Source organism: Pseudomonas sp. 1912-s (assembly GCF_029269205.1).
GTDB lineage: Bacteria > Pseudomonadota > Gammaproteobacteria > Pseudomonadales > Pseudomonadaceae > Aquipseudomonas.
Map to the genome: position 1 here is coordinate 282952 of NZ_JARIXR010000004.1, position 56908 is coordinate 339859.

The following is a 56908-nucleotide window of genomic DNA, read 5'->3' on the forward strand; positions in this document are numbered from 1 at the left end:
AGTCATGCAATGGATACTGCGAACCAATGCTGATATCGACGGTGGCAATGGTAACTTTTTGACCGTCGAAGGCCGGGAGCAACTTACTCATTTGCACCCAGTGCCCACCTCCAGAACAAATCAACAAAACATCACTTGATTGACTCATGACGGTTCCCTTCCTGTCAGAACTAATAAACATAATTAAATAGCTGCGGCAGTCTTCAACAATTGAGCCTGCCCTTCCCAACGGCTTATCCGCTTGGCTTTCAGCAAGGCTGACTTTTCTTTATAGGTTTCTTGATGGGCGATGAGTTGTGAAACACCGGCCTTTATGGACAGTGGGTCCATCGTGTCCACGAACACCGCCGCCTCGGAAAACAACGAGCGCAGGACCGTGGTGTTTGAAAGCGCCATTGGCCTGCCGGCACTGACCGCTTCGTTGGCCACGCTCAACTGCACGTTGTCGCGGGTGGTCAGTCCGAGCACCACATTCGCGTGGCACAGCAACTGCTCGAAGGTCGCCTTGCTGAGGAAGCCGGTCAGCTTGATGTTCCCGGGCAGTGACGCCACGAGTTCCTCGGAGAGCTTGCCCTGGTGCTTGCCGGTGATCAGGAAGTCGACACCGGGCATTTCCCTGGCGGCGTTGATCACAACCTCGATCGGCTCATCGATATCAAACGAACAGGGAAACAGCACATAGGGTGTTTCGCGTTCACTGGCGGGCGGCACCGGAAAGTCGCACGGCAAGTCTTCCAGAATAAAAAGCCTGGCTTCCTTGACGCCCAGGCTTGCCAATTCTTCTTTGACTTTGAAGTTGTGCACGACCACCGCATCAATGCGATTCAGCAGGGCCACGGTTCCCGGGAAGCCGATCCATTGTTTGCGCAACAGGCTGTTGTGGGCGTCGGCAATAATCTTCAGGCGCCGGTTAAATACACACTTGTAGGCCAGCGCTATATGCAGGACCGGGCTCGGCGGCAGTTGCACCCAAAGCACTTCGGGCGAACCGACCAACAGCGTCTTGAGGGTTTTGAACGACTTGATCAAATAGTCCAGGGGCCGTGCAGACTTTTTCTTGAACCGGTTGGGCAGATGCAGAATGTCATACGCCCAATATTGCTTCATGGTATCGGCGCGTCGTTGATAGCCAATCCATGCAATCATTAATGATTTCACTTAAGAATCCTGCATAAATAAGGGTGGGCACGCGGGGTGCTTTACAAGGCAAACCAGACAGGAAAGTCGGCGCGGTACAGAATGTTTTTATTTCGAAAGCGAATCGGTTTGGCCGGGTTGCCGCCCACGATCGAATAGGCTTCAACGCTGCGCGTCACCACACTGCCGGGATACACCACCGCGCCTTTCCCGATGGTGACGCCGGGCATCACCATCACATTGGGAAAGATCCAGGCGTCGTCTTCGATCACCACGGGTTTTCCCACCAGGCAACTCATCGGGTCATCGATGTCGTGGCCCAGGGTATAAATCCGGGTGTTGTGGGAAATATTGACGTTGTCGCCAATGCGGATACCCGCGCGGTTATCCAGGTAGCAGCCGTAATTGATCGTGCAGTTCTTGCCGATCGCGCAGTTGCCGAACGAGAAGAAAACCACCTTGCGGTGAACCGTGGTGTTTGCGCCCACCTGGCACCCTGTGGCCCGCAGGAGTGAACGTCGCACGTTGAAAAACAGGGCGAGGCTGAGCAGCGTGTTGAAGAAGGCAAGGGCGGCCTTCTTGATATTCAGTTTGAGGTTCTTCATCTACTCACCCTGCCCTGCTGTATCCGTCACGCGCTGCGAGCTCATCACAAAATTCCGGAAGCGGATATTGGTACTGACCGGCGTGGCGAACGACGGATTATTCCCACCGAAGAACGTCGAAAACAGCAAACCATCGATGGTGATATCCCGGGTGTCTCTAAACGTCAGCCCGGTTTCGGTGTGCACCAGTTTTTTGTCGTACCAAATGGAGATCACGCCGTCGGCCTCCCCCGGCGTATTCAACTTCACCAGTTGCTCCAACGTATGCCATTGCCCGACCGTAAAGATCCAGGAACCCAGGCCTACAGCCGTTCCCCAGGTTTTACTGGTGGGCAGATAGGCATAAATGGCGCCGGCGCCCTTTTCTTTCCATATGTAGCGCGTGGAAAAACCATCATGGCCGTTAGGTATTTTCCCGCCGGTATTGGCTGTACCGCCGTAGAGGCCCGGAAGTTTCCCGCCTTTTACAAAGTTGAAATTCTTGTCGAACTTCAACTCATAGGTCAGCACCAGGCATTCCCGGCCGGGTTGCGGGAGCGGCGACTTGAACTCAATGCCGCCATAGGGCAAACCCAGGCGCACCATCGAACCCGGGTCGTACGAGCCGGCCGGAAAGTGCACGGCGATGTCCTTGATCTTCTGGCTATAGGCCTTGTTCGTCAGATTGGCGCTGCCCTTAATGCTGTTCTGCGCCTGCGGACCTTTGAGCATCTGTGACACATCCGGCAGTGACGGATAGATGTTTTTGATGGGTTGCTCACAACGGTCGTTAGTCTCTGATGCGCCGCTCGCAGCCATCTGCAAAGCGAACGCCAAAGTGAGTAGCGTCGAGGCTGTCTTTTTCACGTCGGTTGCCCCTCAACTCTATTTTTCATCGACCCACTTCAAAAAGTCGTCGACCGCTTTTTGTGCCAGGGACGACCGCTGCGCGATCTCCTGCTTGAGGTGCTCGGCCATCTGCGTTTTGGATTGCCTGAACTCGCTGATGGTCGACATGATCACCTCAGCGTCCGGGGTGCTGACCAACCGGGTGCCTTGAGGCAACATTTCATGGACTTTCTTCAGCTTGTTCTCGATGGCAACGGCGATGGTGGGAAACCCGAGGGAAGCCGGTAGCAGCACGCCGTGTGCACGGGCGCTGATGATCACGTCGGACTCGACAATCAATTTCGCCATGAACGTTTCCGGGGTGTCGCCAGCCGCGTCCCAGCACAACCATTCGAACCGGTGGTACTTGTCGATCAGGTGCTGGTCCCGCTCTTTGTAGAGCGAGACCAGGCGCACCTGCTCGCCGCGCTTGGCCAGCTCTTCAGCGGCTTGCACCATCGCCTTGATGAACTGCTGCCCGTTCGCGTCGTGGGGCCAGTCGCGCAGGATAAAGGACAGGTACTTGCCCTTCTTCAGGCTGCCGATCTCCAGGTCTTTGCTGGAGATCCACAGCTCGGAAAGCAGGCTCGGGTCGGTGTACACCTCGACGTCGGTTTTGCCGAAGGTGTTGCAATGCTGCTGGCTGGTGCCGTCCCGCACGGAGATGTAGTCGCAGCGATTGATCACGCTGACAGCGCGGTCGAGCAACTTGCCACCGCCATCAAACGGGCCCAGGCCGATACAGAACGCCGCCAGGCGACGGTGGAAATAGATCCTGTCGACACCGCCGCGCATGCCTACATACAAGCGCAGAAGCGTGGACTTCAGGTCGGTTTGCGCCTTGAGGCTCTTGTGCAGCTTCGCCACGATGCCCTGACGGGCGGTGACAGCTTTGGCCGGCGGGATGAACGAGAAGAACTGGCCCCCGCCCCCCAGCACCACCAGGTCGGCCTTGACCGGCTCCTTGATGTGCAGCCACTTGATACGCGGGTTGAAGTTCCGGGCGATCTCCGGATGATCGACACCCACGGCAATATCCGATTCTTTAAAGCGTTTTTTCAGAATATTGATAACGCAGAGCATTAATACGTCATCACCCAAATTACCAGGACCGTATGCCCCCCGGATATATACTTTGCTGACATTCATGCTGGGCTTCCATTTTCCACGGGGTCGTTAAACACGGTATTCAAAGCGAACGTTGTTGCGAGAATGTAGATAAATATCAACGCCAGTATCATCAATCGATAGACCATACTTTCAACGTAGGCACTTGAGATAAAACTGACAAAAGGCAATGTCCACAAGATCAATATCCTGGGAGAAACCAGCAACTCCAAAGGGAGTATTTTCTTGTAGACGAAATAAGGCAGGCCGAGCAGGAAGTGGATGAACTGGGAACCAATGAATGCCTTGGCAATCCCGACGGCGCCCTCTTCCCGCAGCCAGAAGGCCCCGGCGATGAATAACAGGCCCCACAGCACGTTGCTCATGACGCTGAACCAGGCGAGGTTCATCACGATCATCTTTCTAGAAATGCCGGACTTGAAGGCACTGAGCAGCGAGCCAAGAATCACCAGCACCAACGTCACTTCAAAATCACGGCCCAGGAAACTGCTCCCGTAAAGCTTCGCCAATAACTCGGGAAACATGATCACCGGCTGGATAATCACCAACACCACTAACCAGCCCGACAGGAAGTTCAAGGCGTCCAACTTGCGATTCTTGCCGCCCAGCGCGGCGGCCAGCATCGGCACCAGTACCGAGCCCAGTACCACGGAAACATGGGAAAAGATCGCGTTCCACTGCATGGCGGCGGCGTACATGCCGAGGGCGGCAAGTCCGTTAGTGGTTTGCGCCAATAACTTGTTCGCGAACCAGTTCATCGGCGCGACCATCAACCCGGTCAACAACACCGGCAGGCCAACCGAAAGCACCGCGTGCTTTTCTGCAATCGCGCCCTTGAAACTCAGCGTGGTGTTCTGCGCCTTCAGTATTTTCCAGCACGCCAGCGCGCTGAAAAACACGATCATCAATTGAGACCCGGCCAACCCCAGCAGCGCGCCGTTAAGCCTGAACTGGATGGTCAGGCCGTACGTGGCCGGGATCGCAACGATGGCGATGATTCCGTTGATCGTCGCAATCGAGCGGTATTGCCCCCAGCCGGTCAGGCAGCCCTGGGTCCAGCCCGACAAAATAATCAGCGTGATGGTGCACAACACGATCAGCGACGCCGCGTTCAGGCTGTCTGTGCCCAGGATGACGCTGGAGAAGAAATCCGGGAAAAACAGCGCTGTCCCGATGATCATCGCGCTGAAAAAAATCGAGAAAATCAGCGTCAGCGCGATGCCCCTGCCGGTCTTCTCGGGGCTGGTGTCCTTGAACTGCCCAATGTGCTTGGCCGTCGCCGTGGTGGTGGCCTGGGCGGTGACGTTGGCCAACATCACGATCGCGCTCTGGATCAGGCCGTACTCGCCAAACGATTGCGCGCCCAATACACGCGCAACCAGGATGCCGGTGATCACCACCGACACTTTGGTGGCGACGGCGGAAATGAAGCTCCATGCCGTACTGGACACGAATTTTTTCAACAGTGTGCTGTTCATCCGGCATTCACCTGCAGGGGCGTGGGTATCAGCGGCTGGCGAGGGTTGAGGATTTTTTTGCGTTGCCTGGCGGTGTGTTCGGCACACACCCGCAGGACAATGGCGCCATACGCGATGCCGATGGCGTACGGCTGATAAGGCGTGGCCGACACGATGAACATCACCCCCAGGAAGATGCCGATCGAGACCGCCACCCGGCTGTTCATGTGCTGGGTAATCGAGGTGATGAAGACATACAACAGGTACAACCCGATCAGCCCGTACTTAACAAAGTAGGTCAGGTAGGCACTGTCGATATTCGAGTTCTTGTCATCCAGGCCACGGTATTCAAACCAGGGAATCTCGAACGGCGTCCCTGCTCCCAACCCCACAAAGTAATGCATGGGGTTCATGCCCCGGATCAACTCCAGCGCGGGGCTGAAGCGCGTGGCCAGTTGCGCGGCCATGCCTTCAGACGACAAGCCGTCATTGATTCGATCGGCACCGATCATAGTGCTGATGCCGATAAACGCCATCAGCACCACCGCCCCTGCCAGGGCGACACCGATCATGCGCGCAGGCTTTTGGTATTGGTGAATGATGATCGCCGCAAACACCGACACAAAAATGAACCGCGAGTTGGCGATAAACAGACAGATAAGCGAGGTCGCCAGGCAGAGGCGTGCGAGCTTTTTTTGCTGGTCAAACAGCCGTGGATCGATGAAGTAATAGATCAGGTAGGCAACGGCTGCGTAGGTGCCCCCATCCAGGTATCGATAGGCGTTTTCTTCGTAATAGACGTCCTGAAACTTGTACAGCCCCAACCGTAGCCACGCGATGTCCAGCACATTGAATGCGCTCATCGCGATCAACAGCATCAGAACCGTTTTCAGCTTCAGGGTTTTCGCGGTGAGGGTCGCGATATTCGCCAGCACGATAAACGACAGGATCATGATGAAAGGCCGAACATCCTTGAGCAGGTACTTGTTCGAGGACTCCAGCAGGCCAAAGGCGAGTAACACCACATACAGTCCGCAGCCAAAAAGCAGCGCGCCCGGCGCCGTCAGTTGGCTCTTCTGCGTCAGCACCTGCCTGATCAGCAACGCACCCAGCCCGCCCACGATGTAGAAGTCAAAGAAGAAGATGCCCTTGAGCGAGATTATTTCGCTGTAGGAGTTGCCGGTAGGAATCACCGACAGCATCACCCCAAACAGCACGATTGAGTGCTTTGGGCTTTTGACGGCAAGCAAACCCGCTGACAGCGCGATAAGAGATAACAGGTAAAACATGGCTGGGTATTCTTTATGCTGATTTGAATTTGGCACGCTACCGCCCCAGGATTTTTCGTTCATTTCCTGAAAACGTGACGTCTATCCTGCTGATACGTCCTGGGACGATGGTGCGTAACGACTTGAATCAGCTTCGATCAGCCTGGTACTCGTACTGGTAATACCCGTAGTTGCCGTAGCCATATTTGGCGGAGGCTTTCTTCTCGACCCCGTTGAAAATGGCGCCCCTCAGCACGATGCCGTTCTGGGCAAACCGGCGCATGGTGTGTTCGATTTCCTTGGCCGGGTTCAAGCCGTAGCGCGTGACGATCAGGTTGGTCCCCGATTGCCGTCCCACGATCGCCGCGTCGGTCACCGCCAGGAGAGGTGGCGTATCGAGGATGACCAGGTCGTACCTTTCGCTGACCTGGGACAACAGCTCAGTCAGGTTGCGATGCATCAGCAACTCAGAAGGATTGGGCGGTATCTGCCCGCGGCTGATGAGGTCGAGGTTTTCAATCCCGGTGTTGTGAATGGCGGTTTCCAGCGTGCATTGATTGGAGAGGATGTCGGACAGCCCATCCTTGGCGGACACACCCAACACCTTGTGCAGGTAGCCCCGGCGCATATCCACGTCAATCAACAGTACGCGCTGCCCGGTTTGAGCGATGACCGCCGCCAGGTTGACCGAGACGAAGGTTTTACCCACCTCGGGGCTCGGGCCCGAGATCATGATCCGGTTATTCGGCGCCTCAAGCATTGCGAAGTGCAGGCTGGTGCGCAAACTGCGCAAGGCCTCCACCGCCAGGTCCGTGGGGTGACTGATGGCCAGCAATGAAGACCCCGCATCGGTACGCCCACGCCCCCGGGTGATTTTGTCTTCCTCGACCTTTTGCAACGTGCTGTAGGGAATCGACGCATACACCGGCAAGCCCAGTTGCTCGATGGCTTCCGGGCTTTCCAGACCCCGGTTCAGCGCCTTGCGCAGCAGCACCAGCGCCACCGCGAGGAAGCCGCCCAGCAGGGTCGCGATCAGCACGATCAGGATCTTTTTCGGCTTGATCGGCTTGAGGTAATTGACGTCGGCGGTGTCGATCAGCCGCACGTTGCCCACGGTGCCCGCACGCATCACGTCGAGCTCCTGGGACTTGTTGAGCAGCTGGGTATAAATCGCCGTACCCACCTCGACGTCCCGGGTCAGGCTCAGCAGTTCCTGCTGGGTGGAAGGCAGGCTCTCTACCCGGCTCGCCAGGCTTTGCTGCTTGCTGGTCAACTCGCCGATCTGGGTCAACAACGCCCGATACGCGGGATGCTGGCGGGTGAACTTGCGGTCCATCTCGGCCTGCTGCAGCTTCAGCTCGGAGATGCTGGTATCGAGCCCCACGATCTGGTCGAGGATGGCCTTGGTTTCCAGGGTGATGTCCACCGACTTGCTGCGGGTCTGGTATTCATTCAAGGCCTTGCCGGCTTTCTCCAGGTCCTTCTTGACCTCCGGCAGTTGCTCCTTGAGAAACGCCAGGCTCTGCGCCGCCTCAGCCGAGGTGCGCTCGACGTTTTGCCGCACATAAATGGCCGCGATCTGATTGAGGATCTTGATCGCCTGGTCCGGGTCGGTGCTTTCCAGCGCCAGCCCGATCATGCCCGACTCTTTGCCCCGCTCGACCACATCCAGGTTCTCCTGGTAGTCGAGGATGCTGGTCAGGCGCGCATTACGGATCACCCGGAAACGGGTGCCGGGTTTGGCCCGCAGCTCTTCAATCTGAAACGCGACGCCATTTTGCTCGAACGGCTGCCCGACCTCACCGGCTGCCAGCACCTGGTCATCTTCATCCACCAGGGTGTAATGCGCGTTGTCACCCACGGTCAGGGTCAACTTCTTGCCCAGTTGCCCGTCCGGCAAATCCAGCTTGAAGATCTTCAGCGACTCGCCGCCCCAGGCAAAACTGTCCAGGCCCGGCAACGGCTCGGCGAGTGCACCGGGATTGCTCTTCTGGAAGCGGCGCGCGAGGAATTCACCGACCACCGGGAAGTACATCGGCTGCACGACGATATCGAGTTTCAGGTTATCGACGGTCTTGCCAATCACGTAGCGGGACTGGATCAGCTCGATCTCGGTGGCCGAGGGAGACTCCTTGCCCAGCATGCCGCCGATATCCGAAAAGCCCAGCAAGTCGTTCTTTTTCGCCTCGACCTGCAACAGGGCACTCGCCTGGTAGACCGGGGTCGCCAACACCGCATACGCGGCGCCCGTCACCATAAAGGCGCCGGTAACCGCGGCGATCAACCACTTGTGGTCGATCAGTGTTCCAAACAGACCGAGGAGATCGATCTCCTCGTTTTCGTCTTCCCGTGCGGTGACTGCTGGCGCTTGCTGCATAAGTCGGATTCTTAGCCTTATTTCGATTCAAAAAGTAGTGGCGATCAGCGTGCGAGACGCTGCGCCCATGCGTTTACGGCTTCTTCGATCAACGCATACGCGTGCACAAAAGCAGCTTTCCCTTGACGGTAGGGGTCGCTGATCTCTCGCTCGTTTTGCCATTTCCCCAGCAGCAAGACCTTGCCTCGTGCCTCGGGAGCCATGCTGAGTACGGCACTGATGTGCTGTCGTTCCATCACCAGGATCAGGTCGGCGTCGCTGATCGCCTGTGGCGCCAGTTGGGTGGCCTGGTGCTCGTCGGCTGGATGGCCATGGGCTTCGAGTACCGCACGCGCGGTGGTTTCAATCGGCTTGCCGACCAACGCGGCAATACCTGCAGAACTGACCTTGATATCGGAGCGCGCGAGTGCGCCACGCAAAAGACTTTCCGCGGTGGGACTACGGCAAATATTGCCAATACAGACAATCAACACTCTTTTAAACAAGGCGATATTCCCCGGGGCATCCATTACCCATGAAACAACTAGTAACTTCACGGCAGTATTTAGTACCACGGAACTTTGACCTCACCCAAAATTATCTTTGGACGAAAAATAACAGCACCCGGCTTTATGTACGACTAACCAGACAATTTATAACATTCGTGACTTTGCAGCGTTCATCGGCTTTAAATTAAACAACCATGCCATATCGTTTTATATAGACAGAGGGACGCCCCATGAGCGCAAATGCCAATAAGGCCTGGTATCTGGTCCAGTGCAAATCCCGGCAGGATGAGCGCGCCGAGGAGCATCTGCAGCGCCAGGGCTATACCTGCTTCCGGTCTACCTATAAACGCGAACGGCTGTTGAAGGGCCAGCGAAGGACCACCCGCGAATCACTGTTTCCCGGGTACCTGTTTATTCAAATGAGCCTGCAGGACAGCTGGAGCTCACTGCGTTCGACCCGCGGGGTGTCGCGGGTCGTCGGGTTCGGCGCGCACCCGCTGCCCATCAGCGATGCGCTGGTGGACGAACTCCAGGAGCGCGACCATCAGGCCGTGGTGGCCACCCTGCTGAAGCCGGGCGAAAGCGTGCGTATCCATGAAGGCCCGTTTGCCGAACTGGAGGCGGTCTTCCTGGCCATGGACGGTGAACAACGGGTGGTGTTGCTGATGAACTTCCTGCAACGGGAACAGCGCATCAGTTTGCCTTTAACCGACGTCAGCCGAGTTCAGGAAACTTGCTGATATCCCGCTAAACAGACCAAAAATAACCATCAACTTACTAACAGACTAAAAATAACATCGCCTTACTTTTTCGCCTCTTCAGAATAGAGTAATACCTGAATAAACAGCGAGGAACAGCCATGAAAAGTTCAAAGCTATTGGTAGAGCGTATCGGCCTGTTTCCTTCTTCGGGAAACATCCACGTCAACGTTAATAGTTCAACCACCGTTGTAGAACGCATGCAGGTGTTATACGCCAGCCATTCGCTGGACAGCGATGAATCCGGTGCCGGGCTTTCAATGGTATTCGCCGACTGGCGCTTCAAGTTACAGGTGAGTAATCCCCTGTCCGTTTGCCTGTGTGTGGAAAGCCGCGGCGACAGCCATTTCATGCAGGTCAAGACCGCCGAATTACTGGCCAATATCTCCTGCACCGAGGAGCGACCATGAGCATTTATGGGGATTTGAAACGTGCCTATGCGCTGAAGGGGCTAACCACCGCCTTTGAAGGTTTTGTGGGCCTGGCGCCCAACGAACACCTGCCGACCGAGCACTATGCGCGCAACACCCAGGTCATGTCCCGCTGGCTGGATCATTTGCGCGGCAACTCGCCGCTGGACATTACCGATACGCTGTTCAAGCAGATGAAGCGTGCTCAGCGCCGTGGCGATGCCCGGCGCTTCAACTCCCAGACAATGCTGCTGGGGCTGCTGGTGGAAAGCAACATGGCCATGGACCTGGCCACTTACTCGGCGTTCAGCGGCATGGGAGCGGCCCGCCAGGAAGGCTCCTGATGGGCCTGGTCGGCCCCGGAAACGGCGACGGCCACATGGTTGAGCAGCTTCTCGGCGTTGTACTTGGGCACCATCGCACTTAACAACAGAATCACCATTCCCCCACCGATCAACGACGGGGAAACCCGCACCTCAACCACCTCAAGGCGCCATAGAAACGCCAGCGCCGCCATCCCGCCCAAAAAGCCACCGGCCAGCGCCTCGTTGAGCGGATGAATATAGGGTGCGACGCAATACGCACTGAACCAGCCGGTGACCAACATCCCGGCGATAGCCGCGGGCCAGCGCCAATCGGGATTGATGCGGCGCGCCACCAGGCTCATTGCCACAGGCACCATCAGCGAGGTATTCATGGCGTGACCACTGAGCACGGCAATATCAAGGTGTTGGAGCGACACGCCCCAGCCCTTGAACAGCAATTTGCTGAACGCCACGATGGAATAGGTGCACGCGATCGTCATCAGCCACCACTTGACCGCCTGGGGCCGGGAATACCAGAGCCAGACGGCGATCACCACGGCGGCCGGAATCATGACGGTGATACCGCCGTATTGCGCAAGTTCTTCCCGTATCACGTGCTGTTCCCTACCCGCAAGTTTTCCCGGGCCCATGAGACCTCAGACCCGGGCAAAACACAACGACTTCAGGGCGCGGCAGCCAACGATTGCGGCGAAAATACCTCGGTATCGGTCAATGCCTGCACCTCTACCCGGTGCGGGAAAATCTTCTTTTCCACAAACAAATCATCCACCTGCTGCAACGCCTGCACGTCCCGTTCCTCGACCGGCAACAGCGACTCATCACCCCATTTGCGCAGCAACTGTGAAACCTCCAGCGGAATATCGTTGACCTTGGCAAACACCCGCGTGTATTCCTCGGGGTTCTGCTGCGCCCACTCGAAGGCCTTGGCGAAACGCTGCAGGACGTCACTCAACGCCTTGCGCTTGAGCGGGTCGGCCAGCACCTCATCGGAGGCGGTGATAAAGGTCAGGCCGGTGTTGATGCCCTCCCCGCTGATCAGCACCCGCGCGCCCTTTTGCTCGGCGAACGCCTGATACACCCCGAAGGTAGCCCAGGCTTCGATCTTGCCGGCATTGAACGCGGGCAACGCATCGGTGGGCAGGACGAAGCCGACGTTGACGTCCTTTTCATCCACGCCGGCATTCTCCAGGGCGCGGATCAACAGGTACTGGGAAATGCTGCCACGGGCGGACGAGACCACCACATTGCGGCCTTTGAGGTCTGCCACGCTGTGGATCGGTGAATCGGGCGGCACCAGGATCGCAATACTCCGTGCCTGGCTGCGACGCACGGCGACGATACGCAATGGCGTGCCCCCGGTCGCGGCCGCCAGCACCGGCGTATCACCCGCCGGGCCGAGGTCTACGGCGCCGGCGCGCAACGCTTCGAACAGCGGCGCGGCGCCCTGGAAGTTGGCCCACTGAACCTTGTAGTCGATGCCGTCCAGGGCGTGAGAGGCCTCCACCACGGTGCGCAAGCCCTTGGCCTGGTCACCGAGGATCAAGGTCACGCCCGAAGCGGACTCAGGGGCTTCGGCGACTTTGTCGCAGCCGCCCATCACTAGCGCCGCTGCCAGCAGCAAAACCGTTCTGAACTCAGCCATGGGCAAACCGCCGCACGGTGGCACTGGCGGGCTGTGCGGCCGGGGCGTCCACCTCCACGCCCAGCAGGCTCAGCAAGCGTGCACGAATCGCCTGGAAACCGTCCTGCCCGGTGTCCCGTGCGCGGGGCAGATCAATGCTCAGTTGCTCGGCAATCTTGCCATCCGCCAGCACGATCACACGGTCGGCCAGCAGGATCGCTTCGTCGACGTCGTGGGTCACCAGCAACACGGCCGGCGTGTGTTTGCGCCAGAGTTCGATGATCAGGCGATGCATCTTGATGCGGGTCAGCGCATCCAGGGCGGCGAAGGGTTCGTCCAGCAACAGCAGCTTGGGCTCGCGCACCAGGCCACGGGCCAATGCCACGCGCTGGGCCTCACCGCCGGACAGCGTTGCGGGGTACGCCTCCAGCCGATGGGCCAGCCCGACTTCCGTCAAGGCCTGCACCGCACGGGCCTTGGCGTCGGGCACCCGCAGGCCGAGGATCACGTTTTTCCAGGCGCGCTTCCACGGCATCAGCCGGGGCTCCTGGAACACCGCCGCCCGAGCCTTGGGCACGCGCAGTTGGCCGCTGTCGATACTGTCCAGGCCCGCGAGGCTGCGCAGCAAGGTGGTCTTGCCGGAACCGCTGGCGCCCAGCAGCGCGACAAACTCCCCGGGGGCGATGTCCAGGTCCAGGCCATCAATGACCCGCTGCTGGCCGAACTGGCGCACCACATTACGCAACTGCACCGGTGCTGCTGAAGCTTCGAGAGTCGACATGTCAGTTCCTCACAAACGATGGGCGCCAGGCCAGCGCAAAACGTTCCAGGGTGCGGATCAAGCCATCGATCAGCAGGCCCAGCACGCTGTAGATCAGCAGGCAGATCACGATCACGTCGGTGCGCATGAAGTCGCGCGCATCACTGGCCAGGTAGCCAATGCCGGCGGTGGTGTTGATTTGCTCGACGAACACCAGGGCCAGCCACGAGATGCCCAGGGAATAGCGCAGGCCGACAAAAAACGACGGCAGCGAGCCCGGCAGGATCACATGCCAGATCAGCTCGCGACGATTGAGGCCAAGGGTGTTGGCGGCCTCGATCAATTTGGGGTCGATGTTGCGGATGCCGGCGAACAGATTGAGGTAAACGGGAAAGGTGGTGCCGGTGACAATCAGCGCGATCTTGGTGAACTCGCCGATGCCGAACCAGAGGATGAACAACGGCACCAGCGCCAGGGACGGGATGGTACGCAGCATCTGCATCGGTGAGTCGAGGATCACCTCGCCACGCCTGGACAGCCCGGTGATCAGCGCCGCCACCACCCCGATACTCACACCGATGCTCAAGCCCAGCAGCGCCCGTTGCAGGGACACCAGCAAGTGCTTGCCCAACTCGCCGGAGACGATCATTGCCCACAAGGTGCCGCCAATCTGCGACGGCGCGGCGATGACCCGCGCCGGGATAAAGCCCAGCTCGGAGGCCAGCTCCCACAGCAGCAGCAACACAATCGGGCTGACCAGGCGCAGCAGCACGTCGGGGGTGCGCCAGTTGCGCAGCCCGCGCGGAATCAACCGGGATGCAACCCCGGCGTGACCCTCGGCCTTGTCGACGGAAAACGAACTGGCGTTAAAGGACTTTTCAGTCATCGGGCTTCCTTCCTCATCAAGAACACGGCCAGGAGCGCCGCTGCGGTTTCATGCTATTCGCATAAAAAACCTCAGTGAAATTCTATTTGGGAATAACCTAATGCGATTAAAATGCGCATTACTGATAACTATATAAAAATATGATTCTGTATTTTTATAATTAGGATAGAACCAATCGGCATTTTACAGGCCCGGGCACTGCCCCTATTTTCGATACCAGCTTTATTCCTGCCCTCAACAAGGACTGACCATGAGCATCGAATTTATCGGCTATATCGGCGGCCACCACGCCTCGGAGATCCACCCTCGCAGCGGCCCGACCTTGCAACCCGACTACGTGGAAACCGTGGCCCGCGCCCACGAAGAGGCCGGCTTCGACCGCGCCCTGGTGGCCTTCCACTCCAACAGCCCGGACAGCACCTTGATCGCCGCCCATGCGGCCAGCGTGACCCGCAAATTGAAGTTCCTGATTGCCCATCGACCCGGGTTTGCCCAACCCACCCTCGCCGCCCGGCAATTCGCCACGCTGGATGTGTTCAACGGTGGGCGCACCGCCGTGCACATCATCACCGGCGGCGATGACCGTGAACTGCGGGCCGACGGCAGCCATATCGACAAGGACGAGCGCTATGCGCGCACCGACGAATACTTGAGCGTGGTGCGCCAGGAATGGACCAGTGAAAAACCCTTTGACCATCACGGCACTTACTACCAGTACGAGGGCGCGTTTTCCACGGTGAAGTCACCGCAGCAGCCGCATATTCCGCTGTATTTTGGCGGGTCTTCAGCAGCCGCCATTGCGGTGGCGGGCAAGCATGCGGATGTGTATGCGCTGTGGGGTGAGACCTACGAGCAGGTGAAGGAAGTGGTCTTTCAGGTGCGCGCTGAGGCAGCCAAACATGGGCGTACGGTTCGCTTCAGTTTGTCGTTGCGGCCGATCCTGGCGGAGACGGAAGCGCTGGCGTGGGAGCGTGCGGATCGCATCCTGGAGCAGGCGACGGCGTTGGCTGAGAAGAATGGGTTTGTGAGGCGGGAGCCGCCGAATGAGGGGTCGCGTCGGTTGTTGGCGGCGGCGGCCCAGGGGTCGCGTCTGGATAAGCGGTTGTGGACCGGGATTGCCGGGTTGCTGGGGGCCCAGGGGAATTCGACGTCGCTGGTGGGCACGGCTGATCAGGTGGCTGAAGCCCTGCTCGACTACTACGACCTGGGTATCACGACCTTTTTGATTCGTGGGTTTGATCCGCTGAATGATGCGATCGACTATGGGAAGCGGCTGATTCCGCTGACTCGCCAGTTGGTGGCTGAACGGGAGCGGCAGGCGGCTGAAAAAGTCGCCTGACACCACCTGCTGGAGCTGCCCACGCAGCTCCAGCAGAGAAAATCGCTGATTGCATCCAACCCTCTCGCCACGCTAAAGTTGAGAATAATTATCAATCACTAGCTGGCACCTGCACTCCATGAACAACCGCAGCAGTTTCGAACAGGACGTCGAACACCTCTACCTTGAACACAGTGGGTGGTTGAAAAACTGGTTGCGCAAACGTCTGCACGAAACCGCCGATGCCGATGATCTTGCCCAGGACACGTTCGTGCGAATCATCGGTGCGCGGCGTCCGGTCAATGAGTTGCGCCAGCCCCTGGCCTACCTCGCCACCATCGCCAACAGCCTGCTGATCAACCGCTGGCGCCGCCAGGCCGTGGAACGCGCTTACCAACACGTGTTGGCCGAGCAACCACAAGCGCTGGAGATATCGCCGGAAGACAAATACCTGCTGATCGAAACCCTGGTGGAAGTCGATGAACTGCTGCACGGAATGCCCGCCGGCATGCGCGAAATCTTCCTGCTGTCGCAGCTCGACGGGCTGACCTACAAGCAGATCGGCAGCCAGTTGGGCCTGAGTGTCGACAAGGTGCAAAAGTCCATGAGCAAGGCATTCACGCTGTGCTACGCCAGCCAGTTCGAGTAAGCGCCGTGTCGGTTCAGGATATTCAGGAACACCCCATCCCCGAATCCGTGCGTGACCAGGCTGTCGCCTGGTTCACCCTGGCGCAATCGGGTGAAATCAGCCCGCAGCAGCAGGAACAGTTGCAACAGTGGCGCCAGGCCGATCCCCAACACGAACGCGCCTGGCAACGCTTCACTACCCTCACCCAACAGTTGCAACGGCGCAGCCAGCAACTGAGCACTCCGCTGGCACGCCAGACCTTGCAACAGACCCGAACCCTGGAGCGTGATCGTCGCCAGGTGCTGAAAATCCTGTTGGGTGCCGGCTTGTTGGGCGGTACCGCCTGGCAGGCCAGCGACAGCTTTTGGATTCAAAGCGCCTTGGCCGACTACCACACCGCCACCGGCGAACGCCGCCACCACACCCTGAGCGACGGCACACAAATCTGGCTTAACACCCGAACGCTGCTGGATGCGCAATACGATGCCCAGGAACGCCGCCTGACCCTGCGTCAAGGCGAAGTCGACATCCTCACCGCCAGCGACCCCGCCCGGCGCCCCTTGTTGGTGTACACGGCCGAAGCGCGCCTGCAACCGTTGGGCACGCGCTTCACTGTGCGACGCGAAGACGATGGCCGCGGAACCCGGGTCGCCGTCAGCAGCGGCCGGGTCGCGGCGAGCCTCAAGGCAGGGGGCGAGGCGCTGGTGGTAGACGCCCACTCACAGGCCTGGATCAGCAGCACTCGCGTCTACCCGGCACAACCGGCCAGCCTGAACGAAACGGCATGGATCGACGGATTCATCGTGGCCGAACGCATGCGACTTGCGGATTTCGCGCAGGAGCTGACCCGCTATCTGCCCGGTATTTTGCGCTGTGAACCGGCAGTCGCGGACTTGCGACTGAGCGGCTCTTACCCGCTGAACAACCCTGGGCAGATCTTCGCAATGCTCGAACAAAGCCTGCCGGTGAAGGTACAACAGCGCACCCGTTATTGGGTCACCCTCACCACGCGATGAGCCTGTCGTGAAAATAAACTGAAAAAAGCGGCAGGTTTTTCATTCTCGTTTGGCTTATGGGCGAATCCCGCTCATTGCAGTGGCGGGAAAGCCCTCCTCCTGACTCCGGAAACCTGCCATGAACGACCGCTCCGCCCCTCGCCCACGCAGCAGCAATCATCGCTGTGCATCAACCCTCAGCCTGGTCCTGTTCAGCGGTGCGGTACTTGCGCAAAGCGTGCTAGCACCGGTCGCCCTGGCGCAAACGGCGGACAGGCAGATCCACTTCGCGGTCGGCGCAGGGCCGCTGGACCAGGTGCTGGGCCAGTTCGGATTGCAAGCATCCATTGCGGTTTCCGCCAACGCGAGCCTGACCGCCGGCAAAAACAGCCCGGGCCTCGAGGGTGCCTACACAGTAGCCCAAGGCTTTGCGCGGATTCTGGCGGGCAGCGGTTACACCGCCGCGCTGCAAACCAACGGCAGCTATGTACTGGTGCCCCAGGCCGAAAGCAAGGGTGCCCTGGAGCTCGGTGCCACCAATATCAATGCCACGGGGCTGGGTGCTACCACGGAAAATACCGGTTCCTACGCCACCGGCTCGATGCAGACCGCCACCAAGCTGCCGCTGTCGCTGCGTGAAACGCCGCAGTCGGTGACCGTCATCACCCGTCAACGCATGGACGACCAGGGCATGCGCAGCCTCGACGATGTGGTGCAAGCCACCCCAGGGCTGCGCATGTCCGCAGCACGGCCGGCTAATAGTGAGTATTTCTCCCGCGGTTTCCCCATCAACAACCTGATGTTCGACGGATTGCCCACCACTTACAACGCCGACTGGGTAGCCGCTGCCGACATGGCGCCCTACGACCACGTGGAAATCGTGCGCGGCGCCACCGGGCTGATGCAAGGTGCAGGCAACCCGTCCGCGGCCATCAACATGGTGCGCAAGCGACCGACGCGGGAGTTCCAGGCCAGCGTCACGGGCAGCGCCGGCAGTTGGGACAATTACCGCTCCGAGCTGGACGTGTCCGGCCCTCTCAACGACAGCGCCAGCGTGCGTGGACGGTTTGTCGGGGCGTATCAGGACAAGGACAGCTTCCAGGATTACGCCGGCCGCGAACGGGGGGTGTTCTACGGCATCAGCGAGTTCGACCTGAGCGACAGCACCACCCTGACCCTGGGAGCGTCGGACCAGAACGATAACAACAACATCAACTGGGGTGGGTTACCGGTCAACAGCGACGGCAGCCATGCCAATTTTTCCCGCGCCAAGACCTTTGGATACAGCTGGAGCCACCAGGACATCGACAACAAAACCGTATTTGCCGAGCTGGATCATCGTTTCGACAATGACTGGCGCCTGCACCTGGCCGCGTCAAAGAACTGGTCTGACTTCGCGCTGACCGGTGCCGTACTGGAACACTACGGCGCTTATCAGCAACGGGTGTTCAACCAGACCCGCAACTACGATCAGTCCACTTATGACGCCTACGCCAGCGGGCCGTTCAGCCTGCTGGGGCGCCAGCATGAACTGGTGGTGGGTGCCAGCAAGCGCCAACTCAAGACCAGCGGCAAGGGCGGCAACATGTTCATTCCAGTGGCCGACATCATCAACTTCAGCCCCCGCAGCGTACCCAAGCCCACTGTGCCGGACAGCTACGACCTGAATGAAAAAGTCGACCAGGAAGGTCTCTACATCACCACCCGCTGGAGCATCACCGACCCGCTGAAAGTCATCCTCGGCGCACGCCTGGACTGGTATGACACCACCTCGATCTACAACCAGATCAATGACGGTTACTACACCAACAGCCAGTACAAGGTCACCCGCAACCTGACGCGCTACGCGGGTGTGATCTATGAACTGGACGAGCACCACTCGGTCTACGCCAGCTACACCGACATCTTCATGCCGCAAAGCGAGATCGCCAACGACAACTCGGTAATCAAGCCGATCGAAGGCAAGAACTACGAAATAGGTATCAAGGGTGAATACTTCGGCGGCGCGCTCAATGCCAGTGCCGCGCTCTTCCAGATCGACCAGGAAAACCGCGCGGCCTTGCTCGACAACCAGTCCCAGTGCGCGCGCAGCAACGACGGTGTGTACTGCTACGAAGCCGCCGGCAAGGTCCGCAGTCAGGGTATCGACCTGGAACTGATCGGCGCCCTGACCCCTGATTGGCAAGTAGGCGCCGGCTACACCTTCGCCCAGGCCAAGTACCGCAAGGACGCCGACCGCACCAAGGAAGGCCGTCTGTTCGACACCGACCTGCCACGCCACATGTTCAAGTTGAACACCGTGTACACCCTGCCAGGGGAGCTGAATCAGTGGCGTGTCGGCGCCAACCTGTATAGCCAGAGCAGCATGTTCAACAAGGGCAGCAACTCCAGTTTCGGCCCTTACCATATCGAACAGGAGGCCTATGCACTGGTGGGATTGATGGTGGGCTACAAGGTCAATCAACACCTCGATACCCGGCTGAACGTCAACAACCTGTTCGACAAAAAGTACTATCAGGGCATCGCCGGCAATAGCACCTGGAGTCCGTATGATGTGTATGGCGATCCGCGCAATTTCTCGGTGACCGCCAAGTACAGCTTCTGACCCGACCTGCGGTGAGAGAGCAGTCTCTCTCACCGCACCGATCAGTTCTTGTAGTCGGTATCGCTGCGCTCCAACTGCCGAATCAGCGCATTCCAGTGCCGCGCCACACCGGGCCCATCCCCGCTCTTGAACACCTCAGCCTGCTTCTCCACCTTGGCCACCACCTCGGCCGGCGGAAAGATCAACTCGGCATTCCCCCCCGCCTGCGCCGCGATCTGGATATTGCACGCCCGCTCCAACCCCTGCAGTTGCTGAAACGCATGCTCCACACTCACCCCCGCCGTCAGCAACCCATGGTTACGCAGGATCATCACACTCTTGTCCCCCAGGTCCGCCACCAGCCGCTCACGCTCGTCCAGGTCAAGGGCCACGCCTTCATACCCATGATACGCCACGCGCCCGGAAAAACCGATGGAGTGCTGGGAGATCGGCAACAACCCGTCCTTCTGTGCCGACACCGCAATGCCGTCGCGGGTATGGGTATGCAGCACCGCTTGCAGGTCGTGGCGGGCGGCGTGGATGGCGCTGTGGATCACGTAGCCCGCGTAGTTGATACCCAGGCCCGTAGGGTCATCGACGATCGTACCGTCGATGTCCACCTTGACCAGGTTGGAAGCGCTGATCTCATCGAACAACAGCCCATAGGCGTTGATCAGAAAATGCTCCTCAGGCCCAGGCACGCGGGCGGAGAAGTGGGTGTAGATGTGGTCGGTCCACTTGTACAAGGCCGCCAGCCGATAGGCCGCCGCCAGCTTGACGCGCACCTCCCACTCTTCCGGAGTAACCCGCTGGCGAACGTTGTTCGAGACACTGGAGATCGAGGTGACGCTGCTCATGGCAAAACTTCCTGGATGGCCTTAAGGACTTCCAGGCAAGCCTAGGGGATGCCAAAAAATAATAAAAAGCACATTTTAATCTAAGCTAATTATTATTTTTTTTCATATCACGCCGCGTTCCGGATCTTGTGCAACGACGTCGCCACCAGCTTGCCAAAGGCATCCACCGGCCCTTGCAGGTTGCCGAGGAAGTGCGGGTAGATCAGCCACAGGTCCATCACTGGCTTGAAATCCTTCAGCGGCATGGCCGCCAATTGATCGCGATGGGCACTGCGTTCCAGCAGCGGGCGTGGCACCAGGCCAAGGCCCAGGCCGTCAGCCACCAGGCCCAGTTGCAGCTCGGTGCCAAAGGTCTCCAGGTTGACCCGCAAGGCCAGGCCCTGGTCCGACAGGGTGCGCTGCAACCCGGCGCGGAAGCCACAGCCATCCGGGTTGAGGATCCAGCCGCTCTGGTACACATCGGCCAGCTTGCACGGCTTCTTCGGCAGCTGGGCCTTGGCGCAGACCACCACCAGTTCCATCTTGCCGATGGACTCGCCAACGATGTTGTCCGGGAAGATCTTGCCCGCCGGGAACAGCGCCGCCGCTGCGTCCAGTTCGCCGCGCTCGATCTTGCCTACCAGTTGGCTGCCCCAACCGGTGGCCACCTGGGCCCGCAGCTCGGGGTATTCGCTGCGCAGGTGCTTGAGGGCATCCAGCAGTACCACGTCGCCGATGGTTTGCGGCACGCCAAGGCGCAGCAGGCCGGTGGGCGGTGCGTCGGTGGCGACCAGTTCGCGCAGGGCGTCCATTTCCCGCAGGATCGAACGGCACTGTTCATACACCCGCGTACCGATCAAAGTAGGCTTGAGCGGCTTGGTGTTGCGGTCGAACAACTCCACCCCCAGCGCCTGCTCGAAGTTCTGCACGCGACGGGTGATGGCCGGCTGGGTCAGTTGCAACGACTCGGCGGCATGGCTGATGGACTGGCAACGAATCACTTCGACAAAGGCATCGATATCGTCAATTTTCATTTGGGCCGCACATAGAGAACAGTCATTAAGATGTGTGAAAAGCATAGTTCCATAAACGGTGGCTGGATAGTCCGCCACCCGATCGATAACGTCTAACGCTATTCAAACCGGTTCTAAATTACTTTCAGCTATAACCTAATCATTAAAAAATAGCATATTAACTATAAACATTATGCTTAGATAAACCCATCACCACGAACCACCCACGATGGAATTGTCATGACCCAGGCCCGACACCCGGAGAGACTCAGAGCATTCATTGGCGCCCTGGCGGAATTGATCGACGGCAACCCTCGCGAAGGTGACCTGCTGCACCGCGGCGGCAAGCTGCTGGCGCAACTGGTGAGCCACGATGACTGGCTGCCGGACGAATTTGCCCAACCCAACCCTGAGCGTTATCAACAATTTCTGCTGCACGCCGATTCGCGCCAGCGCTTCAGCATTGTCAGTTTTGTGTGGGGACCGGGGCAAACCACGCCGATCCATGACCATCGGGTGTGGGGGCTGATCGGCATGCTGCGCGGCGCCGAGTATTCCCAGGGGTTTGAGCGCAACGCCGAGGGCGCCTTGATCCCGGATGGAAAACCCATCCAGCTGGAACCCGGCCAGGTGGAAGCCGTGTCGCCGAAGATCGGCGACATCCATCAAGTCAGCAATGCCTTCGACGACCAGGTGTCCATCAGCATTCACGTGTACGGCGCCAATATCGGTGCCGTGCGCCGCGCCGTGTATCAGCCGGACGGCAGCGAGAAACTGTTTATCTCCGGTTATTCCAACGCCTTTCTCCCGAACATCTGGGATTTGTCCAAAGAGAGCCCTGCCCTATGAGTACTGCATCGAACTGCACCTTCGCCCAGATTCGCCAGGCCCTGTTGGACCATGAAGAAGTCGCCCTCGTGGATGTGCGCGAGGAAGCGCCCTTCGCTGAATCCCACCCGCTGTTCGCCGCGAATATCCCGCTGTCGAAACTGGAGCTTGAGGTGTATTCGCGCATTCCGCGCCTGGACACCCACGTGACCGTGTACGACAACGGTGAAGGCCTGGCGCAGATCGCCGCCCAGCGTTTGGATGCCCTCGGCTACACCCGGGTCAGCCTGCTGGAAGGCGGCCTGGACGGTTGGCGCAACGCCGGCGGCGAATTGTTTATCGACGTCAACGTACCCAGCAAATCCTTCGGCGAACTGGTGGAAAGCCAGCGCCACACGCCGTCCCTGGCGGCTGAAGAAGTCCAGGCATTGCTCGACAGCAACGCCGACGTGGTAGTGCTCGACGCCCGCCGCTTTGATGAATACCAGACCATGAGCATTCCCACCGGCATCAGCGTGCCGGGGGCTGAACTGGTGCTGCGCGCCCGTGAACTGGCACCCGACCCGGCCACCCGCATCATCGTCAATTGCGCCGGGCGCACCCGCAGCATCATCGGCACCCAGTCACTGATCAACGCCGGCATCGCCAACCCGGTGTCCGCCCTGCGCAACGGCACCATCGGCTGGACCCTGGCCGGGCAGACGCTGCAACACGGCCAGGCCCGACGCTTTGCGCCGACCTCAGAAGAACATCGCCAGATTGCCGCCAGGGACGCCCGCCAAGTCGCCGACAAGGCCCGCGTAGGCCGCGCCACCCTCGCCGATCTGCACCGCTGGCAGCAGGAAGCGACACGCACCACTTACCTGTTCGACGTACGCACCCCGGAAGAATTCGAAGCCGGCCACCTGCCCGGCGCGCGCTCTACACCCGGCGGCCAACTGGTACAGGAAACCGATCACGTCGCCAGCGTGCGTGGCGCCCGGCTGGTGCTGGCGGATGACGACGGTGTGCGGGCCAATATGTCTGCGTCCTGGCTCGCGCAACTGGGTTGGGAAGTGCATGTGCTGGATGACCTGCAACCCGCGCACTTCAGCGAGCAGGGAGCCTGGGTCGCCCCGGTTCCGGCACCGCAACAAGCCGAACTGATCAGCCCCTGGACCCTGGCCGAGTGGCAGGCACACGGCGACACCGCGGTACTGGACTTCACCAGCAGCGCCAATTACGTCAAGCGCCACATTCCCGGTGCGTGGTGGGCGTTGCGCGCGCAACTGCCCGACGCCTTGCGCAAGGTGCCCGCCGCCGAACGCTACGTGTTGACCTGCGGCAGCAGCCAACTGGCGCGCCTCGCGGTAGCCGAAGTGGAAGCACTGACCGGCAAGCAAGTGTTCCTGCTGCAGGACGGCACCGCCAGCTGGATCGCCGCACAACTGCCCCTGGAGGAAGGTGAAACCCGCCTTGCCTCGCCCCGCATCGACCGCTACCGCCGCCCGTATGAAGGCACCGACAACCCGCGGGAAGCCATGCAGGCCTACCTCGACTGGGAGTTCGGCTTGGTGGACCAATTGGCCCGCGATGGTACCCATGGGTTCTATGTGATCTGAACCCCACCTGGAGCGAGCCTGCTCGCTCCTCTTCCCATTACCAGCCGACCCCTTCTCCAGGCGGAGGTGACTGAACGCAAGACTTAGCCTGGAGCACGCCCGATGCGCTTTACCCTCGCCCTTTTACTGGCCGCCCTCACCCTGGGTGCGACCTGCCAGGCCGCCGACCTGCAACCCCTGCGGGTGGCCAACCAGAAATCCACCATCAAGGCCCTGCTGGAAGTCGCCGGCGAAACCCGGGATGTGCCCTACGAAATCCAGTGGTCCGAATTCCCCGCCGCCGCGCCGTTGGGCGAAGCACTCAACGCCGGCGCCGTGGACATCGGCGCCCTGGGGGATGCGCCTTATGTGTTCGCCCTCGGTGCCGGTGCACCGTTGAAGGTGGTCAGCATCATCCACGCCGAAGGCCGCAACACCACCGCGCTCATCGTGCCCAAGAACTCCCCGATCCACGACCTCGCCGACCTCAAGGGCAAGCGCATCGTGACCACCCGTGGCTCCATCGGGCACTTCCTGGCGATCAAAGCGTTGCGCAGCGCCGGCCTGTCTACCCACGACGTGCAGTTCATCTTCCTGCTGCCCAGCGAGTCACGCCTGGTACTGGACAACGGGACAGCGGATGCCTGGTCCACCTGGGATCCCTACACCACCGTCGTCACCTCCCAAAGCCAGGCCAGGGTGCTTGCCAGCGGCAACAACCTGCTGAGCAATCACCTGTACCTCGCCGCCACTAGCAAGGCGATCGCCGACAAGCGCGTGCAACTGGATGACTTTGTCGCCCGGGTCGACCGTGCCTACCGCTGGAGCAACGAGCATCCGCAGGAATTCGCCGCGGCCATGGCGAAAATCACCGGCTTGCCGCTGGAGGTGCACGTGGCCGTCGCCAACGCCACCCACATGCAGCCGGTCGCGATTGACGACACGGTGATCAGCGGCCTGCAAACCACCGCCGACATCTACCAGGAAGAAGGCCTGCTGACCAAACACATCGACGTCTCCCAAGGCTTCGACAAGAGCTTCAACGCCAAGCGTGCCCCCCTCACCCAAGCTTCCCGCTAACAGGAGATCGATCATGAGCAAACGCCAACTGAAACTCGGTGCCATGGTGCACGGCGTCGGTCACGGCTGGGGCGAATGGCGCCACCCGCAGGCGCAACCCAATGCCAGCGTCAACTTCGGGTTCTACAAACACCAGACGCAACTGGCTGAAAGCGCGAAGTTCGATTTCGTGTTCATCGCCGACAGCCTGCATATCCATGAAAAATCCAGCCCGCACTACCTCAACCGCTTTGAGCCACTGACCATTCTTTCAGCCCTGGCGGCCCTGACCTCGAATATCGGCCTGGTGGCGACCGTCACCGTCAGCTACACCGAACCGTTCCAGGTGGCGCGCCAGTTCGCCTCGCTGGACCACATCAGCGGCGGCCGCGCCGGCTGGAACGTGGTCACCTCGTGGCTCAGCGGCACCGCCGACAATTTCGGCAAGGCCGAGCACCCGCCCCATGCCGTGCGCTACCGCATCGCCAAGGAGCACGTAAACGTGGTCAGGGGCCTGTGGGATTCCTGGGAAGACGATGCCTTCGCCTACGACAAGCAGAGCGGCGAGTTCTTCACGCCCGGCAAGCTGCACGCGCTGAAGCACAAAGGCGAGTTTTTCTCGGTCAAGGGCCCGCTGAACATCGCCCGCTCGCGCCAGGGCCAACCGGTGATTTTCCAGGCCGGCACCTCCGAGGACGGGCGCAATTTTGCGGCCGAAAACAGCGACGCGATTTTCGTCCACGCCGAGACCTTCGACGAGGCAAAAGCCTACGCCCAGGACCTGAAAAAACGCGCCCGGCGTTTTGGCCGTGCCCCTGATCAGTTGTCGATCCTGCCGGGCATCCGGCCGATTGTGGGCCGCGACGAGGCCGAGGTGGAAAGCCGCTATCAGCAAGCGGTGGACCTGGTAACCGTCGAGGATGCCATCGTCGCCCTGGGCCGGCCGTTCAACGACCACGACTTCAGCCAGTACCCGCTGGACGAACCCTTCCCGGAACTCGGCGACCTGGGTTCCAACAGCCAGAAAGGCGGCTCCGACCGCATCAAGCAACTGGCCCGCGACGAGGGCCTGACCCTGCGGGAAGTGGCCCTGCGGTTCTCCCGGCCCAAGCGGGATTTTGTCGGCACCCCGGAGCAAGTCGCCGACGCGATCCAGACCTGGTTCGAAGCCGGCGCTGCCGACGGGTTCATCATCAATTCACTGCTGCCGAATGGCCTCCAGTACTTCACCGAGCTGGTGGTGCCGGTGCTGCAACAGCGCGGCCTGTTCCGCAGTGAATACAGCGGCGTCACCCTGCGCGACAACCTGGGCCTCGACGTACCGGCCAACCGCTACAGCGCCGCCTTTGAAACCCAACCCACACAGCTCGCCATCTGACCAGGGCACGACCATGACGAACACGATCAAACAGGGACAGTTCAATCGTCGCGGCTTCCTGGGCGCCAGTTCGATTGCCCTGGGCGCACTGGGCCTCGCCTCGCTGGTGCCACGGGCTTTTGCGGGGCCGGCGAAGCTCTCGGACCTGACCCTCGCCGTCGCCACCTACCGTGGCCAGGACTCATATTTCACCGACGACGCCGGCACCTCCGACACCCCCTACAAGGTCGACTACGCCGAGTTTGCCGGCGGCAACCTGATCGTCGAAGCGCTGGCCTCGGGCAGCCTCGACATTGGCGGCATGAGCGAGATCCCGCCGATCTTTTCGATCCAGAGCCACCGCGAACCGAAGCTGATCGCGGTGCTGCAAGGCGACGTGAATAACCAGGTGATCCTGATTCCCAAGGACTCGAAAATTGAATCCATCGCCCAGCTCAAAGGAAAACGTGTGGGCTACGTGCGCTCCACCACGTCCCACTACTTCTTGATCAAAGCCTTGAAGGAACAAGGGCTGACGTTCAACGACATCACCCCCGTGGCACTGACGCCGCAGGATGGTTTCAGTGCGTTCCAGAGCGGCCAGCTGGACGCCTGGGTGATCTACGGGGTGTTTATCCAACTGGCGAAATTCCGCAGCGGTGCCCGGGTGTTGAAAACCGCCCTCGGCTACCTCTCCGGCAACTACCTGATCGGCGCCCGCCCCGCTGCCCTGGAAGACCCGCTGCGCAAACAGGCGATCCAGGATTACCTGCAACGCCAGGCGCGCACCCTGGAATGGATGAACAACAACCCCGAGCCCTGGGCCGAGAAATCAGCGAAGTTGCTGGGGGTGGATAAAGCGGTGTTCCTCGACGTTTACAACAACCGCAGCCAGCCCTACAGCGTGATTGAGGTGAACGACCAGGCCATCGCTTCGCAGCAGGAAGTGGCGGATCTGTTCTTTAACGCCGGGGTGTTGAGCGAGCGGCTGGATGTCAGCCCGTTATGGGATCGGCAGTTCAAGCTGCTGCCGATATAACCCGCCTTCGAAAACGCCGAATAACCCATGTGGGGGCGGGTTTGCTGTGGTGAGGGGGCTTGTCTCCCGATTGATGGGGCTGCTTCGCAGCCCAGCGCGGGGCAAGCCCGATCACCACAACAGGCCCGCTCACCACAGCAAGCCCGCTCCCACATTTTGAACGAGTACACCCATCATGAGCCTTTCTTCTCAACCGTCACTGCGCTCCGTGGAAGTGGCCAATTTCGAAGCCTTGCTGGAACGCCTCGGCAGCCAGCTCGCCGCCACCGCCCACCTTTACGATGAAAGCGGCGCGTTCCCCCATGACAATTTCACGCTGCTGCACCAGCACGGACTGGTCGCCCTGACCGTGCCCAAGGCGCTGGGCGGTGGTGGCGCCAACCTGGCCCAGGCGCGCAAAGCCATCAGCGCCATCGCCAAGGGCGAACCCTCCACCGCGTTGATCCTGGTGATGCAGTACCTGCAACACACCCGCCTGCAAGACAGCAAAACCTGGCCGCCGGCCTTGCGCACCCAAGTGGCCGAAGACGCGGTGCGCAATGGCGCGCTGATCAACGCCCTGCGGGTCGAACCCGACCTCGGCACCCCGGCCCGTGGCGGGCTGCCGGCGACGATCGCACGGCGTACCTCCGCCGGTTGGCGCATCAGCGGTCGCAAGATCTACTCCACCGGCAGCCATGGCCTGACGTGGCTCAGCGTGTGGGCGCGCAGCAGCGATGAAGACCCGCTGGTAGGCGCCTGGCTGGTGCACAAGGACAGCCCCGGCATCAGCATTGTCGAGACCTGGGACCACCTGGGCATGCGCGCCACCTGCAGCCACGAAGTGGTGTTCGATAACGTGCTGGTGCCGTTGGACCATGCGGTCAGCGTCAGCCCCTGGAGCGCGCCGCAGGCGGAACTCGACGGTGACGGGTTCCTGTGGATGTCGGTGTTGCTCTCATCGGTGTACGACGCCGTGGCCCAGGCCGCGCGCGACTGGCTGGTGGACTGGCTGGAACAGCGCAAACCGTCCAACCTCGGTGCGGCGCTGTCGACCTTGCCGCGCTTTCAGGAGACCGTCGGGCATATCGACACCCTGCTGTTTGCCAACCGCAGCCTGCTGGACGCCGCCGCCGACGGGCACACCCCGGCAGCCAATGCCGCGCAAATCAAATACCTGGTGACCGGCAACGCAATCCGCGCCGTGGAGCTGGCCATCGAGGCCTCCGGCAATCCTGGCTTGTCCCGCCACAGCCCGCTGCAACGGCATTACCGCGACGTACTCTGCAGCCGCGTGCACACCCCGCAGAACGACGCCGTGCTGCAAGGTGTCGGCAAAGCTGTCTTCGCTCAACGACAGAAGGAACGCACATGAGCCAGGTGATTATCGCCAGCCAGCTGGACGAAGATTTCAACGCAGTGATCCGCGAGCGCCTGGCCCTCACGCACCCCGGTGCCGAGGTCATCGGTGTACCCGCCGGGGTGCCCAGCGACCTGCCGCCCCAGGCCAATATCCTGCTGGCGCGGCCGATCAATGTGCGTGGCTACACCGCGCCAGACGCCCCGCCACCGGGCTGGCCGTATGGCGTGCAGTGGATTCAGGTGGTGTCGTCGGGCATCGATTTCTACCCCAAGTGGCTGTTCAACGGGCCGCCGGTGAGCACCTCACGGGGCAGCGCCGCCGAGAACCTCGCCGAGTTTGCCCTGGCGGCGATCTTCGCCGCGGCCAAGCATTTACCGGATATCTGGGTGCAGGATTCGCAATGGCAATTCACCGCGTTGCGCCCGCTCAAGGGCACGACGCTGGGAATTCTCGGGTTTGGCGCGATTGGCCGCAGCCTGGCGCAGAAGGCTCATGGGCTGGGGATCAAGGTCGTGGCGTTGCGACAAAGCCAGACGCCGTTTGACGTAGACGGCGTGGAAGCGGCGCGGGATATCCACGACCTGTTCGCTCGCGCTGATCACCTGGTGCTCGCCGCGCCGTTGACCGAGGCCACGCGGCATATCGTGAATCGTGAAGTGCTGGCGAGTGCCAGGCCGGGGTTGCACCTGATCAACATTGCCCGGGGTGGTTTGGTGGATCATGAGGCGCTGCTGGAAGCGCTGGACAGCGGCCATATCGGGCTGGCTTCGCTGGATGTGACCGAGCCCGAGCCATTGCCCGACGGGCATGCGCTGTACGGGCATCCGAGGGTCAGGGTGTCGCCGCATACGTCGGCGATTTCGACCCATAGCCGGCATGATATTGCGGACAGCTTTCTGGGCAATCTGGAAAGGTACCTGGGTGATCTGCCGCTGGAAAACCTGGCCGATACCCAACGCGGTTACTAAGCCCGGCGCGATTAAAAATGTGGGAGCTGGCTTGCTGTGGTGAGGGGGCTTGTCCCCTGTCGGGTTCACTACAGATTGGTGGGGCTGCTTCGCAGCCCAGCGCGGGGCAAGCCCGCTCACCACAGCAAGCCCGCTCACCACAGCAAGCCCGCTCGCCACAGCAAGCCAGCTCCCACATTTGTTTTCTGTTGGCTGAAAAACATCATCAGCCTTACGCATCACAACCTAACCACTACATACCTATTTTTTATAATTAACTTATAACTAATCGGACTTTTACGCCCGGCATTTATACAAATACTGTTACATCCAATACCGACCCCTGACCAGGTGGAGGCCCGACTTTGCCTAAACCGTCAACCACCTCAGGGGTCCATCATGAGTCCTACCGCCGTACCCAATCGCCTGACACTGGCCGTCTCCCTCGCCCTGTTCGGCCTCACTGCCCATGCCGACGACACCGCCCTGCCGGTGGTCAACGTCACCGCCGAGCACCGCAGCGAAGACCTGCAAAAAACCCCGCTGGCGATTTCCGCGTTCGATGAAAAAGCCCTCGAAGACAAGCAGATGAACAGCGTGCGCGACCTCTCGGGCCAGGTACCCAACCTGACACTCAGCCGCCAGTCGATCTCCTACAGCGCCCAGACCTATGGCATCCGCGGCATCGGCGAAACCGACCCGATCCAGGAAGCCGCCGTCGCCGTCTACGCCGATGACCTGTACATCCCCCGCGCCATTTCCTCGATGCTCGACTTCAACGATGTGGAGCGGGTCGAAGTGTTGCGCGGCCCACAGGGCACGCTGTATGGCCGTAACAGCAGCGCCGGCGCGATCCGTGTGATCACCCGCGACCCCAGCCAGGAAACCCGTGGCTTTGTCGAGCTGGGCGCCGGCAACTACGACGCGCAGAACGCACGCCTGCTGATCAGTGGGCCGCTGGTGGACAACGCATTGTTCGGCAGTTTCTCGGCGATTCGCCTGAGCCGCGACGGCACCGTGTCCGACCCGACCCGTGGCAAGGACGTGAACAACGTCGACATCCAGTCTTATCGCGGCAAGCTGCGCTACAAGCCGGTGGATTCGCCCTGGGATGTGCAACTGACCCTGGCCGGCACCTTCGACCGTGGCGACACCACCAGCTACACGCCCTTCGACGCCAACGGGCATTTCGACAAGTTCAAGAGCTACAGCAGCCTCGACCCGAAAAACCGCCTGGACCAGGGCAGCTCGGTGTTGCGGGCGATCTATGCGATCAATGACAACCTGAATTTCAAGTCGGTGACCGCCTATTCGGCGTTCCACCAACCGGTGGATTACGACAACTCAGGGCAAGCCGCGCTGATCCAGAACAACCTGATCCTGTACAAGCAGAACTATGCGACCCAGGAGTTCCAGCTCAACGGCGACTACGACGATTTCAGCTTCAGCACCGGCGTGTACCTGTACCGCGAGAAGTTCGACGCCGACCGCGACAACCTCACCTACTCCATCGCCCGCAACCGGGTGATCGGCCAGGGCCAATACAGCACCACCAACACCGAAAGCTACGCACTGTATGGCCAGGGCACCTACAAGCTCACGCCACAACTGTCGCTGATCGCCGGCCTGCGCTTTACCCGCGAGCACAAGAATTTCGACTTTACCAACTACGCGATCAACACCAACCGGGAAATCACCGGCACCAACTTCACCGCCGAGTCGAGCAAATCCTGGCAATCCACCAGCCCGAAAATCGGCTTCGAATACGCCTGGACCCCGCACCTGAACCAGTACGCCTACGTCGCCAAAGGCTTCAAGGCCGGCGGTTACGACAACCGCGCACCGACCCAGGCCGCCGCCGAACAGGCGTTCTCCCCGGAAGACGTGACCACCTGGGAAACCGGGGTCAAGGGCGACTTCTTCGACCAGCGCCTGCGGGCCAACGTCGCGGTGTTCTACAACGACTACAAGGACCTGCAAACCAACGCCTATGACCCGGCGCTGGGCGTGAGCCTGCGCACCAACGTTGGCCGCGCCCACACCTACGGCGTGGAGCTGGAAACCCTCACCGCCCTGAGCCGCGACCTGCAATTGACCGCCAACGTCGGCTACCTGCAAAGCAAGTACGACGACTTCCAGAACGCCAGCGGTGCCGGGGTGGATGCCAACGGCAAGCAACTGGTGTTCTCGCCGCGCTGGAACGCCAGCCTGGGCCTGAACTACACCATTCCTGCCGGGTTGCCCGGCACCTGGCTGGCGGGCACCGATGCGCAGTTCCAGACCAAGTCCTATGCCAACGCGCTGAACGACGACATCCAGGAAATCCCGCAACAGACCTTCTGGAACGCCAACACCCGCTACATCAGCGGCGACGGTCACTGGACCACCACCCTCGCGGTGAAAAACCTGCTGGACCGCGCCTACCCGCAGTCGGTGGGCTACGTGCCCTCAAGCGGCGCCCGCTACTACTCGGTCAACGACCCGCGAACCCTGTTGCTGACCGTGCGCTACGACCTCTGACGCTACCCCTCCAAAAGCACCGCTATCTCAAGGAGCGAATCATGGCTTTTACCCGCAGGGAACTGATTTCCCGTATTGCCGCCGTGGGCGGTTATTCCGCCGCTGTCAGCGCACTGGGCGCACTGGGGCTGACGCCTCAGGCAGTGGCATCGAGCTTTACCCCGCTGCAATTGGGCAGCACCGGCAAGGGCAAGAACGTGGTGGTGGTCGGCGCCGGGATCTCCGGGCTGGTCAGCGCCTACGAGCTGCGCAAGGCCGGTTTCAACGTGACGATCCTGGAGGCCCGCGACCGGGTGGGCGGGCGCAACTGGACGCTGCGCCGTGGCACCAAAGTCGACTTCGACGACGGTGTCAGCCAGACCGTCGACTTTGACGCCGGGCAGTTTTTCAATGCCGGCCCGGCGCGGATTCCCAGCCACCACCAGACGATTCTCGGCTACTGCCGCGAGCTGGGGGTGGAGCTGCAAGTGCTGGTCAACAGCAGCCGCAACGCCCTGGCCCGCCCCGATACCCAGCAACCAGCGTTTCAACTGCGCCAGGCGGTCAACGACACCCGTGGCCAGCTCTCGGAACTGCTGGCCCGTACCGTCAGCCGCAAGGCCCTGGACCAGGACCTGAGCGTGGACGACCGCAAGGCCCTGCTGAGTTTCCTCAAGGTGTACGGCGACCTCAACGGCGACCTGCAATACAAGGGCTCGGTGCGTTCCGGCTACACCCGGGTGCCCGGTGCCGGTGATCAAACCGGCGTGACCCGCGCCCCGCTGGAGCTGCAAACCCTGCTCAATCCCAATCTGTGGGGCGCGCTGGTGTTCGACGAAATACCGGAGTTTTCCTCCACCATGTTCCAGCCGGTGGGTGGCATGGACCGCATTCCGTATGCCTTCTACGAGCACCTCAAGGATGCGGTGCGCTTCAACGCTGAAGTCAGTGATATCCAGACCTCAGAGCAAGGCAGCCGCATCAGCTACCGCGACCGCCTCAGCGGCAAGACCCAGACCCTGAGCGCCGACTACGCCATCGTCACCGTGCCGTTGCCACTGCTGGCCAAGCTGCCGAGCAACTTCACCGCGCCGTTCAAGCAGGCGATCCAGACCGCGCAAAGCGACCAGGCCAACAAGGTGGCGTGGCAGGCACCGCGTTTCTGGGAAACCGACTTCAACATCTACGGCGGCCTGTCGTACCTCGACCATGAAGTCAAAGGGTTGTGGTACCCCAGCGACCGTCTCAACAGCGCCCAGGGGATTCTGGTGGCGGCCTACAACACCAGCGAGTCGGCCCAGGCTTTCAGCAAAAAAGCCCTGGCCGAACAGTTCGCTTCTTCACGCCAGGCGGTGGAGCTGTTGCACCCCGGCCACAGCGCCAAACTGCAAAAACCGGTGGCGATCAACTGGTCGAAAGTCAGCTACAGCAAGGGCCCGTGGATCGTCAACGACGAGGTTGGCGAGAGTGCCTATCGCCTGCTCAACGAGCCCCAGGGCCGTACTTACCTGGCCAGCGACGCCCTCGCCCACGGCGGTGTCGGCATCTGGCAGAACAGCGCCGCCGACTCCGCACGGCGCATCGTCTCGCTGATCGGCCGCCATGCCGAACGCCAGCAACCGGGCGTTGCCGCCTGAACCTTCTCACTCAAGGAATGAACTGATGAAAACTCTTTTTGCAGGACTGCTGATGACCGCCACCACCCTCGCCGCCCACGCCGATGAGATCAAGCGCGTGCCGCTGCCCAACTCGAACTTCCCGATCTCGCTGGCGGTGTCGGTGCCACCGCAAACCGAGCTGCTGTTTGTCAGTGGATTGCTGGCTGATGTGCACGACCCCAAGGCACCGAAAGACTCGTTTGCGGCCTATGGCGACACGGCGATCCAGACCACGTCGATCCTCAACAAGCTCAAGGGCGTACTGCAAAGCCAGGGTCTGGATCTGGGGGATGTGGTGCAGTTGCGGGTGTTCCTGGTAGGTGATCCGGCCAAGGGCGGCAAGCTGGACTTCGCCGGTTTGCAGGAAGGCTACACGCCGTTCTTCGGCAGTGCCGAGCAACCGAAAAAGCCGGCGCGCACTGCCGTGCAAGTCGTCGCGTTGCCGTTGCCCGGCGGGCTGGTAGAAATCGAAGCGGTTGCCGCGCGCAAACGCTGATCCCCCGGGCATCGCAAATAACCTGTTCGGCTTGGGTATCTCTGTGGCGAGGTGCTTTCTGTGGTGAGGGGGCTTGTCCCCCGTTGGGCTGCGAAGCAGCCCCAAACCAGGCGCCCACGTTTGCCTGGTAGAACTCGGTGCGCTTATTGGGGCCGCTTCGCAGCCCAACGGGGGACAAGCCCCCTCGCCACAGGACAAGCCCTCTCCTTCCACAGGGCAAGCAACATCTGAGACCAAGGAGCTTCACTCTCATGCATAGCCGTCCCTTATTGCTGCCGCTCTCGCTGGCGTGCGGCCTGGCGTCCTTCGGCGTCGAATCCGCCGAAGACCGCTCCCCCACCCTCGACACCGTGGTGGTCACCGGCAACCGTGGCGCCGAACAACGCACGGTCACCACCAGCCCTACACCGATTGATGTGATCAGCGGCGAGCAGCTGCGGGCGGTGGGCAAGCCGAGTCTGCTGGAGGCATTGGGCAAGCTCATTCCGTCCTTCAACCTGCCGGACCGCGCCGGCTGGGATGCCAGTGGCGTGGTGCGTTCAGCCACGCTGCGCGGCCTCACCGCCTCCCACGTGCTGGTGCTGGTCAACGGCAAACGCCGGCACACCAGCGCCACCCTGAACATCAACGGCATCAACAGCGGCGCCGCCCCCAGCGACCTGGACCTGATCCCGGTGGCTGCCATCGACCATGTGGAAGTGCTGCGCGACGGCGCCGCCGCCCAGTACGGTTCGGATGCGATTTCCGGGGTGATCAATATCATCCTCAAGCAGACCACCGGCGGCAGTTCCGACACCACCCTGGGCCAGAACTACGACGGCAAGCGCGGCACCGGCCAGGAGGCGCTGAATTATGGCTTCCAGGTGGGCGAAGCCGGGGTGCTCAACGTGTCCCTCGACACCCGCTACCAGGAGCGCGACAACAAGGCCGGCAGCAACGGCTACAGCAGCCATTACTACCCGCTGGCCGATGGCTCCCCCGACCCGCGCGAAGCCACCTCCAGTCACCATACCTACAAAGGCTATGGTTCGCCCCGCAGCCAACTGGCCGATGTGGCGTACAACCTCGACCTGCCGCTGAACGATGACCTGACGCTGTACTCGTTCTCCACCCTGGCCACCCGGGAGAACAACGACGGCCAGAACTTCCGCCTGCCCAATGGCCGCAACACCATCACTACCGGGCCCAATGGTTACCCCGACGGCTACAGCCCGTACTGGCTGGTCAACGAGACCGACTTTCAATCGGCCTTCGGTGCCAAGGGCAACGACCTCGGCGGCGGCTGGGCCTGGGACTTGAGCAGCACCTACGGGCGCAACTACGCCAAGCAGCGCACCTACGACAACCAGAACCCGTCCCTGGGTGAAAGCACGCCGAACACGTTTACCTCCGGCATCTACATTGCCGATCAGCTCACCACCAACCTGGACCTGAAAAACAACTACGAGATCGGCCTGGCCAAGCCGTTGGACGTGGCGTTCGGCCTGGAGCACCGGCGCGAAAGCTACGAGACCCGCGCCGGCTCCGAGGCCTCGTATATCGATGGCGGCTACGTGTTCCCGGCGGGCCATCCGCGGGCCGGGCAGCGCCCCGATCCGGGGGCTCAGGTCACCAACGGTATCCGCCCGGAAGACGCGCAAAAGATCAGCCGCAACAGCCTCGCCAGCTATGTGGACCTGGGTTTCTACCCCACCGAACAGTGGTACGTCGGCGTGGCCGGGCGCTACGAGCATTACAACGAAGGCGTCGGCGGCACCCGCAGTGGCAAGCTCAGCACCCGGTATGCGTTCAACCCGGTGTTCGCCCTGCGCGGCACCGTGAGCAACGGCTTTCGCGCGCCGTCACTGGCCAACGAGATCTTCACCGCGCGCTCCACCGGGTTCGACACCATCAACGGGGTGTACCAGTCGTATAACTACGTGATCCTGCCGGTGGATTCCGCCGGCGCCCAGGCACTCGGCGCCAAGTCACTGAAGCCGGAGCGTTCGACCAACTTCAGCCTCGGTTTCGCCGTGACTCCAAGCGACGACCTGAGCCTGACGGTGGACGGTTACGTGATCAACCTGCGGGACCGCCTGGTGCTCAGCGAACGCTTCCAGGGCCCGGGCATTGCGGCGCTGCTGGACGGCATCGGCGTACCGGCCACGGCGGGCGCACAGTACTTTACCAATGGCGCCAACACCCGCACCTCCGGCGTGGACGTGGTGGGCAACTACCGGCAAAACCTCGACCGCTACGGCTCGGTGAAATGGACGGCGGCGCTGAACTACAACCACACGCAAATCCTCAGCGTCAACGACACTCCGGCGCAGCTCGCCGCCCTGGGCAACTTTCAGTTGATGGGCCGCCAGTCGCGGGCGCTGATCACCAAGACCTCACCCAGCAGCAAGATGATCTTCTCTGCCGACTGGGCGATCCACGACTTCGACGTCAACCTGCGCCTGACCCGCTACGGCACCTACACCGAGGTCAACAGCTCCAGCGATCCGAGCCTGGACCGCACTTATTCGGCCAAGTGGATCACCGACCTCGACGTGGCCTACGCCATCACCCGGCAACTGACCGTAGCGGTGGGTGCGCAGAACCTGTTCGACAAATACCCGGATCACATCGGCGTGAAGAACTCTTCTTTCGGCGACAACTGGGGCAGTTATTCGCCGTTCGGGTTTACCGGCGGGTATTACTACAGCCGGGTGCAGTACGCGTTCTGATTTAGCAACCGCCGGCCAGGCGTTCACGCAGAAACTCGATCAACGCCTGCACCGGGCGCGAGCTCTGGCGGTGCTGGGGGTACACGGCGGAAAGGGTCAGGGACTCGGGCGCGAAGTCTTCCAGCAGTGTCACCAGCCGGCCGTCCTGCAGGGCTTGGGCGACGATAAAGTTCGGCAGGTAGGTGATGCCCAATCCTGCGATCGCGGCTTCGCACAGCAACTCACCGTTGTTGACCCGCATACGCCCGCTGACGTTGCGGGTGTGGGGTTTGCCGTCAACCTTGAAGTGCCATTGCACCTGGCGGCCATGGCCGTAAGGCAGGCATTCGTGGTCGGCCAGGTCGTCGGGGCGTTGCGGTATACCGTGGTGCGCCAGGTAATCCGGGCTGGCGCAGTACACGCGTTGCACGCTGGCGATGCGCCGGGCGATCAGGGTCGAGTCTTCGAGGATGCCGATGCGCAGCACCAGGTCGTAGCCTTCGCTGATCAGGTCTACCGGGCGGTCGCTGAGGTCCACTTCCACGGTGACGTGAGGGTGGCGTTGCAGGAACAGCGGCAACAGGCTGCCCAGGTGTGCCATGGCGAACGACAGCGGCGCGCTCAGGCGAATGGTGCCACGGGGGTCGGTGTTTTGCCCGGCGATACCCTGCTCCACTTGCTCGACTTCACTGAGCAGGCGCAAGGCGGATTCGTAGTAACTCTGGCCCAGGGGCGTGACGTCCAGGCGGCGGGTGGAGCGGTTGAGCAGGCGTACGCCCAGGCGCTCTTCCAGCTGGATCAGGCGACGGCTGACAAATTGCTTGGACAGCCCAAGGTGTTCGGCGGCGGCGGTAAAGCTGCCGGATTCCATGACCTGTCAAAACAGGCGCATGTCTTCGAAGGGGTTCATTGTCGCTTCTCGGTGGACGCTGAAGCTCTTTATAACCGGGTTGTCGCATCACCACCAATCAAATATCGATACCCCTGTGGCGAGGGAGCTCCCTCGCCACAGCAAGCTCCCTCGCCACAAGGAGGTTGCTTCGGCCCTGAGGTTACTTGGCCGCCAGTGCCGAGTAGCTGTTCATCAGGTTGCGATAGTTGGGAATGCGCGGCGACAGCAGGTTGGCCAGGCCTTCCATGTCGTTGCGCCAGTCCACCTGCAGCTCGCAGGCCACCGAGAACCAGTTCACCAGCTGTGCACCGGCCGCCGTCATGCGTGCCCACGCCGCCTGTTGCACGGTTTCGTTGAAGGTCCCCGACGCGTCGGTGACCACAAACACTTCAAACCCTTCAGCCAGGGCCGACAACGTCGGGAAGGTCACGCACACGTCAGTCACGACCCCGGCGATGATCAGTTGCTTGCGGCCGGTGGCTTTCACTGCCTTGACGAAGTCTTCGTTGTCCCACGCGTTGATCTGGCCAGGGCGCGGGATGTACGGCGCGTCCGGGAACAGCTCTTTCAGCTCCGGCACCATCGGGCCGTTGGGGCCGCTTTCGAAGCTGGTGGTGAGGATGGTCGGCAGCTTGAAGAACTTGGCCAGGTCCGCCAGGGCCAGCACGTTGTTCTTGAACTCGTTGGGCGAGAAATCCTGCACCAGCGAAATCAGGCCGGTCTGGTGGTCCACCAGCAGCACCACGGCGTCATCTTTGTTCAGGCGTTTGTAAGTCATGGGAACACTCCTTTGGGGGTTGATTCAGAAGGCAAAACACGAGCAGCCAAACGCGCCCCAGAAACCCTGGAAGTCGCTGACCGGTACGCTCGAGAGACGCGCCCGTTCATGGCTATGGGAATGCACGCCACACGGGCCGCTGCACTGGTGCACCTGGGCCTGCAGCGTTGAGGTCGGGCGCCAGTGGCCCGGTACCTTGACCACCGGCGACCAGTCCGGCAGCACCGGCACACTGGGTGGCGCAAAATGTTCAAAGTCGCCGGCGCCGTACACCACCTTGCCGCCGACCACGGTCAATACCGATTCGATCCACTTGATGGCTTCTTCGTCGACGCTGAAGAAGTCCGCCGACAGGGCCGCCACGTCTGCCAACTGGCCGACCTTGATCTGGCCCTTCTTGCCCTGCTCCGACGAGAACCAGGCGCTGCCGTGGGTGAACAGTTCCAGGGCGGTCAGGCGGGGCAAGCCTTCGGCGTGCAGCTCCAGGCCGCCGACGGTGCGGCCGCTGACCATCCAGTACAGCGAGGTCCAGGGGTTGTAGCTCGACACCCGGGTGGCGTCGGTGCCGGCGCCCACCGGCACGCCCTCGGCGAGCATGCGCTTGATCGGCGGCGTGGCCTCGGCCGCCTTGGCACCGTAGCGCTCCACAAAGTACTCACCCTGGAACGCCATGCGGTCCTGGATCGCGATGCCGCCGCCCAGCGCCCGCACCCGCTCGATGTTCTGCGGGGTGATGGTTTCGGCGTGATCAAAGAACCACGGCAGGCCGTTGAACGGGATGTCGCGGTTGACCTTCTCGAACACGTCGAGCATGCGCGAGATCGATTCGTTGTAGGTGGCGTGCAGGCGGAACGGCCAGCGCTGTTCCACCAGGTGGCGCACCACCGGTTCCAGTTCCTGCTCCATGGTCAGCGGCAGGTCCGGGCGCGGTTCAAGGAAGTCTTCGAAGTCGGCCGCCGAGAACACCAGCATCTCGCCGGCGCCGTTGTGGCGCAGGTAGTCGTCGCCCTGGTGCAGGGTCACGCTGCCGGTCCAGTTCTTGAAGTCGCTGAGTTCTTCCTTGGGCTTCTGGGTGAACAGGTTGTAGGCGATGCGCACGGTCAGTTGCTCGTCCTTGGCCAACTGCTCGATCACCGCGTAGTCATCGGGGTAATTCTGGAAACCGCCGCCGGCGTCGATGGCGCTGGTCAGCCCCAGGCGGTTGAGTTCACGCATGAACTGGCGGGTGGAGTTCACCTGGTATTCCAGGGGCAGTTTCGGGCCCTTGGCCAGGGTCGCGTAGAGAATCATCGCGTTGGGGCGCGCCACCAGCATGCCGGTGGGGTTGCCGTTGCTGTCGCGTACGATCTCGCCGCCGGGCGGGTTCGGTGTGTCCTTGGTGTAGCCGGCCACGCGCAGGGCGGCGCGGTTGAGCAAGGCCCGGTCATACAGGTGCAACACAAACACCGGCGTATCGGGGGCGGCCTGGTTGAGCTCGTCGAGGGTGGGCATGCGTTTTTCGGCGAACTGGAATTCGTTCCAGCCGCCCACCACCCTCACCCACTGCGGCGTGGGCGTGCGGTCGGCCTGGTCCTTGAGCATGCGCAGGGCATCGGCCAGGGACGGCACGCCTTCCCAGCGCAGTTCAAGGTTGTAGTTCAGGCCGCCACGGATCAGGTGCAGGTGCGAGTCGTTGAGGCCGGGGATGACGGTGCGGCCCTTGAGGTCGATGACCTGGGTGCCACTGCCCCGCAGGGCCATGGCTTCGCCGTCGGTGCCCACCGCGACAAAGCGCCCCTGGTGGATAGCGACTGCGGTGGCGCGGGGGTTTTCACGGTCCACGGTGTGGAACTGGCCATTGAACAGAATCAGATCAGCGTTCATAGGGTTTCCTTTACAGAGGCTTCAAGCCAGGGAGCGAACAGGCGGGTGGCCGCCGGCATCAGCAGGTACACCACCAGTACGACGATGGTCACGGTGACCAGAAAGGTGGCAACGATGTAGTTGGACAGGAACGGATGCAGCCGCAGGACCGGGCCCCAGATGATCGGCACCAGCAAGGTCAGCGGCAGGATCACCAGCAGCGTGACCACCGCCTGTTTCCAGCGCGGCGGCTTGGCAGCGGTATCGGCCTGGGGCGAGAACCAGAACTCGTTCACCGCGCCGACTTCGGTCTGGTCGCCATCGGCCAACATCGGTGCGGCTTCGTTGATCAACGCCAGGCGCTGCGGCGAATCGAGCCAGCGCTCCAGGTCATCGGTGGAGCGGTAACGCAGCACGCAGGTGAACAGGGCGAGGCCGCCCTGCTTGCTGCGCACCACGTCGACGCCGAGGTGGCCCGGGCGCTCGCCGGCGATACGCACGATGCGCCGTAGCCAGGCTTCATAATCGGCTTCGCGGCCGGGTTTGATGCGGTGTTTGACCACCAGGGTGACCACCTCGTCCGGCCCGCCTTGCTGCGTTGCTGAGTCCATCGTGCTCCTCCCCTGAATACGTGAGCGATGGGCGCAGTGTGGGGTGTGGCGCTGGGTAAAAATTGGATGTACGTGCTCTGTTAAAGCGCCCGGGACATGTGTTCGCCAATGCGTGATCGCAACCAGCGCTCCGCCGGATCGTTGTCGTGCACCCCACTCCACACCATCGACAGCTCTGCGGCATCGATGGTGAATGGCGGGTCCTCGGCCCTTAATGCACTGCCTTGCGTCAATGCGCACGCGGCATAATCGGGCACCGTCGCAATCATCTCGCTGCCGGCCAGCAGGGCCCGCAATCCACTGAATTGCGGCACCGCCAACACCACTCGCCGGGCCCGGCCGATCCGTGCCAGGTCCAGGTCGATATTGCCGCTCAGGTCACCGGAAAACGAAACCATGGCATGGGGCCGTGAACAGTAGTCATCCAGGGTCAACGGCTCAGGCCGATCGTCGCCCCGCAGGACCTTGCACGGAATATCCCGCAGCTTCTTGCGCTTGGCGTTGGCCGGCAGCTCGGTGGTGTAGCTGACCCCCACGGAGATCTCGCCACTGGCCAACAACGCCGACATCAGCAAGTAATTCGCACGCCGCACGACCACGATGATCCCCGGTGCCTCTTCGCGCAGCTGGCTGAGCAACAGGGGAAACAACCCGAACTCGGCGTCATCCGACAGCCCTATGCGAAACACCGCGCAACTGGTGGAAGGGTCGAAGTCCTTGGCGCGACTGACCGCGCCGGAAATGATGTCCATGGCCGGTTGCAACTCCTTGAGGATCGCCACGGCCCGTGGCGTGGGCTCCATGCCGCGCCCATTGCGCAGCAGCAGCGGGTCATCGAACAGGTCGCGCAACCGGCCCAGGGCCGCACTCACCGCCGGCTGGCCCATGAAGAGTTTTTCGGCCACCCGGGTCAGGTTCTTTTCGAACATCAGGGCCTCGAAAATCACCAGCAGGTTCATGTCGACACGGCGCAAGTCGTTGCGATTCATAGGGTTTCCCGGGAGGTGAGGACCCCGTCAGCTAACCACGTTCAAGGCATGTGCAATTGCATGCCTGTGCTGTCTTTTTTCCGCAGTCACCTGGCGAAATTAACAACGATTAACTCGCCAGCCAGACAGCCCGGCGCCAAGAATACGGCCGTCTACACTGGACTTTCACTCACCGGGAACGCTCCCATCGACCACGGAATCTGTCATGGCCCGACTTGAGCAAATCGCACTTGACCGGCACGCGCACGCCTCCGCTACCGGCGGCCTGTGTGCCCGCCGCGAACGCATGGTCAAACAGCTGATCCTGGCGAACCTTGGGGAAAGCCTGGAGGTCACCGAGCTGGCCCGCGCCTGCGCCCTGTCCCGCAGCCACTTCTCTCGCGCCTTTAAGTGCACCACGGGCCTCTCTCCCCAGGAATGGATTCGGCAACAACGTATCCAGCGGGCCAAGGAACTGATCATCAGCTCTGGCTTGAGCCTGACCCAAATCAGCCAGGAATGCGGATTTTGCGACCAGGCACACTTCTGCCACATATTCAGCCGCAGCGAAGGCGTGAACCCGATGACCTGGCGTAACCACCAGCTTCGCGTGATCGCCGCCTAGTGGTGATTGCACCCCGGCGCAAACCTCTGGAATATGCACCACAGACCTCGCTCCAGAGACCGCGCATGAGCAACCCCAACGACCAGGCCATGCATTTCGGCCCCTACCGGATTCACCCGCGCCAGCGCGTGGTGCTGGAAGGTGGCCAGCCATTGCGCCTGGGCCGTCGGGCGGTCGATATCCTGCTGGTTTTGCTGGAGCACGCCGGCCAGGTGGTGAGCAAACAGGAGCTGATCGCCCGGGTCTGGCCCAAGACCGTGGTGGAGGACGGCAACCTGCGGGTGCACATGGCGGCCCTGCGCAAGGCCCTGGGCGACGGCCAGGCCGGGCAGCGCTATATCGTCACCGTGGCCCAGCGCGGCTACAGTTTCGTGGCGCCCCTGAGTATCGAACCCACAGCATTGAAAGGCGACAGCGCGGTGGGCCATCCCGGGCATAACCTGCCGCTGCGCCGCACTCGGATGCTGGGACGCCAGGCCCTGATCGAAAGCCTGGTGCACCAGTTGCCTCGGCACCGCTTCATCACCCTCACGGGTGCAGGCGGTATCGGCAAGACCACCGTCGCCCTGCGGGTAGCGGAATTGCTGATCGGGCGTTACCGCGACGGCATTCGCCTGCTGGACCTCGCCCCCCTGAGCCAGCCTTCGATGATCGTGCCCAACCTGGCAGCCCTGCTGGAGCTCCCGCCACCGAGTCACGAGCCGCTGGCCAGCCTGGCCGGCCTGCTGCGCGAGCGCCAGATGCTGTTGGTGATCGACAACTGCGAGCACCTGCTCGACGATATTGCGCTGATCAGTGAAACCCTGCTGCGCAATGCCCCCCATCTGCACATTTTGACCACCAGCCGCGAAGCCCTGCGCGCAGAAGGCGAGTTCGTACAACGCCTGGAGCCTTTGGCATGCCCACCGGCCACTGGCGACCGCGCCGCAGCCATGGCGTATCCCGCGCTGCAATTGCTGGTAGAACGGGCGCTGTCGTGCTGGGATGGCTTTGAACTGAGTGACAGCGAGCTGCCCCTGGCCATCGATATCTGCCGACGCCTGGACGGCATTCCCTTGGCGATCGAGCTGGTGGCGGCGCAAATCAAACGCTTTGGCCTGCAGGGCTTGCGGGTGCAGATGGAGGATAACTTTCGCCTGTTGACCCGCGGCCGACGCAGCGCCCTGCCCCGGCACCAGACCCTGCGCGCCACCCTGGAGTGGAGCTTCGACCTGCTGACCGCTTGCGAGCAGGTATGCCTGCGGCGCCTCGCAGTGTTCCGGGGTGGCTTCACCCTGGAATCAGCGGCGGCGGTGATAGGCGGTGAGCACATTGCGCCGACCGAGGTGCTGGGTTCAATCACGCAGTTGGTGGCCAAGTCCTTGCTCAACGTTGAGGTGGGCGATGAAGCGGTGGCCTATCGGCTGCTGGACATCACCCGGACCTACGCCCTGGAGAAACTCAGCGCTGCCTGCGAGCTGGAGGCCAGCCGTGAGCGACACGCCGCCCGGTGCCTGACACTGATGAATCAGGCGCAAGCCGACTGGGAACAAGTGTCCACCCGGCAGTGGCTCGACCGTTATGCAGGCTGTCGCGAAGATGTGCGTGCCGCCCTCGACTGGGGGTTGAGCCAGGACGGCGCGCCGCTGCTGGCCATCCGTTTGACGGTCAGCGCGATGCCGCTGTGGCAGGAGTTGTCGCTGCTCACCGAGCATGGTTTGTACGTAGGCAAAGCCCTGGCCCTGCTTCAGCAATCGGCTGCTCCCTGCGCGCACTTGCACCTGCAACTGCAATTGGCCCTGGGCAGTTTTTCCTATCACACCCAGGGCGCAACTCCACAGACCATCAACGCGTTCGTGCAGGCACGGCAACTGGCCGAAGGCAGCCACAATGTCGCCGGCCAACTCAGGGCCGTGTCCGGCCATATGGCGGTCAACCTGTGCAACGGCAACTACCGCCAGGCCCTGCGCCAAAGCCTGCATTTCGACCGCCTGGACCCCAACGCCCAACCGCTGCTGGCCTTGAGCGCACAGCGCCTGCGGGTGCTGGCGCAACATTTTGCCGGCAACCAGGCCCTGGCGCGGCATAACGCCGAACAGGTGATGCAGCGTATGGCCCACAGCGGCCACCTCAATCGGTTTACCCATGGATTCGGCGTGCAATACGACCAGAGCGTGGCGTCGCTGACGGTACTGGCACGCATCCTCTGGCTCCAGGGGTTCCCGGAGCGCGCCTGGCGCACTGCCCGCCAGGCGCTGGAGCTGGCGCTGCAAATCAATCACGGCACCTCGATCTGCTACACACTGGCCCTCGCGGGTGTCGTCATCGCCCACTACAACGGCGACGACGGGGCTGCCCGATCAATGCTGGAGCTGTTGTCGCAGCAGGCGCGCAAGCACTCGGTGCTGCTGTTCGACACCTGGGCCAGGCATTACGCCCACGCACTGGACGGCGTGGCGCACGAGGAGCACGTCGAAGGCCTGGGCCTGATCAAGGACATTGTCGCGACCCTGCACACTCGGGACGTGGATGAGGCCTGCTTCGAACGAGCCAGGCAAGGCGATGCGGGTTGGTGCACCGCGGAGATTCTGCGGGTGCGGGCCGAATCCCTGCTGCACCAGGCTGACTCGCCCCCGGTGCAGGCGGCTGAAAGCCTGTTGCTGGAAGCGCTGGGGCTGGCGCATCAGCAGGGAGCCTTGGCCTGGGAACTGCGAAGCGCCCTGTCACTGGCCCGGCTATGGCATCGCGAGGGCCGGCACGCCGCCGCGCGCGACCTGTTGCAAGCCGTTCATGGGCGCTTTACCGAAGGGTTTTCCACGCCGGACCTAGTGAGCGTGCGCCGCCTGCTCGACGAACTGCACCACAAACTGCCGGCTTGAGAACGCCCCCAGATAGTGCCCGTAGCCTTGCTGCAACAACCCCACCTGCGCAGGGTCACCCAGACGGGCCAACGCGTAGGCGCGTACGCAATTGAGCAGGCGATAACGCCGAGGTCCGGGGCCGGGTTCGACGGTCAGCAGCGAGGTGTCCACCAACCGTGCCAGCAGATAAGGCAAGTCGGCATGCTCCAGCTCAGTGCCGGCAATCAGCGCACCCAGCGTCGGCAAGGTCACCGCCATCTTGAACAACCCCAATTGGAGGAACAGCCAACGCTCCGGCAGGCTCAAGCGATCGTAGGTCCAGTCCAGTGCCGCGCTCATGGATTGGTGCCGCCCTACGGCCGTTCGCCGCCCGCCAGTCAGCACCAGCAAGCCGTTCGCCACCTGTGCTTGCAAGCCCTTGACGCCCAGGGCATCGACCTGGGCCGCCGCCAGTTCCAGGGCCAGCGGGATGCCGTCGAGGCGTCGGCAGATATCCCGCAGGGGCGCCAGGTCTTGCCTGCGCAAACCAAAGCCTTGCTGACTGGCCCGGGCGCGACTGACAAATAGCTGCACCGCAGGATAAGCCAGCGCTTGTTCGACATCGGCCAATGCCGACAGCGGCGGCACGACCAGCGCCGGCACGCGCTGAACCCACTCCCCAGGAATATGCAAGGCTTCGCGGCTGCTCAACAACAGCGTCACCCGGGGCGCCATTTCCCGCAGCGCGAACACCAGGTTGCGACACGCGGCCACCGCCTGTTCACACCCATCCAGGACCAACAACAAATGCCGCGACGCCAATTGCCGGCAAAAGCCTTGCAAGGTGCCACCCGGCTCAACGGCAATCCCGAGCGCCCCGGACAACTGGCGGACCACGCCCGATAGCTGGCTGACACCGGCCAACTCGACCCGCCACACGCCGTCGCGATAGCGCGGCAGCACCTGTGCAGCCAGGTACAGGGCCAGGGTGGTTTTGCCGATGCCGGCACACCCGGTAAGCGTCATCAGCGTTTGGCCCGGCAAGCGCCGTGCAAGGGCATGCGCCAGCGGGTCCAGGCCGAACACCGGTACCAGGCGTGCCGGCAGGTTATGGTGAGGCAAGGGCTGTGCCGGTGCTGCCTGCATCGGTTGCGTCGCGACAAAACAATACCCGCGCAGCGGCAGGTTGACGATATAACGCCGCCCGCCCTGGCCATCGGCCAAGGCACGGCGCAAGGCCGCGATGTGCACCCGCAGGTTGTTCTCCTCCACCACGCTGCTGGGCCACACCCGTGTAATCAGGTCTGCCTTGCTGACAAACTGCCCGGCCTGCTCCACCAGCACCGCGAGAATGTCCAGGGCACGCCCGCCCAGCGGCAGCGGCCGGCCCTCTTCGCACACCAGGCGCTGCTGGGGGTAAAAGGTGAAGGGGCCGAAGCGCACTTCACATTCAGGCTCAATCGTATGAAGGCTATGCATGCTCGTCAAAGCGCTGAAACACCCGGTCTTGGGCGCCTGCGCATCCTTTTCCATGGGACTGACGGCTATCTTGCCAGCTACCCGTGACAGGACAATGCTGGCACAGGGATCCACACGGACATTCAGGTGCGCCAGACGGCCATCAGCTGAATTGCTGGCGGTATTGGGTCGGGTTCAAGCCGAGTTTTTCACTGAACAGAAAACGCATATGCCGCACGCTGCCAAAGCCCGCATGAAAGGCTACGGTCTTAAGTGGCAGGTCGCTGCTCTCCAGCAAGTGCCGCGCGCGATCAATGCGCGCGCCTTGCAGGAAAGCCATCGGGGTCATCTGCACTTCCTTGGCAAACACCCGCGCAAAGTGCCGCGCGCTCATGCCTGCGAGTTGCGCCATGGACTCGATGGTAAAGGTCTGGTCCAGCCGCTCCAGCACATGGGTCTGCACCCGGGTAATCGCGGTTTCCTGGGGGGCCACCGCTGCGGTCATCGGGCTGAACTGGGCTTGGCCACCCTGGCGCTTCATGACCACCAGCAACACCTTGGCCACGTCGACAGCCACCTGCTTGCCGTGGTCCTGGGCAACAACCGACAGCGCCAGGTCGATGCCCGCCGTCACGCCGCCAGAGGTGATGAGCCGGCCGTCCTGCAGGTAGATGCGGTCGGTCTCCACCGTGGCCTTGGGAAAGGCCTTGATCAGCCGCTCGGTGTAATGCCAGTGAGTGGTCACGCGTTGGCCGTCCAGCAAGCCGGCGTATCCCAGCACGAAGGCACCGGTGCAGATGGAGCCGAATCGCCGGGCGCGAGGCACAGCCGCCTTGAGCCAGGGCAACAGGGCGGGATGGCATTCGTTGTAGGCGCCGGGGCCGCCGGGGACCAACAGCAAGTCATACGCCTCAAGGGCCTGGTCCAGGTGCAGATCGGGATGCACCACCACGCCATTGGAGGCCTGCAGTGGCCCCTGCTCGGTACCGACCGTCAGGATCTGATAGTGAGCTGACGGCGCAAGGTAGCGATTGGCAATGGAGAACACTTCCAGCGGCCCGGCCATGTCGAGCAGCAGAAAGTCGGGAAACAGCGCCATGGCCACGGTTTTCATTATTAGGAACTGTCCGTTCGGGGAGAGAAATCCTTGCATTATGGCACGCCACCAACTGTCAACCCATACAGGACAGTCATTCCGATTTAAGCTTCTTAATCAACCTATCACTAACCAGTAACCTTCTCCTCACACCGAAGCCCTGCATCTCGCAGCCAGCTTCCCTTGAGGAGAACACCCCATGCTGACCCTTCGCAAAGCCTCGGAACGCGGCGCCGCCAATCACGGTTGGTTGAAGTCGTTCCACACCTTCTCGTTCGCCAACTACTGGAATCCCAGGGAACAGGGTTTTTCCGACCTGCTGGTGATCAACGATGACCGGGTTGCCGCCGGCAAGGGCTTCGGCCAACACCCGCACCGCGACATGGAGATTTTCTCTTATGTGCTCGAAGGCGCCCTGGAACACAAGGACACCCTGGGCACCGGTTCGGTGATTCGCCCAGGCGATGTGCAACTGATGAGCGCCGGCAGCGGCGTGGCCCACAGCGAGTTCAACCACAGCCACACCCAGGGCGTGCACTTCCTGCAAATCTGGATCGTGCCGGACGTGGCCGGCGCCGAGCCGCGCTATCAGCAGGAGCACTTCACCGAAGCGCAAAAGCGTGGCCGGTTGCAGCTGATCATCTCGCCGGAAGGCACCGACGGCTCCCTTGGCGTGCGCCAGGATGCGCGGGTGTATGCCGGGTTGTTCAACGGCTTTGAAACCGCAAGCCTGGCCCTGGCCCCGGAGCGCTACGCCTACATCCACGTGGCGCGGGGCAGCATTGAAGTCAACGGCCAGCGCTTGCACGAAGGCGACGGTGCCCGAGTGCGCGATGAGCGGGAGATTCACCTGAGCCATGGCGAGAATGCCGAGGTGCTGGTGTTCGACCTGCGCCCTCGTGAACTGCCTGAAATGCCGTAAAGGTCGGCACGATGGCCCGGGAAAACGGGCCATCGCTGACGTCGATAGTCACCATCAGCGCAATGAAGTTCTCTAAAAAAATCCACCGCGTACCATCACATCCATACCAACCAATGACATCCCGGAGCACACCCTCATGAAACGCCAACTCTTGCTTAGCCTCGCTTTCTCGGTACTTGCTGTAAGCGCCTTTACCCAACCTGCCCTCGCTGAAGGCGGCGCGGATCGCCTGATGGACAGCCGCGTGGCTGAGGGTGGTTCTGACCGTTTGCTGGAACGTCGTGTGGCGGAAGGCGGTTCTGATCGGTTGCTGGAACGTCGTGTAGCTGAAGGTGGCGCTGACCGTCTTCAAGAAAACCGTGTAGCTGAAGGTGGTGCTGAGCGTCTTCAAGGCAACCGTGTAGCCGAAGGTGGTGCTGAGCGTCTGATGGAAAACCGCGCATAACCCTGGTTGCTCGCGGTTCACCCCCAGCCGGCCTGATCAGCCGGCTTTTTTTCGCCTGCTGTTTACTCACCGCCAACAGCGCCACAAAACCCTGTGGCGAGGGAGCTTGCTCCCGTTGGGCTGCGCAGCAGCCCCAATGAATACACCGCGTTTCTTCAGGGAGACCCCATTGGCAGGTTTTGGGGCGGCTTCGCAGCCCAGCGGGAGCAAGCTCCCTCGCCACACAAACGCTCTCGCCAACGTAAGTCGCCGCTCGCTGTTAACACCGCTCACGATCCAGCCACACCACCGCCTTGCCAATCTGCTGCCTGGCTTCAATGCGCGCGTGCACCTGCTGCACCTCTTCCAGCGTGTAATGCCCTTCGATATCCACCGTCAGCGAACCCTCAAGCATCGCCGCGAACACCGCATTGGCACGCCGTTGCACGGTCGGGCTGTCGGCCATGTGGTCGTTGAGCCGTGGACGGGTCAGGAACAGCGAGCCGGCTTCGCCCAACTCCATCGGGTCCAGATCAGTGATCGAACCGGAGACGTTGCCGTAATTGACGATCAGCCCCCGCGTACGACAGGCCTTGAAGCTTTCACGCAAGGTGGCCTTGCCCACCGAATCGAACACCACGTCCACACCCCGCCCCTGCGTTGCCTGCAAGACTCGCTCGGCAAACCCGTCATATGGCCAGGCGTGATCAGCACCGCGCTGAAGGGCAATCGCACATTTTTCAGTGCTGCTGCCGGTGGTGAATACCGTGGCGCCGAGTCGACGGGCCATTTGCACCAGTAACTGGCCGATGCTGCCGGATGCGGCATGGATCAGGCAGCTGTTGCCTGCCTGCAACCGCGCGACATCTTCAATCAGGTAGTGAGCCGTACAGCCCTGGAACATCGCCGCAGCCGCCTGATCGAAGCCGATCGCATTCGGAATCTGCGCGACCCGCGCGGCCGGCACGCTGGCGTATTCAGCAAACGCACCCCAGGCAATGCACCACGCCACCCGATCACCTGGCGCCAGATGGCTAACGCCCTCGCCCACTTCCACCACCACACCCGCGCCTTCCATGCCCAGGGTGCAAGGCACTCGCACCGGGTATGTCACCGACTGGGCGTACTTGCCCTGACGGGTATGCACATCCATGAAGTTGATCCCGGCGCAGGCCACCTTGATCAGCACGTGGCCGGGCATCACTTGGGGTTTGGGCACATCAAGGCGCAGTTGAACGACCTCCGGGCCGCCGTAGGTTTCAAGGGTGAGGGCTTTCATCGCGGGACAACTCCGTTTGCGGTAGGAATGCGCCATGGTAAAAGGCACCACTCTGTACGAGAATTCCCCAACACCTCCCACCCTCCGTGCGGAAATAACCCGATGTTCGACTGGCAGGATCTGTATTACTTCACCGTACTGGCGCGCACTCAGTCGCTGTCGGCGGCCGCCCGCGAGCTGCAGGTGGAACACGCCACCGTGGGCCGGCGCGTCGATGCCCTGGAAAAAGCCCTCGGCGTCAAACTGGTGGATCGCCTGCCCCGCAGCCGGCCACTCACGGAGGAAGGCCTGGCGTTGGCCAGGTTGGCGGCAGGCATGGGCGAGATGGCCACCGACGTGATGCGCCTGTCCCGCGTGGCCTCGATCGAAGTGGCCGGCACCGTGCGGGTCAGTTGCCCGCCGTCGATTGCCATCCACTGCATCGCGCCCCACATCGCGCGCTTCCGGGCGCAGTATCCCAAATTGAATATCGTGCTGATGTCCTCGACCACGCTTGCCGCTCTGGACAAAGGTGAAGCCGACATTGCCCTGCGCACGGTGCGGCCCGATGAGGAGGCACTGGTGCGCAGGAAGGTCGGCGCGGTGCGCTTCGGGCTCTATGCCACACCCGAGTTCAAACGGTTACCCGCCGAACAGTGGGCGTTCATCGCCTATGACGCCACCCGTGACCATCTGCCCCAACAGGCATGGATGCACCAGGTACGCGGCAGCCGCGCGATTGCCTTTGCCGCCAGCGACCTGATCACCCAGCAAATGGCCGCCCGGTCCCAGGTGGGCGCGGTGGTGTTACCCACGTTGGTGGGTGACCACGACGCGGCATTGGTGCGGCTGGCAACGAATACCGAAGGCCCGGTTCGCGATATCTGGCTGACGGTGTACCCCGACATGCGCCGCTCGCCTTCGGTGAAGGTGGTGATGGAGTTTTTGGTGAGTTGCATTGAAAGCGCGCCGCAGTTGCGGCGCTGAAGCCGATTACTGCGCCGCGTACTGCTCGTCGCTGACCTGTTCCATCCAGTCCACCACCTTGCCGTCGAGCATCTCGTTGATCGCGATATGGGTCATGGCGGTGTTGGCCGTGGCGCCGTGCCAATGCTTGACGCCGGGGGCAATCCACACGGTGTCGCCGGGGCGAATTGCCCGCACGGGCTGGCCCCATTCCTGAACCTGGCCCAGACCTGCGGTCACGATCAATGTCTGCCCCAGGGGATGGGTGTGCCACGCGGTACGCGCCCCCGGTTCAAAGGTGACAACGGCGCCAGTGACACGCGCGGCATCGGTGCCCTTGAAAGGTGAGTCGACGCGCACTGTGCCGGTGAAATAGTCCGCCGGCCCTTTGGCCGAGGGTTGGGAACCGTTGGGTGTGATGGTCAGCATGGGGGTCTCCTGTGCCGATGATTCGAGTGCCAGCAAGGACAATGAAAGTGCGGTGACGGCGAGACGAGTGTTCATAGGCCGGTCATCCGTTCCAGGGCTTCGGGATAGCGGTCGCCGTGCACCGCGATGTTTGCAGCGGCGACGTTCAGCTCACTGAGTTCTGCAGCGCTGAGCTGCACCTCGACCGCCCCCAGGTTTTCCGTCAGGCGCGAGGGTTTGGTGGTGCCCGGAATCGGTACGATCCACGGCTTCTGGGCCAGCAACCAGGCCAATGCTATTTGCGATGGCGTGGCGTGTTTGCGCCGGGCGACCTGGTGCAGCAACTCCACCAGGGCCTGGTTGGCCTGTAAGGCTTCGGGCGTGAACCTTGGTAACGTGCTGCGAAAGTCCGAGCTGTCAAAGGTGCTGTGACTGTCGAACTTGCCCGTCAGAAAGCCTTTGCCCAACGGGCTGTAGGGCACCAGGCCAATGCCCAGTTCCTCCAGCAGTGGCAACACCTCGGCCTCGGGCTTGCGCCACCACAGTGAGTACTCGCTTTGCAACGCGGTCACCGGTTGCACGGCATGGGCGCGGCGGATGGTCGAGGCGCCGGCTTCAGACAAACCGAAATGCTTGACCTTACCCTCCTGAATCAAATCCTTCACCGCGCCGGCCACCTCTTCGATCGGCACATTCGGGTCCACCCGATGCTGGTAAAACAGGTCGATCACATCGGTCTTCAGGCGCTTGAGCGAGGCTTCGGCCACCTGGCGAATATGCTCCGGCCGGCTGTTGAGACCCGACCATTTGCCGTTGCCGGACGGGTCCAGGGCAAAGCCGAACTTGGTGGCGATCACCACCTGCTCACGCAGCGGCGACAGCGCTTCACCCAGCAGTTCTTCATTGATGAACGGGCCATAGACTTCGGCGGTATCGAAGAAGGTCACGCCTTGTTCAACCGCGTTGCGCAACAAGGCAATCATCTGCTGTTTGTCGGCCGCGGGGCCGTAGCCAAAGCTCATGCCCATGCAGCCAAGGCCAAGGGCGGAGACTTCGAGTGGGCTGTTGCCGAGTGTGCGTTTGAGCATGATCGTTCTCCGGGTAAGGGGGCTGATTCCAATCTAACAGTTACGAATTGTGATAATTAGCCGCTAGAATCTGAAAATACTTATGAGGATGACTCACCAATGCTCAGGGAAAACGCCAATGACCTGCTCGCGTTTCTGGCGGTAGCCCGCGAGCGCAGCTTTACCAAGGCGGCGGCCAAGCTCGGGGTTTCCCAGTCGGCGCTGAGCCATACCCTGCGCGGCCTGGAGGCGCGGTTGGGGCTGCGTCTGCTGACCCGCACCACCCGCAGCGTGTCGCCCACCGAAGCCGGGCAGCATTTGATCGATACGATCGGGCCGCACTTCGATGAAATCCAGGTCGGCCTTGAGGGTTTGAGCCACTTGCGGGACAGGCCGTCCGGCACCATCCGTATCAATGCCATGGACCACGCGCTGGAGTTCATCCTGTGGCCGGTGCTGAAACCGTTCCTCGCGCAGTACCCGGATATCGCCGTGGAAGTGTGTTGCGACTACGGCTTTGTCGACATCGCCGCCCACGGCTTCGACGCCGGCGTACGCCTCGGGGAAGACGTGGCCCAAGGCATGATTGCCACGCGCATCAGTCCCGATATGCGCATGCTGGTGGTGGGTTCACCGGCCTACTTTGCCCAGCGCGCCATACCCCGCACACCTCGCGACCTGACCGATCACGCCTGCAACAATTTGCGCCTGCCCACCAATGGCGGCCTGTACGTGTGGGAGTTCAAAAAAGGCGAGGAAAGCCTGAATGTGCGGGTGTCTGGCCAGGTGACGTTCAATGGCGTGTACCCCTTGCTCAAGGCGGCGCTCGACGGCTTCGGCTTGAGCTACGTGCCTGCCGACCTGGTGGCGACTTACCTGGCAGACGGTCGCCTGGTGCAGGTGCTGGATGACTGGTGCGCGCCGTTTGCCGGTTTCCACCTGTATTACCCCAGCCGTCGCCAGGCCTCACCCGCCTTTGCGCTGCTGGTGGAAGCGCTGCGTTATCGCGGTTGAAGGAAGTCCGCCAGCGCGCCGCCCAGGGCCTCAAATACCAAGGCGATGCGCTGCACCCGGCGCATGTCCTGATGCATCGCAATCCACACGTCGACGCTGAAATCCACCTGCCCGGGCAGCACGCGCACCAGCCCGTGACGCTGCGCCACCTGGCTTGAGCACACGCCAATTCCCAGCCCGGCACGCAGCGCCGCCAACTGGGCGAGGTGATCGTCGGTGCGGATAAATGTATTGGCCGCCGAACAGTCAAAACCGCGCTCACGCAGGAACTCGATCTCCAGCAAATTGCGGTCCGGGCCGATCAGCGGGTAGCCGTGCAATTGCGCGACGGTGTCCGGCGTGCCCTGCTCCGCCAGCAACTCCGGTGCGGCGTACAACCCCACTTGCAGGTCGCCGACCTTGCGCGCGACCACCGTCGCTTCCGTAGGGCGGCGGATGCGCACGGCGACGTCAGCCTCCTGCCGGGCCAGGGCTTGCAGGCGGTTGGACACGCTCAACTCAATGGCCAATTGCGGATGATCACGGCGCAGGCTGCGCAGCATCGGCGGCAGCACCTCAACCCCCAGCAGCTTGCCGCTGGTAAGCCGCACCGTGCCACTGGCCAACGCCGCATCGGCGGAGGCTGCGCGGTTGAAGGCGTTGGCGGCAACGGCCATTGCTTCCACGTGGCTGATCAGGTCCTTGGCGGTGTCGGTGGGCAACAGCCCAGAAGGTGAGCGGATAAACAGGCTGACCCCGACGCTTTGCTCCAGCGCCTCGATCCGTCGCCGCGCGGTGGCCTGGGCGATCCCCAGCAAACGGGCCGCGCCCGACAGGCTGCCGGTGCGCAGCACGGCGAGGAAGGCGCGCTGGGTTTCCCATTGGAGTTGAGGGGCGTTCATACATTTCCTGTGAGCCGCTGGGCAGTTTTGGCGGATGTTCTTTGTTCGGGGGCTGCGGCATGCTGGCGAGCATAACCGATGGGGCTTTCGCCCTCACTTTGCACAGGATCGTTTTTGATGACACTCACCGGCCAATGCCGCTGCGCCAACGTGACCTACACCCTCAATACCGACGCACCGCTGGCGGTGTATGCCTGCCATTGCCAGCACTGCCAGACCTGGAGCGGCAGCGCGTTTGCCTTGCATGCGCTGTTGCCGGCGGACGCGTTGAAGGTCGACGGGGTGTTGACGGAATATGGTTATGACCTAGAGGGGCAGCGTTCGGAGCATCACCTGTGCGGGGTGTGCCATACGCGAATCTACAACACCACGACGGCTGCGCCGGGGCTGGTTGTGCTGCGGGTCGGGACACTGGATGAGAGCCCGGCCGTGCAGCCGGTGGCGCATATCTGGGTGCGGCACAAGCAGCCGTGGGTGACGCTGGCGGAGGGCGTTCCGACGTGGCCGCAAAGCCCGACGCCCCAGGCGTTTGCGCAGGCGTTGAGTGAACACAAAACACAAATGTATGTGGCGAGGGGGCTTGTCCCCCGTTGGGCTGCGAAGCAGCCCCAATAAGGTCCCCGTGCTCTGTCAGATAGAACTCTGCTGTTAGTTTTGGGGCCGCTGCGCAGCCCAGCGGGGGACAAGCCCCCTCACCACAGAAGTCGAGTCGATCTTAAGAGTCAGCACTTCTCCATTGCGCAGTTGCCAATCGAAGAAGTCCGAAAAGTCATCGCGAACCAATGCGCGGATCGCCTTGGCCACCACCCCATGGGCAACCAGTACCACCACCTGTTGCCCATGGTTCAGCAGCAGCTCATTCAATCCACCCCGAATACGCTCGACAAACTGTGAGATTGACTCCCCATCAGTCGGCGCCAGTTCCCACTGCCGGGTAATATTTTGCGCCCACAGCTCGGGATACCTCTGCGCCGCTTCTTCCTGGGTCAGTCCTTCAAACACACCCACACCGCGTTCACGAAACGCATCCAGCGTGGACAATGCCAGCCCGTCATCCGCAAAAACAATCGCCGCCGTTTGCTGAGCCCTGCGCAGCGGCGAGACCACGACGGTGTCGATCTGCACCGGTAACTTTACCCGCAACTCCTGCGCCTGAAGCACGCCCCGCTCGTTGAGCTCAACGTCCAGCGAGCCCTGGTAACGCCCTTCGGCATTGGCCTGCGTTTCGCCATGGCGAACAACATACAACTGCATACCGCCCTCCTTCATCCTGACGTTGAAAAGCCGCGAACGGCCTCCCCGATAAAGTCCTAAGCTAAGATCGAAAGATTATTTATCGAAAGATTTTTAGAACCATAAGCTGACCTTAATCCATTAAGAGTCGAGCACGCCATGCCCCAGTTTTCGCTCCACCGCCTTTTCATCGCCGGCCTGGCCACACTGGGCCTCTGCACCACCCTGAACACTCAAGCCCAGGAAACCGTACGCATCGGTTACCAGAAATCCTCGACCCTGATCACCCTGCTGAAAACCCAGGGCACCCTGGAAAAAGCCCTGAAGGCCGACGGCATCGACGTCACCTGGCATGAGTTCCCCAGTGGCCTGCCGCTGCTGGAAGCCTTGAACGTCGGCAACGTCGACATCAGCGCCGACGTGGCCGACACGGTGCCGATCTTCGCCCAGGCTGCCCAGGCCAAACTCACCTACTTCGCCCAGGAAGCGCCCTCGCCGCAGGCGCAGGCCATTGTGGTGCGCAAGGACTCGCCGATCCAGCAACTGGCGGATTTGAAGGGTAAGAAAATCGTCGTGACCAAGGCTGCTGGCACTCACTACTTGTTGATTGCTGCCCTGAACAAGGCAGGGCTGGCCTTCTCCGATATCGAGCCGGCGTACCTGACGCCCGCCGACGGTCGCGCTGCGTT

Annotated in this window: 53 protein-coding genes (2 of these 53 running past the window's edge); 26 read left to right on the forward strand and 27 right to left on the reverse strand. The window is 61.7% G+C overall.

Going from position 1 to position 56908, the window contains the following annotated elements:
• From P3C29_RS07765 to P3C29_RS07805, 9 genes are all read right to left on the reverse strand, one after another.
• A protein-coding gene (locus P3C29_RS07765) for a polysaccharide biosynthesis protein (RefSeq protein WP_275964229.1) crosses the window boundary here: on the reverse strand, positions 1–148 show its start. 308 nt of this gene lie to the left of the window's left edge; only the first 148 of its 456 coding nucleotides appear in the window; its start codon is at positions 146–148; its stop codon lies beyond the left edge, outside the window.
• Between the two features lie 35 nt (positions 149–183).
• Entirely contained in the window at positions 184–1146 is a 963-nt protein-coding gene (locus tag P3C29_RS07770) for a glycosyltransferase family 1 protein (RefSeq protein WP_010171920.1), read from the reverse strand.
• 53 nt (positions 1147–1199) lie between these two features.
• Positions 1200–1742, reverse strand: coding sequence for an acyltransferase (locus P3C29_RS07775; RefSeq protein WP_275964230.1), 543 nt, complete (start codon positions 1740–1742; stop codon positions 1200–1202).
• Entirely contained in the window at positions 1743–2588 is an 846-nt protein-coding gene (locus tag P3C29_RS07780) for a polysaccharide lyase (protein ID WP_238535543.1), read from the reverse strand.
• Positions 2589–2606: 18 nt separating this feature from the next.
• A complete protein-coding gene (locus P3C29_RS07785) occupies positions 2607–3758 on the reverse strand; it encodes a polysaccharide pyruvyl transferase family protein (protein WP_275964231.1) in 1152 nt (383 codons plus the stop codon).
• Positions 3755–5215 carry an oligosaccharide flippase family protein gene (locus tag P3C29_RS07790; RefSeq protein WP_275964232.1) on the reverse strand — a complete coding sequence of 487 codons (1461 nt, stop codon included), beginning with the start codon at positions 5213–5215 and terminating at the stop codon, positions 3755–3757. Before P3C29_RS07790 ends, P3C29_RS07785 begins: the two co-directional genes overlap by 4 nt.
• Positions 5212–6483, reverse strand: a complete 1272-nt coding sequence (locus tag P3C29_RS07795; RefSeq protein WP_275964233.1) for a DUF6369 family protein — start codon at positions 6481–6483, stop codon at positions 5212–5214. The genes P3C29_RS07790 and P3C29_RS07795 overlap by 4 nt, the downstream gene beginning before the upstream one ends.
• Positions 6484–6610: 127 nt before the next feature.
• The gene (locus tag P3C29_RS07800) at positions 6611–8839 is read right to left on the reverse strand and encodes a polysaccharide biosynthesis tyrosine autokinase (RefSeq protein ID WP_275964234.1); all 2229 of its coding nucleotides are present in this window, start codon (positions 8837–8839) and stop codon (positions 6611–6613) included.
• Positions 8840–8883: 44 nt separating this feature from the next.
• Entirely contained in the window at positions 8884–9324 is a 441-nt protein-coding gene (locus P3C29_RS07805) for a low molecular weight protein-tyrosine-phosphatase (protein ID WP_169389399.1), read from the reverse strand.
• 233 nt (positions 9325–9557) lie between these two features.
• On the opposite strand from P3C29_RS07805, the gene rfaH reads away from it, so the two are divergent.
• The 3 genes from rfaH to P3C29_RS07820 all read left to right on the forward strand — a co-directional run bounded on the left by rfaH (position 9558) and on the right by P3C29_RS07820 (position 10839).
• Positions 9558–10067 (forward strand): transcription/translation regulatory transformer protein RfaH, encoded by a 510-nt coding sequence (rfaH, locus tag P3C29_RS07810; RefSeq protein ID WP_201124534.1) that lies wholly within the window; start codon positions 9558–9560, stop codon positions 10065–10067.
• A 119-nt stretch (positions 10068–10186) separates the two neighbouring features.
• Positions 10187–10495 carry a phosphomannomutase gene (locus P3C29_RS07815; RefSeq protein ID WP_237151027.1) on the forward strand — a complete coding sequence of 103 codons (309 nt, stop codon included), beginning with the start codon at positions 10187–10189 and terminating at the stop codon, positions 10493–10495.
• A complete protein-coding gene (locus tag P3C29_RS07820; protein ID WP_275964235.1) occupies positions 10492–10839 on the forward strand; it encodes a hypothetical protein in 348 nt (115 codons plus the stop codon). Before P3C29_RS07815 ends, P3C29_RS07820 begins: the two co-directional genes overlap by 4 nt.
• On the opposite strand, the gene P3C29_RS07825 is transcribed toward P3C29_RS07820, so the two are convergent.
• From P3C29_RS07825 to P3C29_RS07840, 4 genes are all read right to left on the reverse strand, one after another.
• Positions 10791–11414 carry a hypothetical protein gene (locus tag P3C29_RS07825; RefSeq protein ID WP_275964236.1) on the reverse strand — a complete coding sequence of 208 codons (624 nt, stop codon included), beginning with the start codon at positions 11412–11414 and terminating at the stop codon, positions 10791–10793. The two genes, P3C29_RS07820 and P3C29_RS07825, sit on opposite strands and share 49 nt — an antisense overlap.
• 68 nt (positions 11415–11482) lie before the next feature.
• The gene (locus P3C29_RS07830; protein ID WP_275964237.1) at positions 11483–12463 is read right to left on the reverse strand and encodes an ABC transporter substrate-binding protein; all 981 of its coding nucleotides are present in this window, start codon (positions 12461–12463) and stop codon (positions 11483–11485) included.
• Positions 12456–13223, reverse strand: coding sequence for an ABC transporter ATP-binding protein (locus P3C29_RS07835; protein ID WP_169388856.1), 768 nt, complete (start codon positions 13221–13223; stop codon positions 12456–12458). Before P3C29_RS07835 ends, P3C29_RS07830 begins: the two co-directional genes overlap by 8 nt.
• Before the next feature lies 1 nt (position 13224).
• Positions 13225–14088: an ABC transporter permease gene (locus tag P3C29_RS07840; protein ID WP_275964238.1), complete on the reverse strand. Its 864-nt coding sequence runs from the start codon at positions 14086–14088 to the stop codon at positions 13225–13227.
• A 250-nt stretch (positions 14089–14338) separates the two neighbouring features.
• Here P3C29_RS07840 and P3C29_RS07845 point away from each other — a divergent pair, with 250 nt between their 5' ends.
• From P3C29_RS07845 to P3C29_RS07860, 4 genes are all read left to right on the forward strand, one after another.
• A complete protein-coding gene (locus P3C29_RS07845) occupies positions 14339–15427 on the forward strand; it encodes an LLM class flavin-dependent oxidoreductase (RefSeq protein ID WP_275964239.1) in 1089 nt (362 codons plus the stop codon).
• A gap of 118 nt (positions 15428–15545) precedes the next feature.
• Positions 15546–16055, forward strand: a complete 510-nt coding sequence (locus P3C29_RS07850; RefSeq protein WP_010171944.1) for a sigma-70 family RNA polymerase sigma factor — start codon at positions 15546–15548, stop codon at positions 16053–16055.
• Positions 16056–16060: 5 nt separating this feature from the next.
• Positions 16061–17050, forward strand: a complete 990-nt coding sequence (locus P3C29_RS07855) for a FecR domain-containing protein (protein ID WP_275964240.1) — start codon at positions 16061–16063, stop codon at positions 17048–17050.
• Positions 17051–17168: 118 nt separating this feature from the next.
• Positions 17169–19634 (forward strand): TonB-dependent receptor, encoded by a 2466-nt coding sequence (locus tag P3C29_RS07860; protein ID WP_275964241.1) that lies wholly within the window; start codon positions 17169–17171, stop codon positions 19632–19634.
• Positions 19635–19675: 41 nt separating this feature from the next.
• Here P3C29_RS07860 and P3C29_RS07865 read toward each other — a convergent pair whose 3' ends face one another.
• Positions 19676–20470: a class II aldolase/adducin family protein gene (locus tag P3C29_RS07865; protein ID WP_010171950.1), complete on the reverse strand. Its 795-nt coding sequence runs from the start codon at positions 20468–20470 to the stop codon at positions 19676–19678.
• 107 nt (positions 20471–20577) lie between these two features.
• Positions 20578–21483 (reverse strand): LysR family transcriptional regulator, encoded by a 906-nt coding sequence (locus tag P3C29_RS07870; RefSeq protein ID WP_010171952.1) that lies wholly within the window; start codon positions 21481–21483, stop codon positions 20578–20580.
• 219 nt (positions 21484–21702) lie between these two features.
• Here P3C29_RS07870 and P3C29_RS07875 point away from each other — a divergent pair, with 219 nt between their 5' ends.
• The 11 genes from P3C29_RS07875 (at position 21703) to P3C29_RS07925 (ending at position 36978) form a co-directional block, all read left to right on the forward strand.
• On the forward strand, positions 21703–22311 hold the full coding sequence (locus P3C29_RS07875; protein ID WP_010171955.1) for a cysteine dioxygenase: 609 nt from the start codon (positions 21703–21705) through the stop codon (positions 22309–22311).
• The gene (locus P3C29_RS07880; protein WP_275964242.1) at positions 22308–23891 is read left to right on the forward strand and encodes a rhodanese homology domain-containing protein; all 1584 of its coding nucleotides are present in this window, start codon (positions 22308–22310) and stop codon (positions 23889–23891) included. The genes P3C29_RS07875 and P3C29_RS07880 overlap by 4 nt, the downstream gene beginning before the upstream one ends.
• 102 nt (positions 23892–23993) lie before the next feature.
• A complete protein-coding gene (locus P3C29_RS07885) occupies positions 23994–24950 on the forward strand; it encodes an ABC transporter substrate-binding protein (RefSeq protein ID WP_275964243.1) in 957 nt (318 codons plus the stop codon).
• A gap of 13 nt (positions 24951–24963) precedes the next feature.
• Positions 24964–26307 (forward strand): LLM class flavin-dependent oxidoreductase, encoded by a 1344-nt coding sequence (locus P3C29_RS07890; protein ID WP_275964244.1) that lies wholly within the window; start codon positions 24964–24966, stop codon positions 26305–26307.
• A 13-nt stretch (positions 26308–26320) separates the two neighbouring features.
• A complete protein-coding gene (locus P3C29_RS07895) occupies positions 26321–27325 on the forward strand; it encodes an ABC transporter substrate-binding protein (RefSeq protein ID WP_010171963.1) in 1005 nt (334 codons plus the stop codon).
• Between the two features lie 175 nt (positions 27326–27500).
• Positions 27501–28679 carry an acyl-CoA dehydrogenase family protein gene (locus tag P3C29_RS07900; protein ID WP_010171965.1) on the forward strand — a complete coding sequence of 393 codons (1179 nt, stop codon included), beginning with the start codon at positions 27501–27503 and terminating at the stop codon, positions 28677–28679.
• Positions 28676–29635, forward strand: coding sequence for a D-isomer specific 2-hydroxyacid dehydrogenase family protein (locus P3C29_RS07905; protein WP_201124540.1), 960 nt, complete (start codon positions 28676–28678; stop codon positions 29633–29635). The genes P3C29_RS07900 and P3C29_RS07905 overlap by 4 nt, the downstream gene beginning before the upstream one ends.
• Positions 29636–30013: 378 nt before the next feature.
• Positions 30014–32134: a TonB-dependent receptor gene (locus P3C29_RS07910; RefSeq protein ID WP_275964245.1), complete on the forward strand. Its 2121-nt coding sequence runs from the start codon at positions 30014–30016 to the stop codon at positions 32132–32134.
• Positions 32135–32175: 41 nt separating this feature from the next.
• Positions 32176–33750 (forward strand): FAD-dependent oxidoreductase, encoded by a 1575-nt coding sequence (locus P3C29_RS07915; RefSeq protein ID WP_275964246.1) that lies wholly within the window; start codon positions 32176–32178, stop codon positions 33748–33750.
• Between the two features lie 25 nt (positions 33751–33775).
• On the forward strand, positions 33776–34267 hold the full coding sequence (locus P3C29_RS07920; RefSeq protein ID WP_201124542.1) for a RidA family protein: 492 nt from the start codon (positions 33776–33778) through the stop codon (positions 34265–34267).
• Positions 34268–34518: 251 nt separating this feature from the next.
• The gene (locus tag P3C29_RS07925) at positions 34519–36978 is read left to right on the forward strand and encodes a TonB-dependent receptor (protein ID WP_010171974.1); all 2460 of its coding nucleotides are present in this window, start codon (positions 34519–34521) and stop codon (positions 36976–36978) included.
• 1 nt (position 36979) lies between these two features.
• On the opposite strand, the gene P3C29_RS07930 is transcribed toward P3C29_RS07925, so the two are convergent.
• The 5 genes from P3C29_RS07930 to P3C29_RS07950 form a co-directional block, all read right to left on the reverse strand.
• Positions 36980–37828: a LysR family transcriptional regulator gene (locus tag P3C29_RS07930; RefSeq protein ID WP_275964247.1), complete on the reverse strand. Its 849-nt coding sequence runs from the start codon at positions 37826–37828 to the stop codon at positions 36980–36982.
• 181 nt (positions 37829–38009) lie between these two features.
• Entirely contained in the window at positions 38010–38627 is a 618-nt protein-coding gene (gene ycaC / locus P3C29_RS07935) for an isochorismate family cysteine hydrolase YcaC (RefSeq protein ID WP_010171978.1), read from the reverse strand.
• A gap of 24 nt (positions 38628–38651) precedes the next feature.
• Positions 38652–40490 carry an amidohydrolase gene (locus tag P3C29_RS07940; protein ID WP_010171980.1) on the reverse strand — a complete coding sequence of 613 codons (1839 nt, stop codon included), beginning with the start codon at positions 40488–40490 and terminating at the stop codon, positions 38652–38654.
• Positions 40487–41080: an antibiotic biosynthesis monooxygenase gene (locus P3C29_RS07945; RefSeq protein ID WP_201124545.1), complete on the reverse strand. Its 594-nt coding sequence runs from the start codon at positions 41078–41080 to the stop codon at positions 40487–40489. The genes P3C29_RS07940 and P3C29_RS07945 overlap by 4 nt, the downstream gene beginning before the upstream one ends.
• Positions 41081–41160: 80 nt before the next feature.
• Positions 41161–42069 (reverse strand): LysR family transcriptional regulator, encoded by a 909-nt coding sequence (locus P3C29_RS07950; RefSeq protein WP_201124546.1) that lies wholly within the window; start codon positions 42067–42069, stop codon positions 41161–41163.
• Positions 42070–42274: 205 nt separating this feature from the next.
• Between P3C29_RS07950 and P3C29_RS07955 the strand changes: the two genes are divergently transcribed.
• Positions 42275–42673, forward strand: a complete 399-nt coding sequence (locus tag P3C29_RS07955; RefSeq protein ID WP_275964248.1) for an AraC family transcriptional regulator — start codon at positions 42275–42277, stop codon at positions 42671–42673.
• A 65-nt stretch (positions 42674–42738) separates the two neighbouring features.
• Complete coding sequence (locus tag P3C29_RS07960; RefSeq protein ID WP_275964249.1) at positions 42739–45531, forward strand: winged helix-turn-helix domain-containing protein; 2793 nt, start codon at positions 42739–42741, stop codon at positions 45529–45531.
• Here the strand turns inward: P3C29_RS07960 and P3C29_RS07965 are convergent.
• Together P3C29_RS07965 and P3C29_RS07970 are read right to left on the reverse strand one after the other, a co-directional pair.
• Complete coding sequence (locus P3C29_RS07965; RefSeq protein WP_275964250.1) at positions 45478–47025, reverse strand: winged helix-turn-helix domain-containing protein; 1548 nt, start codon at positions 47023–47025, stop codon at positions 45478–45480. The two genes, P3C29_RS07960 and P3C29_RS07965, sit on opposite strands and share 54 nt — an antisense overlap.
• A gap of 88 nt (positions 47026–47113) precedes the next feature.
• On the reverse strand, positions 47114–48064 hold the full coding sequence (locus P3C29_RS07970) for a GlxA family transcriptional regulator (protein WP_275964251.1): 951 nt from the start codon (positions 48062–48064) through the stop codon (positions 47114–47116).
• Between the two features lie 181 nt (positions 48065–48245).
• On the opposite strand from P3C29_RS07970, the gene P3C29_RS07975 reads away from it, so the two are divergent.
• On the forward strand, positions 48246–48968 hold the full coding sequence (locus tag P3C29_RS07975; RefSeq protein ID WP_010171992.1) for a pirin family protein: 723 nt from the start codon (positions 48246–48248) through the stop codon (positions 48966–48968).
• A gap of 136 nt (positions 48969–49104) precedes the next feature.
• Complete coding sequence (locus tag P3C29_RS07980) at positions 49105–49413, forward strand: hypothetical protein (protein ID WP_275964252.1); 309 nt, start codon at positions 49105–49107, stop codon at positions 49411–49413.
• Positions 49414–49672: 259 nt separating this feature from the next.
• Here P3C29_RS07980 and P3C29_RS07985 read toward each other — a convergent pair whose 3' ends face one another.
• Positions 49673–50671: a quinone oxidoreductase gene (locus tag P3C29_RS07985; RefSeq protein WP_275964253.1), complete on the reverse strand. Its 999-nt coding sequence runs from the start codon at positions 50669–50671 to the stop codon at positions 49673–49675.
• Between the two features lie 102 nt (positions 50672–50773).
• Between P3C29_RS07985 and P3C29_RS07990 the strand changes: the two genes are divergently transcribed.
• Complete coding sequence (locus P3C29_RS07990) at positions 50774–51637, forward strand: LysR family transcriptional regulator (RefSeq protein WP_275964254.1); 864 nt, start codon at positions 50774–50776, stop codon at positions 51635–51637.
• Positions 51638–51643: 6 nt separating this feature from the next.
• Here the strand turns inward: P3C29_RS07990 and P3C29_RS07995 are convergent, their stop codons facing one another.
• The gene (locus tag P3C29_RS07995; protein WP_178121010.1) at positions 51644–52045 is read right to left on the reverse strand and encodes a cupin domain-containing protein; all 402 of its coding nucleotides are present in this window, start codon (positions 52043–52045) and stop codon (positions 51644–51646) included.
• 71 nt (positions 52046–52116) lie between these two features.
• On the reverse strand, positions 52117–53112 hold the full coding sequence (locus tag P3C29_RS08000; RefSeq protein WP_275964255.1) for an aldo/keto reductase: 996 nt from the start codon (positions 53110–53112) through the stop codon (positions 52117–52119).
• Between the two features lie 99 nt (positions 53113–53211).
• Between P3C29_RS08000 and P3C29_RS08005 the strand changes: the two genes are divergently transcribed.
• Positions 53212–54105 (forward strand): LysR family transcriptional regulator, encoded by an 894-nt coding sequence (locus P3C29_RS08005; protein ID WP_275964256.1) that lies wholly within the window; start codon positions 53212–53214, stop codon positions 54103–54105.
• On the opposite strand, the gene P3C29_RS08010 is transcribed toward P3C29_RS08005, so the two are convergent.
• Positions 54093–54986, reverse strand: coding sequence for a LysR family transcriptional regulator (locus tag P3C29_RS08010; protein ID WP_201124554.1), 894 nt, complete (start codon positions 54984–54986; stop codon positions 54093–54095). The genes P3C29_RS08005 and P3C29_RS08010 overlap by 13 nt on opposite strands.
• A 117-nt stretch (positions 54987–55103) precedes the next feature.
• Here P3C29_RS08010 and P3C29_RS08015 point away from each other — a divergent pair, with 117 nt between their 5' ends.
• Positions 55104–55601: a GFA family protein gene (locus tag P3C29_RS08015; protein ID WP_201124555.1), complete on the forward strand. Its 498-nt coding sequence runs from the start codon at positions 55104–55106 to the stop codon at positions 55599–55601.
• Positions 55602–55634: 33 nt separating this feature from the next.
• On the opposite strand, the gene P3C29_RS08020 is transcribed toward P3C29_RS08015, so the two are convergent.
• Entirely contained in the window at positions 55635–56240 is a 606-nt protein-coding gene (locus tag P3C29_RS08020) for a histidine phosphatase family protein (protein WP_201124556.1), read from the reverse strand.
• Between the two features lie 138 nt (positions 56241–56378).
• Here P3C29_RS08020 and P3C29_RS08025 point away from each other — a divergent pair, with 138 nt between their 5' ends.
• A protein-coding gene (locus tag P3C29_RS08025) for an aliphatic sulfonate ABC transporter substrate-binding protein (RefSeq protein ID WP_275964257.1) crosses the window boundary here: on the forward strand, positions 56379–56908 show its 5' portion. 424 nt of this gene lie beyond the right edge of the window; 530 of the gene's 954 nt are visible here — the first part of the coding sequence; its start codon is at positions 56379–56381; the stop codon falls past the right edge of the window.

What these genes read in the sequence shown, in the direction of transcription:
- P3C29_RS07770 (WP_010171920.1), bottom strand. Translation starts at nt 1,146, where the DNA reads ATGATTGCATGGATTGGCTATCAACGACGCGCCGATACCATGAAGCAA.
- P3C29_RS07775 (WP_275964230.1), bottom strand. Translation starts at nt 1,742, where the DNA reads ATGAAGAACCTCAAACTGAATATCAAGAAGGCCGCCCTTGCCTTCTTC.
- P3C29_RS07785 (WP_275964231.1), bottom strand. Translation starts at nt 3,758, where the DNA reads ATGAATGTCAGCAAAGTATATATCCGGGGGGCATACGGTCCTGGTAAT.
- P3C29_RS07790 (WP_275964232.1), bottom strand. Translation starts at nt 5,215, where the DNA reads ATGAACAGCACACTGTTGAAAAAATTCGTGTCCAGTACGGCATGGAGC.
- P3C29_RS07795 (WP_275964233.1), bottom strand. Translation starts at nt 6,483, where the DNA reads ATGTTTTACCTGTTATCTCTTATCGCGCTGTCAGCGGGTTTGCTTGCC.
- P3C29_RS07800 (WP_275964234.1), bottom strand. Translation starts at nt 8,839, where the DNA reads ATGCAGCAAGCGCCAGCAGTCACCGCACGGGAAGACGAAAACGAGGAG.
- rfaH (WP_201124534.1), top strand. Translation starts at nt 9,558, where the DNA reads ATGAGCGCAAATGCCAATAAGGCCTGGTATCTGGTCCAGTGCAAATCC.
- P3C29_RS07815 (WP_237151027.1), top strand. Translation starts at nt 10,187, where the DNA reads ATGAAAAGTTCAAAGCTATTGGTAGAGCGTATCGGCCTGTTTCCTTCT.
- P3C29_RS07820 (WP_275964235.1), top strand. Translation starts at nt 10,492, where the DNA reads ATGAGCATTTATGGGGATTTGAAACGTGCCTATGCGCTGAAGGGGCTA.
- P3C29_RS07830 (WP_275964237.1), bottom strand. Translation starts at nt 12,463, where the DNA reads ATGGCTGAGTTCAGAACGGTTTTGCTGCTGGCAGCGGCGCTAGTGATG.
- P3C29_RS07835 (WP_169388856.1), bottom strand. Translation starts at nt 13,223, where the DNA reads ATGTCGACTCTCGAAGCTTCAGCAGCACCGGTGCAGTTGCGTAATGTG.
- P3C29_RS07840 (WP_275964238.1), bottom strand. Translation starts at nt 14,088, where the DNA reads ATGACTGAAAAGTCCTTTAACGCCAGTTCGTTTTCCGTCGACAAGGCC.
- P3C29_RS07845 (WP_275964239.1), top strand. Translation starts at nt 14,339, where the DNA reads ATGAGCATCGAATTTATCGGCTATATCGGCGGCCACCACGCCTCGGAG.
- P3C29_RS07850 (WP_010171944.1), top strand. Translation starts at nt 15,546, where the DNA reads ATGAACAACCGCAGCAGTTTCGAACAGGACGTCGAACACCTCTACCTT.
- P3C29_RS07860 (WP_275964241.1), top strand. Translation starts at nt 17,169, where the DNA reads ATGAACGACCGCTCCGCCCCTCGCCCACGCAGCAGCAATCATCGCTGT.
- P3C29_RS07865 (WP_010171950.1), bottom strand. Translation starts at nt 20,470, where the DNA reads ATGAGCAGCGTCACCTCGATCTCCAGTGTCTCGAACAACGTTCGCCAG.
- P3C29_RS07870 (WP_010171952.1), bottom strand. Translation starts at nt 21,483, where the DNA reads ATGAAAATTGACGATATCGATGCCTTTGTCGAAGTGATTCGTTGCCAG.
- P3C29_RS07875 (WP_010171955.1), top strand. Translation starts at nt 21,703, where the DNA reads ATGACCCAGGCCCGACACCCGGAGAGACTCAGAGCATTCATTGGCGCC.
- P3C29_RS07880 (WP_275964242.1), top strand. Translation starts at nt 22,308, where the DNA reads ATGAGTACTGCATCGAACTGCACCTTCGCCCAGATTCGCCAGGCCCTG.
- P3C29_RS07885 (WP_275964243.1), top strand. Translation starts at nt 23,994, where the DNA reads ATGCGCTTTACCCTCGCCCTTTTACTGGCCGCCCTCACCCTGGGTGCG.
- P3C29_RS07890 (WP_275964244.1), top strand. Translation starts at nt 24,964, where the DNA reads ATGAGCAAACGCCAACTGAAACTCGGTGCCATGGTGCACGGCGTCGGT.
- P3C29_RS07895 (WP_010171963.1), top strand. Translation starts at nt 26,321, where the DNA reads ATGACGAACACGATCAAACAGGGACAGTTCAATCGTCGCGGCTTCCTG.
- P3C29_RS07900 (WP_010171965.1), top strand. Translation starts at nt 27,501, where the DNA reads ATGAGCCTTTCTTCTCAACCGTCACTGCGCTCCGTGGAAGTGGCCAAT.
- P3C29_RS07905 (WP_201124540.1), top strand. Translation starts at nt 28,676, where the DNA reads ATGAGCCAGGTGATTATCGCCAGCCAGCTGGACGAAGATTTCAACGCA.
- P3C29_RS07910 (WP_275964245.1), top strand. Translation starts at nt 30,014, where the DNA reads ATGAGTCCTACCGCCGTACCCAATCGCCTGACACTGGCCGTCTCCCTC.
- P3C29_RS07915 (WP_275964246.1), top strand. Translation starts at nt 32,176, where the DNA reads ATGGCTTTTACCCGCAGGGAACTGATTTCCCGTATTGCCGCCGTGGGC.
- P3C29_RS07920 (WP_201124542.1), top strand. Translation starts at nt 33,776, where the DNA reads ATGAAAACTCTTTTTGCAGGACTGCTGATGACCGCCACCACCCTCGCC.
- P3C29_RS07925 (WP_010171974.1), top strand. Translation starts at nt 34,519, where the DNA reads ATGCATAGCCGTCCCTTATTGCTGCCGCTCTCGCTGGCGTGCGGCCTG.
- P3C29_RS07930 (WP_275964247.1), bottom strand. Translation starts at nt 37,828, where the DNA reads ATGGAATCCGGCAGCTTTACCGCCGCCGCCGAACACCTTGGGCTGTCC.
- ycaC (WP_010171978.1), bottom strand. Translation starts at nt 38,627, where the DNA reads ATGACTTACAAACGCCTGAACAAAGATGACGCCGTGGTGCTGCTGGTG.
- P3C29_RS07940 (WP_010171980.1), bottom strand. Translation starts at nt 40,490, where the DNA reads ATGAACGCTGATCTGATTCTGTTCAATGGCCAGTTCCACACCGTGGAC.
- P3C29_RS07945 (WP_201124545.1), bottom strand. Translation starts at nt 41,080, where the DNA reads ATGGACTCAGCAACGCAGCAAGGCGGGCCGGACGAGGTGGTCACCCTG.
- P3C29_RS07950 (WP_201124546.1), bottom strand. Translation starts at nt 42,069, where the DNA reads ATGAATCGCAACGACTTGCGCCGTGTCGACATGAACCTGCTGGTGATT.
- P3C29_RS07955 (WP_275964248.1), top strand. Translation starts at nt 42,275, where the DNA reads ATGGCCCGACTTGAGCAAATCGCACTTGACCGGCACGCGCACGCCTCC.
- P3C29_RS07960 (WP_275964249.1), top strand. Translation starts at nt 42,739, where the DNA reads ATGAGCAACCCCAACGACCAGGCCATGCATTTCGGCCCCTACCGGATT.
- P3C29_RS07965 (WP_275964250.1), bottom strand. Translation starts at nt 47,025, where the DNA reads ATGGAAAAGGATGCGCAGGCGCCCAAGACCGGGTGTTTCAGCGCTTTG.
- P3C29_RS07970 (WP_275964251.1), bottom strand. Translation starts at nt 48,064, where the DNA reads ATGAAAACCGTGGCCATGGCGCTGTTTCCCGACTTTCTGCTGCTCGAC.
- P3C29_RS07975 (WP_010171992.1), top strand. Translation starts at nt 48,246, where the DNA reads ATGCTGACCCTTCGCAAAGCCTCGGAACGCGGCGCCGCCAATCACGGT.
- P3C29_RS07980 (WP_275964252.1), top strand. Translation starts at nt 49,105, where the DNA reads ATGAAACGCCAACTCTTGCTTAGCCTCGCTTTCTCGGTACTTGCTGTA.
- P3C29_RS07985 (WP_275964253.1), bottom strand. Translation starts at nt 50,671, where the DNA reads ATGAAAGCCCTCACCCTTGAAACCTACGGCGGCCCGGAGGTCGTTCAA.
- P3C29_RS07990 (WP_275964254.1), top strand. Translation starts at nt 50,774, where the DNA reads ATGTTCGACTGGCAGGATCTGTATTACTTCACCGTACTGGCGCGCACT.
- P3C29_RS07995 (WP_178121010.1), bottom strand. Translation starts at nt 52,045, where the DNA reads ATGCTGACCATCACACCCAACGGTTCCCAACCCTCGGCCAAAGGGCCG.
- P3C29_RS08000 (WP_275964255.1), bottom strand. Translation starts at nt 53,112, where the DNA reads ATGCTCAAACGCACACTCGGCAACAGCCCACTCGAAGTCTCCGCCCTT.
- P3C29_RS08005 (WP_275964256.1), top strand. Translation starts at nt 53,212, where the DNA reads ATGCTCAGGGAAAACGCCAATGACCTGCTCGCGTTTCTGGCGGTAGCC.
- P3C29_RS08010 (WP_201124554.1), bottom strand. Translation starts at nt 54,986, where the DNA reads ATGAACGCCCCTCAACTCCAATGGGAAACCCAGCGCGCCTTCCTCGCC.
- P3C29_RS08015 (WP_201124555.1), top strand. Translation starts at nt 55,104, where the DNA reads ATGACACTCACCGGCCAATGCCGCTGCGCCAACGTGACCTACACCCTC.
- P3C29_RS08020 (WP_201124556.1), bottom strand. Translation starts at nt 56,240, where the DNA reads ATGCAGTTGTATGTTGTTCGCCATGGCGAAACGCAGGCCAATGCCGAA.